Here is a 57,671-nt window from a genome sequence, read left to right as displayed (position 1 = left end):
TTTCTTTAATGGGGTTAATGCTTCCTGTAATTTTATTATCGGGTTTTATATTTCCAATAACAAGTATGCCATTTCCATTGCAAGTGATCAGTAATATTATACCTGCAAAATGGTTTATCATCATTATAAAGGGCATTATGTTAAAAGGTGTTGGGTTACAATATGTGTGGAAAGAAACCTTAATTTTATTAGGAATGACTGTGTTTTTTATCGCCTTAAGTATTAAAAAATATAAAATTAGATTGGAGTGAAACAGTTTGCAGTAGCAGTAATCAGTAGCAGTTGACAGTCACAGTATTCAGTTAAACAAAAAAGTGAAATTTAGATAATAAATGATAGTGGTTAGAGAGAATATTGGACAGTACTAAAAACGTCTTTTTTCTCTGTTCTATTCTCTTTATTCTTTTAAAAATATGAAAACAATATTATACATCATACAGAAAGAATTTAAGCAAATCTTTAGAAATAAAGGAATGCTTCCAATCATTTTTGTTTTACCGTTATTACAACTCGTTATATTATCTAATGCAGCTACTTTTGAAGTGAAAAACATTAAATTTGGCTATATCGATCATGATCATACCTCAACCTCTAGGGCATTGATAGAAAAATTTAATGCTTCTACTTATTTTGATGTATTAACCTATTTTCCATCGGAAGAATTAGCAAGTTCAGAAATGCTAAAAGGAAAGGTAGATGTTGTGTTAGAAATCCCCCACTACTTTGAGCGCGATTTACAAAAAGAAAAATACACTAAATTAGGAGTAACTATTAACGCCATTGATGGTGCAGCAGCGGGTGTAGAAAACGTATATGTAACGCAGATTGTTCAAAGTTTTAATCAACAGATAAAAACAGATTTATTGCAAATTTCAGACAAACAAGTACAACCAGTTAGTATTGCAACCATTCCTTTATTCTGGTATAATAAAACATTGAATTACAAAACATTTATGGTTCCGGGAATTCTTGTTTTGCTGGTTACCATGATTACTTTATTTCTTTCAGGGATGAATATTGTTCGTGAAAAAGAAATAGGAACTTTAGAGCAAATAAACGTGACACCCATTAAAAAAAGTCAGTTTATAATTGGGAAACTTTTTCCGTTTTGGGTAATAGGAATGGGTTTGTTAACGGTTGGATTAACTTTAGCAAAATTGATATTTAATGTTCCAATGATTGGTAGTTTACCTCTCCTATATTTATACACTTCTATTTATATTTTGGTAATTTTAGGCATCGGTCTATTCATTTCTAACTTTACGGATACACAGCAGCAAGCCATGTTTATTGCTTGGTTTTTCACCGTTATTTTTATTTTGATGAGCGGCTTATTTACACCAATTGAAAGTATGCCAGAGTGGGCGCAAGTAGTTACAGAATTCAATCCAATAAAATATTTTGTAGAGGTTATGCGAATGGTAATGCTTAAAGGTGCTGGTTTTTCAGATATTCTTCCTCAGTTATTAAAAACATTATTTTATGCCATTGTTATGAATAGTTTAGCCGTTTGGAGTTATAAGAAAACCTCATAAATAGTATGAGTTATTATTAGAAAATCTAAGGTTAAGTTAGTGTTGTGGCTACGTAATTATTACCTTGCAGTAGGAAAAGAATACAGCATTCAAAAATTGTATTCAGATTAGTTCTTTTTAATAAATAGGATTTAAGAAATGTCAAACACAAAAAAATTCGGCACATTTGCAGGTGTTTTTACACCATCAATACTTACCATTCTAGGTGTAATTATGTACATGCGTTTGGGTTGGGTAGTTGGAAACGCAGGTTTATTAGGCGCTATTCTAATTATAATAATTGCGCATGTAATTTCTATCTCAACCGGTTTAAGTGTATCTTCTATTGCTACTGATAAAAAAATTGGTGCAGGCGGAATTTACTATGTCCTTTCTAGAAGTATGGGAGTGCCAATTGGTGGTTCTATTGGTATTGCTTTGTATGTGGGAACCGCTTTTTCTATCGCACTGTATTTAATAGGTTTTGCAGAAAGTTTTAATGGATATTTTGGCTTTGGAATGACTATAAATGATTACAGAGTTACAGGAACTATTGCCCTTGTAGTGCTAACGGCATTGGCATTAATTAGTACTTCTGCTGCTATAAAATCACAATATTTTATTTTAGGTGCAATTGTGTTATCGCTTGTTTCCATATTTTTTGGATCACCCGATTTTGCACCACAATCAGTTCCAATGTTTTCTTCCGAAGGGGCTGTTCCTTTAGAAGTGGTATTTGCTATATTTTTCCCTGCCGTAACGGGTTTTACTGCAGGTATAGCCATGAGCGGAGATTTAGAAGACCCGAAACGCTCTATTCCAAGAGGTACTTTATTTGCCATTGGAGTTGGTTTACTAGTCTATTTAGTATTAGCCGTTTTTATAGCCTACACCATAGATGCTGATGTTTTAAAAACGGATTATAATATTTTAATGAAAGTAGCCTTTTTTGCTCCTGCCGTAATTGCTGGGGTTTGGGGAGCAACATTGTCATCCGCTTTAGGCGGAATTTTAGGCGGACCAAGAATTTTACAAGCCATGTCTGTAGATAAAGTTACCCCTCGTTTTTTTGCCAAAGGCAGCGGTGAAAGTAATGAACCTGTAAACGCGTTATTATTGGTGTTTCTAATTGCAGAAGCCGGAATTTTAATTGGTGAATTAGATGTTATTGCACGTGTAGTATCGATGTTTTATTTAACTGCTTATGGTTTTATTAATATCTCTTATTTTTTAGAAAGTTGGGCAAATCCAGACTTTCAACCCACTTTTAAAATTAAAAGATGGATTGGTTTGGTTGGTTTTGTAGCTTGTTTTGGGGTGATGTTTAAATTAGATATGATTGCAATGATAGGGGCTTTGGCTGTAATTAGTGGTTTGTATTTTATGTTACAACGCAAGGAAGTGAAAATAAATTCTACCGATATCTGGAAAAGTGTTTGGGAAAATGTGGTGAATAAAGGATTGATGAAGATTGATACAAAACATGATATTAACGCTAGTTGGAACCCAAATATTATTCTTTTTAGTGGTAGCAGTGAACATCAAGGATATTTATTAGAACTAAGTAAAGCTATTTCTGGTAAAATAGGTGTGGTTACCAATTTTAAGTTGATAGTAGATAAAAAGAACAAAATTCCTTTAAAAAAGACAGAACAGGTTGTTAGAGAAGACATCTATAATGATTTAGGAATTTTTGCAAGACAAATAAAAGTAGATAATCTGTATAAAGGAATCACCAACATTGCCACAACTTTTGGGTTTTCTGGTATAGAACCAAATACAATTATGATGGGTTGGCCAAAGGGACTTGAGGGTTCTTCAGAATATGAAGAAATGACGGAGACCTTACTCTACTTAGATTATAATTTATTGTATTTAGATTTTGACAGAAAATCGAAATTTGGTAGATATCAAACCATCGATTTATGGTGGCGAGAAACCGATAGTAAAAATGCAGAAATGATGCTAAATATTGCTCGTTTTATTATTGCTGCTCCTAAGTGGGATCAAACTTCTATTCGTGTTTTATTTGTAGATAATAACGATGTGAACCCAACTATTATTCAAGCTAAAATAGCTAAACTAGTAGAAGATCTAAGAGTACTTGTAGAAATTGTGATTGTTGAAAATGTTGTAGACCAAATTCCTTTTTACGATTTGATAAAAAAATATTCAAAATCTACCGACTTAACTGTAGTAGGAATTCCGAATTATAAAATTGAAAAACAAGCGCAATTTATACTTAAAACAAATGATTTGTTCGAAACTATTGGTTCTACTTTATTGGTAAAAGCAGCTAATAATTTTAATGTGCTAGATTTAGATTTTGTGGAAGTAAAATAGGTAAACCAGTGTAACATTAGATACCGTTATTCTTCTTTATTCAACTTAAATTTGTTTTTCAAGAACAAATTATGATGAAAAAACATGTAGTATTAGCGTTTTCTGTATTGGTGTTTTTTAATTTATTTGCTCAAGACCAATTTACAGTTCAAATAGAGCCTTTAACAATCATAGACGCACCTAGTGTACATTCCTTTTCTTGGGGAAAAACGAGTGATGGAAAATGGATAGTTATTGGAGGTAGAATTGATGGATTACATCAAAGACAACCTAACACTACTTTCCTAGAAAACGATAACAACAAAAGTGTTTATGTGATAGATCCGGTTGCAAATAAAACATGGAGCACTACACTTAGTGTTTTACAAGCGTCTATATTTGAACAGTTACAAGCTACAAATCAAGAGTTTTATCAGAAAGAAAATACACTTTATATTATTGGAGGTTATGGTTTTAGTGCCACAGATAATGATCATATTACCTATGATAAATTAACAGCAATAGATGTAGATGGATTAGCGAACGCTGTTATTAATGACACAACTATTACTTCTTTCTTTAGACAAATATCCAACACAAATTTGGCAGTAACTGGAGGACAATTAGGTTTGCTAAATGATGTTTTTTATTTGTGTGGAGGACAATATTTTAAAGGAAAATACAACCCTCAAGGTCCAAATAATGCGCAAGGTTTTATTCAGAGTTATACAGATGAAATTAGAACTTTTAAAATAAATGATGATGGCACAAATCTTTCCATCGTAAATTATTCAGCACAAAACGACACCGATCACTTACACAGAAGAGACTATAATATGGCGCCACAAATTTTTCCTGATGGAAGCGAAGGTTTTACCATGTTTAGCGGTGTTTTTCAACCTACAGCAAATTTACCTTGGTTAAATACGGTAGATGTTTCTGCTTCTGGTTATACGGTAAATAATACATTTAATCAATATTTAAGTCAATATCACAGTGCTAAAATTCCAATTTATGATACTGATAATAATACCATGCATACCTTATTTTTTGGAGGTTTAAGTCAGTATAAATTAGATGCAAATAATAATTTAATTCAAGATGATAATGTGCCTTTTGTAAAAACCATTAGCAAGGTTTCTAGATTTAGCGATGGTTCTATGACAGAAAGTAGTTTGGGTATAGAAATGCCGACATTGTTAGGTTCTGGAGCAGAATTTATTCCAACAAACGATACTTCTATTTTTTTAACGGAAGAAATTATAGCAATTAATAATTTGCAAGAAGGAAATACTCTAGCGGGTTATATTTTTGGAGGAATAGAAAGCACACAAGAAAATATTTTTTTTATAAACGATGGTTCGCAAAGTAGTGCTAGTAACTTGGCTTTTAAAGTATTTATAAACAAAACTACTTTGAGTACAGGTGAAGTAAAACTGAATTTAAACAATATTTATAATCTTAAAGTATATCCAAATCCGTCAACAGCTATTTTTTCTTTAGATGTATTTATTCCGAATTTAGAAAAAAGCAGTTTAGATGTGTATGATATTCTAGGTAAAAAAGTTAAAACTCAAGAAATAGAGAATTCAATTGGATTACAAACCATCCCTTTAGATTTATCAGAAATGGCATCCGGCGAATACATTTTAAAGTTTAAGAATAACACAAATATTATTGAAAAAAAAATAATTAAGGATTAGTGCTATTAATGTAACAAAAGTTACTGTGTAATTGTCTGGTTGAATCTAACTTTACTAAAAAATAACCACATGTCTAAAATTGTCATTTTGGGAGCAGGAATTTCTGGTCACGTAGCTGCTGCTCATTTACGTAGAAAATTATCTAAAGAGCATGAGGTAGTTGTTGTTTCTCCAAACAGCAATTATCAATGGGTTCCATCTAATATTTGGGTAGGTATTGGTAGAATGAAATCAGAAAAAATCTTATTTCCATTAGCACCATTATATAAAAAGAAAGGAATTGGTTATAAACAAGCCAAAGCACTTTCGTTTCATCCTGAAGGAGATAAAAAAGAAGAAAAACCTTACATTTTAGCAGAATATGTTGTCGGAGAAAATAAAGGCCAGCAAGAAAAAGTAACCTACGATTATTTGATAAATGCTACAGGCCCAAAACTAGATTTTGAAGCTACAGAAGGTTTAATACCTGGGCAAAATAAAGCTTATTCTGTTTGTACTTATTCTCATGCAGATCATGCTTGGGCAGGTTTAAAAGCCTTAATTCAAGAAATGAAGAAGGGTAAAAAAGCAAAAATTCTTATTGGTACGGGGCATGCAAAATCTACTTGTCAGGGAGCTGCTTTTGAGTATATATTAAATGTAGAACAAGAACTTCGCAATCACAAAGTGCGTGATATGGCAGAAATAACATGGATTTCTAATGAATATAGTTTAGGTGATTTTGGAATGGATGGCGTGTTAATGAGCTATGGAGACATGATTATGAAATCTAGCGAAATGGTAGAAATGATTTTTGATGATAGAGGCATTAAATGGATTTTAGAAGCTGGAGTAAATAAAATAGAAGATGGTATTGCGCATTACGAAAATTTAGATGGAGAACAGAAATCTGAGACCTATGATTTTGCCATGCTAATTCCTGCTTTTTCTGGTCATGGTTTTAAAGCTTTTGATAAAAACGAAAAAGAGATTACCGAAAAATTATTTAAAGGTTTTATGCTGGTAGATGCAGATTACACGCAAAAACCTTATGAAGAATGGTCTGTACAAGATTGGCCAGAAACGTATCAAAACCCAAGTTATAAAAATATTTTTGCTCCCGGAATAGCATTTGCTCCTCCGCATACTATTTCTAAACCAAGATTTAGTAAAAACGGTACAGCAATATTTCCTGCACCACCAAGAACAGGAATGCCATCTGGGATTACAGCAAAACTAGTTTCAGAAAATATTATAGATTCTATAAAAATGAACAAGGAATCCTTAAACCATAGAGGTTCTATGGGAAATATGGGAGCAGCTTGTATTGCATCTGCAGGGTTTGGTTTTTGGAAAGGAAGTGGCGTAAGTATTACCACTTTTCCTATAGTGCCAGATTTTGAAAAATATCCAGATTCTCACGGAAGACATTTAGGAAAAACTTTTGGAGCCATTGGTTTGGCAGGACATTGGTTAAAATTAATGTTACATCATGCATTTATTTATAAAGCAAAAATGAAACCTTTTTGGTGGTTGATTCCTGAATAGGAATCAAACTAAAACAGGTTGATTCCTGAATAGGAATCAAACTAAAACAGGTTGATTCCTGAATAGGTATCAAATCTTAAAAAGTTAATTGCAGAGTAAAATAGTAAGTAGTTACCGTATTTAGTGAAAAATATAAAATATTAAAAGATCATGAAAAGAATATCACCAAGAATGAAATTTAGAATGATGAACCCAGTTCTTCAATTTTTTAAATTTATAATTTTAAGTGTTAAAATTATGGTTATTGTAGCAGGAGGGCATGGAGGAACAAGACAAAGTGAAGGATAATAAAAATGAAAAGTACAATACTAATAATTTTAATAACTTTTTTAGTGCTTGTTTCTTGTAAAAAAGAGCAAACAAAAGAAGTGATAATTCCAACAAATACAACTGTTGAAAAAATGATGCAAATTGATGACGGACGGTTATCGCTTAAATTAAATGCGATGCAAAAAAATCATCAACTTTCTAATATGAGAAGTCACTTAGAGGCAATACAACAAATTACAGTATTATTAGTACAAGAAAATTATGATGAAGCCTCTAAATTGGCGTACACAAAACTTGGTTCTACAACAGAAATGCGTATGATGTGTGCTTCTTTTGGAGATAAAAATTTTGAGAATTTAGGATTAAAATTTCATGAAAGTGCAGATAAAATGAGTGAAGTTTTTAAAAGTAGAAATAAAGATAAATCGCTTACTGCTTTATCTAATACGTTAGGTTATTGCGTGCAATGTCACACAACATACAAACAATAGTATTTTAGTAAATTGATGTGGTTATCAGTTTTAGTTGGTTAAAGATGTTGGTTGGTTTCAACATCTTGAAAGAAGAGAGCTTAGGCTCTCTTTTTTTGTTTTATAATCTACAATTTATATTAATTTTGAAGAAATAATTTTAACTCCCATATCAACCATTTTTTCTTTAATTTTCTTAAAACCTTCATTGTCTAGTGCTTCGGAAGCATCTTCAATAAAAAAGCAGTTAAAACCTTCTTTAACAGCATCTCGAATGGAATAATAAACACAAATATCGGATGCTAAACCACAGATAAAAAGTTGGGTAGTTCCTTTTTCTTTTAAATATCCAGCTAATCCTGTAGATTTTAGGTGTCCATTATCATAAAAGGCACTATAGCTATCAATCTCTTTATCTGTTCCTTTTCTAAAAATGGTTTCACATTTTAATGTGTTTAGTTTAGGATGCAATTTTGCTCCTTTAGATCCTTGTACACAATGATTTGGCCATAAGGTTTGTGATTGTCCTTTTATTTCAATTTCATCAAAAGGAGATGCCCCAATATGATTGGAAGCAAAACTAATATGATCCTCAGGATGCCAATCTTGGGTAGCAATCACTAAATCAAATTTAGGTTGTATCTCATTGATAATTGAAACTATTTTATCTCCATTAGGAACAGGAAGTGATCCACCGGGAATAAAGTCGTTTTGTACATCGATTATAAGGAGTGTTTTCATAAATCGTTTTTATTTGAAATTAATATATAATCATGATAGGCACAATAGTCTCATGAATATTCAATTTAGAATTTATGTTCTTGTATCAATTGATCACGGTCTTGTTTTAATTTTAAACTAAGTCCTATTTTGTAAATATGCGGATTTTGAAAACGTTTGTATTCATTTGGAAGCTGTGCTAAACGCGATTGAGAATATTCAGCAATTTCAGAAACAGATCTAGAAGGAACTATTTTTTTTCCATTTTCCATAACTTTCTCTAGCAATGGCTCTTGTTTAAAAGCATCTAAATTTAAACTTTTTGTAGCATCAAAAGGATGTTCTATTTTCGCTACCTCTCCTTCTTTATACAAGGCTACAGCATCTGCACCATAAAACATGCCTTTATCATCTAACATTCTAAAAACCTGTTTTTTGTAAGGGAGTGATACTTTTATAATGTTTTCAGAAAGCTTAATTCTTGGTTCTCCATTGTATTCTGATAATTTATAAACACCATCCATGGCAGCATCTGGATTTCCTGTAACTAAATTGGTTCCAACACCAAAAATATCAATAGGTGCTCCTTGCTCTTTAAGACTTTTTATAACATATTCATCCAATTGATTAGAGGCTACAATTTTTACGTAATCTAAATCGGCTTCGTCTAAAATTTCTCTCGTCTTTTTAGATAGATATGCCAAATCCCCACTATCTAAACGAACACCAAGTAATTTTTCTCCTCTAGCTTCCATTTCTTTGGCTACCGTAATCGCTTTTGGTAATCCACTTTTTAAACTATTGTAGGTATCTATTAAAAGTACACAGCCTTTTGGTCGTATGCTTGCGAAATCTCTAAATGCTTGTATTTCTTCTTTATAACTCTGTATGAATGAGTGTGCCATTGTACCCGTAGACGGAATGTTATAATCTTTGGCAGCAATGACATTACTTGTACTATCAAAACCACCAATTATAGCGGCTCTTGATGCATAATAGCCTCCAGTGGCATGTGCACGACGTAAACCCATATCTAATAGAACTTCCTCTTTTGCACTATATCTAATTCTGCTTGCTTTGGTTGCTATTAAAGTCTGAAAATTAAGAATGTTTAGTAAAAAAGTTTCTATAATCTGTGCTTCAATAATATTCGCTTCTACCTGTAAAATAGGGCGATTAGGAAAAACAACATCACCTTCTTTACTTGAAAAAATAGTTCCTTTAAAACTAAAATTTTTTAAGTATTCTAAAAAATCATTTTCAAATCCATGCTGTTTTAAATATTCAATATCAGAAGTAGAGAATTTAAAAGTTTCCAAAACATTTAATACATCTTCTAATCCTGCAAAAATAGAATAGCCACCATTAAAAGGATTGTGGCGATAATAATAATCAAAGACGGCTCGTCCATCTGGTTTCGTCTTAAAATAGACTTGAGCCATAGTAAGTTGATAAAGGTCTGTATAAGCCGCTGTAATTTTCATGCCGATTTAGTTTTAAAATGTGAAGGTATTTAAAAAAGATATATTATTCCTAAGCCTTCAGAAAAAAAACGCATTCCTTTATTATAAATATTGACATATCTCAGATAACTGCTTTTTTAGCGATAAAACTTTTATAATAACCTTATTTTACAACCACTCATAATTCTATTTGTAATAGTGAATCTGTGCGTTTCGTAGAAATAAGTATGTAACTATAGCGAACTATCATTCTTTGCTCGGTAACTTATGTTACTGACTAGAGAAATAGTCTAATGTACATTTGCCACAGATAATTAAAGAATACATGAAAAACACAATATACATAACCATACTCTGCTTATTTACAGTTACTTTTCTGGTAGAAGCGCAAGAAATAAAACCAATATCAAAAGCAGAAGTCTTAGCTAAAGTTGCAGAGAAAAATACAACGATTCAGATTTCAGAGGAAGAGTTTAATGCTTCTAAAGCAGATTATAGACAAACAAATGCCGTGTTTTTACCAAACATTACAGCAAGTCATACAGGTATTTCAACCACAAATCCGTTAATGTCTTTTGGTTCTAAATTGAATCAAGAAATATTGACAGCTGCAGATTTTAATCCAGCTATTTTAAATGATCCTACAACTACTAGAAACTTTGCGACGAAAATAGAAATTCAGCAACCATTAATTAATTTAGATGGTTTTTATAAAAGAAAAGCTGCCAAAACTAAAATGGAAGCGATGTCTTTAAAAACGGAAAGAACGCAAGATTATTTAGCCTTTGAAGTAGATAAAGCATACATGCAATTGCAGTTGGCATACAAAGCAGTTGAAGTTTTAGAAAAGGCTTTAGAGGCTGCAAATGCCAATAAACAAATGGCAGACAATAGTTTTAAACAAGGTTTTTTGCAACGTGCAGATGTTTTAAATGTTGAAATACGTGTTACAGAAGTTAAAAACCAATTGCAGATGGCAAAAAGTAATGTGCAAAATGCCTCTAATTATCTATCATTTTTAATGAATGATGAAAGCGATATCTTATATAAACCAACAGAAAGTTTGGTTGTTGCTAGTTTTAATGTTGATAACAAAACAATTTCTGAAAATAGAGCAGATATAAAAGCAATGCACTTGGCTTCTAAAGCATACGAAGCCATGAATAAAGCAGATAAAATGGCTTTTCTACCGCGTTTAAATGCCTTTGGTAGTTATGAAATGTATGACAATAAAATTTTTCAGGGTGATGCAAATGGGTATTTAATTGGTGCCCAACTAAGTTGGGATATTTTTCAGGGTTCTAAACGTTTTGGAAAAGCTCAAAAAAGTAAAGCCGAATTAGAAAAATCGAAGTTAGAATACAATCAATATGTGTCTAAAAGTAATTTAGAGTTGAACAAAGTAAAACGTCAATTGGTAGATGCAAAAAACAGTTTAGAATTAACAGATTTAGCGGTGCAACAATCTGAAGAGTCTTTAAGAATTAGAAAAAATAGGTTTAAAGAAGGTTTAGAAAAAACATCTGATTTATTAATGGCAGAAACGCAATTTGCACAAAAACAATTAGAATATTATCAAACAATTTATCAATATAATTTTACACAAACGTATTTAAATTTTCTAACGAAAAATTAGTTTACAGTAAACAGTAAACAGTAGCAGTTTTCAGTTAGTAACCAACTTAAATGTAATTATCCTGCAAGGTTTCAAAAACCTTGTAGGTATCAAATAAAAAAACAATACAAATGAAAAAATACTTATTCCTATTAACTTTAACTACAGCCTCATTATTAATGACAAGTTGTGGAAGTGAAGAAAAAAAAGCAGCAGTAGACAATACACCTGCAATTAAAATAACGGTGAGTAAAGTTGCTGTAAACAGTAACAGTCCGTTTTTGTCTGTAAGTGGGAAAATTGAGGCAACGAACAGTGCAGATTTAAGTACTAGAATGATGGGTTTCGTAAAAAAGGTTCATGTAAATGTTGGTGATAAAGTTAGAAAAGGTCAGTTATTAATATCTATTAATAATGCAGATTTACAAGCTAAAAAAGGACAAGTAAACGCAGGAATTACACAAGCAAAAACTGCTTTTAACAACGCCGAAAAGAATTACAATCGTTTTAAAAATTTATTTGAGAGTAAAAGTGTTACTCAAAAAGAAATGGATGACATGACTGCAAATTACGAAATGGCAAAAGCAGGTTTAGAATCTGCAAATCAAATGAAAAATGAAATTAATGCACAGTTTGCGTATTCTAACATAACAGCGCCTTTTAGTGGTGTAGTTACAAGTAAAAATATTGAAAGTGGCGATATGGCAAACCCAGGAATGCCTTTAATTAGTATAGAAACTCCTAAAGAGTTTGAAGTAATTGCCATGGTTCCTGAGACAGAAATTTCGCAAATTAAAAAAGGAACAACGGTAAATGTATTAGTGAAATCTATGAACAAAACATTAACAGGGAAAGTTACGGAAGTAAGTACTTCTGCTAAAAATACAGGTGGACAATATTTAGTGAAAATAAATTTAGACAAAACAGAGGTGTCTATTTTATCAGGGATGTTTGCTACAGTTCAGTTTCCGGTAGAAAGAAAAGTAAAATCGGAATTGGTTTTAATTCCTAATAAAGCAATTGTAACTAACGGTCAATTATCTGGAGTTTATACGGTAAGTGAAAGTAATACAGCAATGTTGCGTTGGTTGCGTTTAGGTAGAACGTATGGAAATAGTGTTGAGGTTTTATCTGGTTTAAATGCAGATGAATCTTACATCGTTTCTGCGGAAGGGAAGTTGTTTAATGGAGCTAAAGTTAGTGTTCAGTAGGCAGTATTCAGTCATCAGTAGGCAGTTGCAGTATACAGTAACGAGTACTCCTTCATGGTTTTAAAAACTTTGTAGGTATAAATAAAATAACAAATTTAGTTAAGAATAAGAATTGTCGCGTTAAGGATAGAAGTGGAAATCCTTTTTTTGCTGCCATATATGGCAAAAAAAGATTGTAACGGATAGCCTGTTAAAACGCCCAAAATATAAGGAAATATGAAAGAAGGTTTAGCTGGAAAAATTGCAAAAGTCTTTATTGGATCGAAATTGACCGTGTTGCTAATGATCGTTTTTATGGTGGTTGGTGTGTATGCTTCGTTTTTGATTCCGAGGGAAGAAGAGCCACAAATTGATGTGCCAATGGCAGATATTTTTGTGGGGTATCCGGGTGCGAGTCCTACAGAAGTAGAAAGTAGAGTTGTAAAACCTTTAGAGAAATTAATTTCTAATATTAAGGGTGTGGAGTATGTGCATTCTACTTCTATGAACGAAAAAGCAATGGTAATTGTGCAATTTTATGTGGGCGAAGATATTGAGCGTTCTTTTGTAAAATTATACAACGAAATTAACAAACACATGGATCAAATGCCTGCGGGTGTTACGTTTCCGTTGGTTAAAACGCGTGCTATTGATGATGTACCAATGTTGGGTTTAACGTTGTGGAGTGAAAACTACAGCGATTATCAATTAAGCCAAATGGCGCAAGAGTTAGAATCGGAAATTAAGAAGGTAAATGATGTTTCTATTACACATAAAATTGGTGGAAGAAATCGTCAGTTACGTGTAGTTTTAGACAAAGATAAATTGGCTGCAAGTGGATTGGATTTCTTATCGGTTTCTGAAATGATAAAAGCCAATAATACCCAATTAATTTCGGGTAGTTTTGATAAAAATGATACCGAATTTTTAGTAAATACTGGTAAGTTTTTGGCTTCTGTAACAGATGTAGAGAATTTGGTGGTTGGGGTACAACAGAACAGACCTATTTATTTAAAACAAATTGCCAATATTGTTGATGGACCAGAAATTCCACAGAATTATGTGTCTTTAGGTTTTGGAAAAGGGAGTGAAAAATCTGGAGATTACAAATCTGAATATCCTGCAGTTACCATTTCGGTAGCCAAAAGAAAAGGTGCAGATGCAATGAAAATTGCGGAAGTTATTTTAACAAAAGTAGACCATTTACGAACTACTTTAATTCCGGATGATGTACATGTAGAAATTACCAGAAATTACGGAGAAACAGCTTCTCATAAAGTATCAGAATTATTGTGGCACCTTATTGGTTCTATCTTTGCAGTAACCTTAGTGGTTATGTTGGCAATGGGCTGGCGTGGTGGTTTAGTGGTGTTTTTATCTGTGCCAATTACGTTTGCTTTAACGTTGTTGAGTTATTATATGATGGATTATACGCTAAACAGAATTACACTTTTTGCATTGGTATTTGTAACGGGTATTGTGGTGGATGATTCCATAATTATTGCAGAAAATATGCACCGACATTTTAAGATGAAACGACTGCCTTTTAAACAAGCGGCTTTGTATGCAATTAATGAAGTTGGTAACCCAACAATCTTAGCAACATTTACGGTAATTGCTTCTGTTTTGCCCATGGCTTTTGTGTCTGGTTTAATGGGGCCTTATATGGCGCCAATGCCAATTGGAGCATCAATTGCAATGATTTTATCATTATTTGTAGCATTGACAATTACCCCTTATTTAGGATATATTTTCTTAAGAGAAAAAGACAAAAAAGGTGGTGTAGAGAAAGTTGAAAAACCTTTAGAAGAAACTTTTATTTATAGAATTTATAGCAAGTTTGAAAGACCTTTATTAGAAAACGGAAAGTTACGTTGGTTGTTTTTGGGAGGAACATTTGTTGTTTTAATGGCTACTATGGTCTTGTTTTTCACAAAATCTGTTGCTGTAAAGATGTTGCCTTTTGATAATAAAAACGAATTTCAAGTGGTGATTGATATGCCAGAAGGTACCACTTTAGAAAGAACAGGCGTAGTTGCACAAGAAATTTCGCAATATTTAGCTACAAGACCAGAGGTGGTAAATTATCAGAATTATGTAGGTACTTCTGCACCAATTACTTTTAATGGTTTGGTACGTCATTACGATTTACGTGGTGGGTCTAATATGGCAGATATTCAAGTGAATTTAATTGATAAAGAACATAGAACGATTCAGAGTCATGGAATTGCAAAATTATTAAGACCAGAAATGCAACGTATTGCTGCTAAATATAATGCAAATGTAAAGTTGGTAGAAGTTCCACCAGGACCTCCAGTTTTATCTACCATTGTTGCTGAGGTATATGGACCAGATTATAATGAGCAAATGAGAATTGCCAATGATGTTCAGAATATCTTAAAAAATACTGCGGATGTTGTAGATGTAGATTGGATGGTGGAAGCAGACCAAAAAGAATATCAATTTGAAATAAATAAAGAAAAAGCAATGTTGTACGGAGTTGCACCACAACAAATTGCGTATACCATGAATATGGCGTTGTCTAACAGACCTGTTACTAATTTGTATGATGAAAATGCCGTGAACCAAGTTGGTTTATTGTTGACTTTAGATGAAAAAGAAAAGTCTACTATTTCTGATATTTCTCAATTGAAAGTAAAATCTAAACAAGGAAATATGGTGCCTATTGCAGATTTGGTGGAAATTAAAGAAACTACAGCCGCAAAAAGCATTTATAGAAAAAATCAAAAACGTGTAGTTTATGTAACTGCTGATATGGCGGGAGAATTAGAAAGTCCGGCGTATGCTATTTTGGGAATGGAAGATAAGTTGAAAGAAATAAAACTTCCTGAAGGCTTTAAATTAAACGAAATGTATTTAGGTCAGCCAGATTTTGAAGATGATTATACTGTGAAATGGGATGGAGAATGGCAAATAACCTTAGAGGTTTTTAGAGATTTAGGAATCGCATTTTTAGGAGCAATTATCTTAATTTATATTTTAATTGTTGGATGGTTTCAGAACTTTAAAGCACCAATTGTAATGATGGTTGCAATTCCGTTATCATTAATAGGAATTATTTTAGGACACTGGATTATGGGTGCCTTTTTTACAGCAACGTCTTTTATTGGAATGATTGCGCTGGCAGGAATTATGGTTCGGAACTCGGTTTTACTGATTGATTTTATCAACCTAAGAACAGATGAAGGTATTCCTTTAAAACAAGCTTGTATTGAGGCAGGAGCAGTAAGAACAACGCCAATTTTATTAACTGCAGGGACCGTTGTAATTGGAGCGTTTGTAATTTTGTTTGATCCTATTTTTCAAGGATTAGCAATATCATTAATGGGAGGAACGATTGTTTCTACCGTATTAACGTTATTAGTTGTGCCATTGGTATATTATATGATAGAGAAGAAAAATTATAAGTAGGTATTAATTCTCCCGCAGATTTCGCGGATTTACGCAGAAGAGTTCCATAAAAATCTGCGATTATCCGAGATATCTTCGGGAAGCAAAAAAGAAAAAACTCATGAAATTAGTAATAGTTACAGCAGTCGAAGAATTTCAAAAGGAGGTTTTAAAAATCTTCAAGAAAGCAAATATTGAAAACTTTAGTAGTTCTGATATTGATGGTTATAAAAATGCGCCTTCTTTGTTAAAAGCATCTAACTGGTTTTCTGCAGAAAAGAACGGTAATGAATCTATTATGTTTTTTTCTTTTACTAAAGAGGAAAAAATTGATGGACTCTTCAATCTTATAGCAGCGTTTAATAACAATGCAGAAACTAATAATCCTGTTAGAGGAATTGTTCTTCCAGTAGAAAGATTTATATAATTTAAAAAATTAAGTAAGAAATGTTAAATAAGTATTTTAGAGTTATAGTAGGAGTAATGGTTTTATTAATGGTTGTACTAACCTATTATGTGAGCGTAAATTGGTTGTGGTTTGGAGTTTTTATTGGACTAAATTTAATACAATCTGCATTTACAAAATGGTGTTTACTTGAAACGATTTTAGTGAAATTAGGTGTTAAAAAAGAAGGTGGTTCTTGTTCTTCTTGTTAGGTTACTTTTAATAACACTGATATAACAAACCGACTGTTTTAAAAGGTTTTAATCTTGTCATACGGAACTTGTTTCAGCATCTGAACGAACTGAAATTGAATATTTATAAGAAGCTAGAATAAATTTAGATTTACAAAAAAAGGTTGATAAAAGTAATTTCATCAACCTTTTTAACAAAACAAACCCTATTTTTAATGATATCTTCTTCCTCTTTTTGGTTCAAACTTTTTTCCTTCACCACCTAAACTATTAAATTTCCAGGTAAAAGTTAGCATTGCATATTGTTTTAAAACGGTACTAGAAGAATCTTGAATATAATCTTCTGTAGCTACTCTTCTTGCGTTTGTATTCTGATTTAAAATATCATACACTTTTATACCCACCGCTCCTTGATCTTTTAAGATTGAATAACGCAAAGTGGTATTCCAAAACCAAGCACTTTTTTGAAACCCGTCTGCAATATTTGGGTTGAAATTATATTTTACGTCATTTCGCCATTCTAGCTTTTTAGGTAAAAAGGTAGAGGTACTTATTAATACATCATGACTTGTAAAATTTTTATCACTAAAACTATCTATGTCGTAGGTGTTTCTGTTAAAAGAAATGGAGTATGAAGGTCTAATCTGTAAGATGTCATCCCACATAAAATCGAAACCAATTCTTGGCGAAATAGAGGTTGCTTTACTAGAGTATTGTACGCCATTGTTAAAGTTAATATTTTTATTGTGGTTACCGAAAACTCTAAATTCTGATTTTAAGCTACCAAAATCTTCCCATTTTTTTGTAACGCTATAACTTCCGCCAGCTTGTACGCTATAAAAACCATCTACGTTGGCATAAGAAGTCTCTCTAATAAGGGTGCTAGGATCAATTACGGTATTTGCAACTACTCTGTCATTCGTTAAAGAAATATTACCAAATGCCCAGAAACCAGTTCTTTCTTTCCAATTAAAATTGGATGCTCCAAAACGTAAGCTGTGTGTTTTAGTTGGGGCTAATTCAGGATTACCTGTTACAATGTTTAAAGGATTAGATTCGTCTCTAAATGGCTGTAATTGAGATAATGAAGGCGTTCCGTTTTTAAAATTATATCTTAATCGGTAACTACTTGTTCTGTCTTTTCTAAAACGAATATTTACGCCGTATTCTAAATTATTAAATTCTCTTTCTAAATTGGTTTCTGGCCTTAAAAAATCTGTGTTTTTTAAAGTCCTGTTTAGGTAAGCGATGCTTGCAGATGTAGACCATTTTTCATTTCTAAATGATAGCTTTGCACGCGGTTTTTTAACGTTATCTTGATATTCAAAATCGGTACTTAATAAGTCGCTAAAATCGGTGTAGTTGTTGGTGTTTTTATCAAAATTAAACGTACTTCTTTTCTTTTGAGTTTTTGTATTGGAATATTCATAACTAACATCTAAATATAAAAGTCTAGATAATATTGGATAACGATAGGTAACTTCACTACCAATTTTTGTTTTGTCTGTATTTCCATCAGAAAACTGATCTCTAATTATTTGATTTGGGCTATCGCCATAAATATTGGTTTCAGATTTCACCAAGTCTTCAGTATCAGAGTTATTTACATTTGCTGTAAGTTCTACTCTTAAAAAAGCACCTCTATCACCAAACATTTTGGTTAAATTCACCTCATTATCAAACTTTTTACTATTAGAGTCTGCAATAGAATTAGAGTTAGAGTTGTTGGTAAGTGTACTGCTATTATTAAAACTTTCAGAAGCACTGGTGTAAGTGTTCTTATTTATATCTGCATTAAAATCAGATTCAATATCAATTCTAAAAGTACTATCAATTTCAATTTCAAAATCTACGCTTGCATCATGACTATCACTTTCATTAAAAGAAGTGTTGTTAGAATTTGTGGTAAAGCTAGTTCCATCAGCTAAAAATGTTTCACGGTTTTGGGTTGTTTTATTATCGGATTCACTGTTTTTATAAAAATAATCTGTAGAAAGTTCAAACATTTTCCCAAAAGCATTGATGTAGTTTAGACCATAATTATTAGAAGTAACAATACCTTGTCCACCACCAAAACTTCTGTTATTACCACCAAACTGTAAACGTTGGTTTCCAAAACTAAAACCAGGAGAATTTACATTGTTACCACCTGCTAAAAGACCAATTCTTTCACTTTGTTTAAAACGAGTGGCCATACCTGCATACTCATACTTTTTGTCTGTACCAATACCAGCGGCAGTTTTACCAAAATAGCCTTTATTATTTTCTTTTTTAATAGTTAAGTTAATGGTTTTATTTTCACCATCAGAATCTTCACCAGAAAAAGCCTGAGCATTTGTTTTTGTATCAGAAATTTGTATTTTCTCGATAATATCTTTCGTTAAATTTCTCGTAGTAATAGTAGGATCATTTCCAAAGAAAGGTTTTCCGTTTACGAGTATTTTATTAACTTCTTTTCCGTTTACGGTTATTTTTCCTTCATCATCTACTTCTACACCAGGTAATTTTTTTAATAAATCTTCTACATTAGCATCCTTCTTGGTTTTAAAAGACTTTACATTAAATTCTACGGTATCTTTTTTAATGGTGATGGGTGCACTAGATCTAATTACAACTGCATCTAATACATTAGCTGGTTCTAAAATTAAGGTACCAATATTTTGGTCTTTTACACTTATTATTTTTGTATAAGGTTTGTAACCAATATAAGAAACGACTAGTTTTACTTTAGCATCTGCAGTTTTTCCACCAATATTAAAATAACCTTTAGAGTTGGTAATTGTATAGGCAATGATGCTGCTGTCTTTTAATCTTTCTGTATGTACCGTTGCAGATTCTAACAATTCATTATCTTCTAAAGATTTAATTGTTCCGGTAATTTCGAATTTTTTTGATTGAGAATAGGTAATGCAGCTTAAAAGTAAGAAGGTAAGGAATGTAATTTTCTTCATTATTGTGGGTTGGTTGAATATATGTAACTATTTTTATAAGTAAAGGTTTAATTTGAAAATTAGAAATTCAGGTGTTTTAACAAAATTTTAGGAAAACTAGTACGTTGTTTTTTTGAATAAATTGATCTGTGTCATTTTAGAATTTATTTATGATATTTAAATTTGGGGGTTAAATTTCACAAAATGAAAAAAATAGTATACACTACAGATTATTCAGAAAATTCAATACCAGCATTAAAATATGCTTTTAGTTTAAGTGAAAAATTACAGGCAAGTTTGTTTGTGATTTATGTGTATGAATTTGTGTCAGATAGTTTTGGGGGCAAGACCAAAGAAAAACATAACAAGATACTAACAGATTTTTGTAAGGTACATTATGGGGGAGATATAGAAAAATTGGACGTAAGTTTTGAGGCAATTGCCGATGATTCTGTGATAAACGGAATTCTAAAAAAAGCCAATAGCTTACAAGCAGATTTAATAATAAGTGGGACAAAAAGTGAAATGGGGCTGAAAGAATTACTTATAGAAAATAAAGCAAAAGAACTTATATCAAAAGCACTTTGCCCTGTTTTAATTGTGCCAAAGAATGCAAACCTATATAGAATGGATACAATTGTGTATGCTTCAGATTTTGAAGAAGAAGATGTCTGTGCAATTGACAATTTAGTCAGTATGGCTAAACCTCTTAATGCTAAGATACAAATCGTTCATATTTCTGCACTAAAAGATGGTGCCGAAATAAAAAAGAGGGATTGGTTTATGAATTTGTTGAATGAAAAAGTAAAATATAATAATATTGATATTGAAATAATTTATGGAGAAAATATTTTTGAGTCTTTAAAAACCTATTTAGAAGACAAAAATGCAGATATGGTTACGATGTTAGAAAGAAATTCAAAAGGAATAATAAATATGCTTTTTCATGTAGATTTAGTGAAGAAAATGGAAACCTTAGGAAACATTCCATTAATGAGTTTTAATGAAAATAGGTTGTAAGGTTCATGTAACCTTTTCTTATTTTCGAAATATAATTTATGAACGTTTATAAATTACGGTTATTTTAATTTATTCTAAATAAACACTATATTTGCGACATAATTATTTATTATGATCGTTTTTTATACTGAAAGTAAGCCTGTAGTTTCTCTATTAAATACATCTGTATGTGATAGTGTTTGTTCTTCAAATTGCATAAAACCAAAGAGTAGCTGTTGCAATAAGTATAAAAAAAAGGGCATCAACTGTAAGCGATGCCCTAATGTTTTGCTAAAAGCTTCTTAGCGTAAATTATTTATTATCCCTTTCTGTATAAAGGATCTGTACCTATTGTACCCATTAAACTTTCTAGGTATTCCGTAGAATTTACATACTCATATTGTAATTTTAAGTTTTCTAAACGAGTATTGATATCCATTTCAGAAGTAATAGAATTATTATAAGGATTTGCTATAAAATCTTCAGAATATTTAATCTGATTCGCATAGAAAGCGATATCCTTTTGTTGTTTTAATTGCAATCTTTCTTTATACCAATCGCTATTAATCACATAATCTCTTTCAAACAGTTCGCGTAATTCTGGGTCACTAATGTGTTTTCCTTCATAATTACCATATGCCATAATGTGTAAAAGTACTTTTAAAGGCGGAATTGCAGCAGCGATACTACCATCTTCAAAATAGTTTAAAGCTACTTTTTGTTGTGCTTCTACAATATTTTTAATTCCGTCTACATAATCTTCTAAACCTTGCATTTCTGGTTTTAACATTCTTTCGCTAAAAACAGCTGTAGGCTCATCAAAAATTCGATGCATACATGTATAAGAGAAATTTTTTGTAATTCTATACCCTAATCTACTTGCTAAAATAGTTTCTCCTTCGTATTCAAAATCATTAATTTTTTCTAAAGAACCATTTTTAATTAACTCTTTAGGATCTCTATCTTTTGGTTCTAATCTTGCCCATATTTCAGGAATTAATAAACTTACATCGTGGTCTATTTTATTTTCTGCACCTACATAACCTGCAGCGGTACTAAAACCGTTAGATTCGGTTAAAATATGAGATAACAATGCATTGTTTAAGTCTGTTGTTGGCGTTAACATGTTAAAAGGTGCTTTTGTTAAAGCTCCTTCCGTACCAGCACCGGTTGTAGATGGAGATTTACCTGTTAAACTACAGATAAAGTCCATAAATAATTCTGGTGCTTCTTGATAGTGAATTGGGTTGTAAACTGCTAAAGGTCTTATTCCTGCAGCTTTATCCACAGGGTTATTTCTTCTACCTGGTAAAACCGCATTTACCACATGATATACAGGTTCGTTTAAGTTAATTTTTCTTACCAAACGAACACCAATATCTGCTAAATAAGTTTCTTCTGTTTCTACAACATTTTTACAAGGCTCTAGATAACGAGGGTTTTTTGTTGGTTCTCCGTTTACAATTCTAGTATGAGAAGGTAGCGCAAAAAACGCTTCTTTTTTATCACTTTTTACAATACTCTCAACAAAGTCTTTAACAGGTTGTGTGTATTTATCAAAGTTGATGGTGTCTTCATATAAAGCAATTGCATCTTCTTTTTTTAGTAATTCGTAGTTGGTTAAAAAACGTCCGTTTGTTACTAAATCTAATTCGGCAGCTTTATCGTAACCTCTTACTACGGCTTCATCTGGTCTTTGAAAAAGATGCGCTTCACAATTAGTTAATAATTTTAAACTCTTATTTGTAAATTCTGGATTTAAGTTTTTTAATTGATTTCTTGGTATGGTAATAGAAGCTGTAATATCATCTTCTGTTTGTACTTTTTCTGAAGGAGAAAAATCTGAACGCAGTTTGTTTAACATCCAGTTTCCTTGCTGGTTAAAACCGATACGAACATAACTACCTACAACGGGTGTGTTGTTGTATAAAAGGCTTGTTCCTTTTTTTCCGTTGATAATTTCTACAGACATACAATCTTTCCAGTTGAAATTTCCGTGTGCTTGTCTAAACAACCTTTTTACAAAAAGGACCAAAGAACGAATGTGAACAGGAATTTCTTCTAAAAATTGATTAAACTCATCAGAATTATGCTTCGACGGAATTAATAATTTAACGGCAGAACTTAACGTTCTTTTTTCACTTAAAAAAGATCTAGATACAGGTCTGTTAGGATCTTTTACTTTCCATCGATTAGAATAAACGTATTCTATAATTTCGTCTGCTTTTTTAAAGTCTTCTTCTATATTATGAATATTAAAAGTACTATACGTAATTGCATTTTGCATTGGTTTAGAAATCTCAGATTTACCACCACCAGAAACAGTACAAGGTTTATGGCAAAAAACACCTTCTGCAAAGGTTTCTATAATTCTCCATAAATCTATTGATTTATGTTTTTCTAATTTTAATTTACTTCCAGTAGGATGTACATAAGTTTTGTAAGGAGACAATGTTAATTTTTGCTCTTTACTATTATGCATCCAAGTAATACTGTTGGTGTTGGTGTTTATGTATGAAAATTCTGGAATGTAAACAATATTTGGGTATTTTTTATCTACCGCATAATTTTCTGGTTTTACTTCTATACTATCTCCTAAAAGTTGTTTTACACCCTCAAAAGTATGTTTAAAGTTATAGTACTCAGATTGCACTTTACCATCTACGGTATCTCCCATCACTCTTCTAGCAAATGCAATGGCACCACCAGCATGTTCTTCTTCTACTAAACCAAATAAGTTGGCAGAGTAGCTAATTTGCGTTTTAATTTCTTTTTTAGAGTATCCGTAGTAATTGTCTGCAATTAACGTAATAACAACACCTCTATCATCTCTACACGTAATTTTAAAAGCACCACCTTCATTATAAAGTTCGTTTTCATCTTTCCAACACATTTCGTCTTTTCTTTGACGTTCTGTAGCATCATCAAAATGAGGTAAACCCACATCTTTCTTTTTTAATTCTTTTAACTGAGGCGCTAAAACAATACAACCTGTATGCCCAGTCCAATGCTCTGTATCTAAGGCAGCATCATTTTGTGCTAAATTATGATCTCCTGCATTACCGAAAATAGATTCAACAAAATCTAAATTACTGACCAAGTTTCCTGGAACAAAAAAGTGAACTTCTAACGATTTTTCTGAAATGACTCCTTTTACCTCCGGACAAACCACAGGTCTTAAAAGTGATGATACCATTACCTTTGCTTGGTTTTCTTGACTAGAAGTAAACGGAAGTGTTTTTAAATCATCCGAAGGATTAAAAGCAGAATGTAATAAATGAGCAAAAGTTTCTTTTGGCACCTCTTTTTTATCTAATGGTACAGGTAAACTACCTTCCACAATATGAAAAGTACCTTTTGTGGTTCTTTTATCGTTTAAAGGATTGTTTAAAATACCTTGTTTTACTCTATTTGTGGTAACTAAATCGCTTTTAAAAGTATCTCCATCTGGCGGCAAACTAATCTCTCTTGCTTGACCTTTTTTAGATAAAACAAGAGTGTTGTTTGGTATTACAAGAGATTTATTAATAGATACCTCTTTTAAATAATCATTAATAAATTCTTGTATTCTTGTATCTATAGGAGAAAGATGGTTAGATAATAATCTTGATCTCTGCTGAATACTTGTAATAAGACTACCCGTTAATTCTTCAAATTTTGGATCTAAAAATTGAGTAGAATTTTCTGGTTTGTCTTTAAAAGTAGGCTGCCCTAAAGAAGCTAATTGTAGGTTGATAAACTGAATAATGTCGTTTCTCGTTTCTTGCATGATTGTAATTTTATTCAACGATAAAAATAATGTATAATTCTTAAAGCTAAGTTGTTGAAATACTGTGTATTTATAGTTTGTTGAAAATAGATCGGTTTAGTTGTTTTTGTGATAATTTCAACATTGTTTAAACGTTTAACCAAATGTAAGAAAAATTATTTAAATGCACTTAAACCAGTTACATCTAAACCTGTAATTAATAAATGAATATCATGCGTTCCTTCATAGGTAATTACGCTTTCTAAATTCATCATGTGGCGCATAATAGAGTACTCTCCAGTAATACCCATTCCGCCTAACATTTGTCTTGCTTCTCTTGCAATGGTAATTGCCATATTTACATTATTACGTTTTGCCATAGAAATTTGAGCAGAAGTTGCTTTTCCTTCATTTCTTAAAGTTCCAAGTCTCCAAACCAATAATTGCGCTTTGGTGATTTCTGTAATCATTTCTGCTAATTTTTTCTGTTGTAATTGAAACTGGCCAATCGGTTTGCCAAACTGTTCTCTTTCTTTACAATAACGCAAAGCAGTATCATAACAATCCATAGCTGCACCAATTACGCCCCATGCAATTCCGAATCTTGCAGAATCTAAACAACCTAACGGAGCTCCTAATCCAGATTTATTAGGCAATAAGTTTTCTTTTGGCACTTTTACATTGTCAAAAATAAGTTCTCCGGTTGCAGAAGCACGCAAAGACCATTTATTATGTGTAGTAGGCGTTGTAAAACCTTCCATTCCGCGTTCTACAATTAGTCCATGAATTCTACCTTCTTCATTTTTTGCCCAAACCACAGCAATTTGAGCAAAAGGCGCATTAGAAATCCACATTTTTGCACCGTTTAAAAGATAATGATCTCCCATATCTTTAAACTTCGTTTCCATCCCGCTAGGGTTAGAACCATGATTTGGTTCTGTTAAGCCAAAACATCCCATCCATTCGCCAGAAGCTAATTTTGGTAAATACTTTTTACGTTGTACTTCATTTCCATATTTAAAAATAGGATACATTACTAATGAAGATTGTACAGAAGCGGTAGAACGAATTCCAGAATCGCCTCGTTCTATTTCTTGCATTATTAATCCGTAAGAAATTTGATCTAAGCCTGCGCCACCATATGCTGAAGGAATATAAGGGCCAAAAGCACCAATTTCTGCCAAACCATTTATGATTTGAGTAGGAAACTCTGCCTTTTGAGCATATTCTTCAATAATAGGAGAAACAGCTCGTTTTACCCATTCTCTAGCTGTATTTCGTATTAATTTGTGTTCTTCTGTTAATAAATCATCTAGATTATAATAATCTGGGGCTTGAAAAAGGTCTTGTTTCATGTTGAGTTTCTTTTAAAATTAGATAATTCTAAATTTACATGTTCATTTATTAAAGAATATGTAAATTTAATCCAAAAATAAGGATTGTAAATTTTATAATAAATTAAAGAAGTGTAAAGTTCAGGAAGGTAAAGGATGGAAAATTAGTTCTTTTCTATTAAGTTTGTATGCATGAAGCATACTTTAGGAAAAGAAGAGCGTTTAAAGAGTAAAAAGCTCATAGAAAAACTTTATTTGGAGAGGAATTCTGTGAAGGCGTTTCCTCTTAGAATGATTTTTTTACAAACAGAACATACCTCAAAATTCCCTGCTCAGGTTGGAGTTTCTGTTCCAAAACGTAATTTTAAATTGGCTGTAGATAGAAATAGAATTAAGCGGTTAATGCGAGAATCTTATCGTTTGCAAAAAGAAATTGTCTACAATAATATAGAGCAACCTTATGTTTTTATGATTTCGTATATTGGGAAAGAAAAATGTACGTATGAAGAGATGTACTTAAAAATGGAAAAATTACTAACTCGGTTTGTTAGCGAAATAAATACTAAGAAAAATGATGAGATTTAAGTTTTCGAAAAATACAATTATTGTTCTTCTAGTAGGAACAATCTTTTTATCCTTTGCTTTTAAATCGAAATTTTTTGAGGTTGCAAAGCAAATTGAAATTTACAATACTTTATTTAAGGAGTTAAATATGTATTATGTAGATGAAATTAATCCTGCAGAATTAACAGAAAAAGCAATTAAAAATACGCTTAAAGATTTAGATCCTTATACAAACTTCTATAATGAGCAAGATGTAGAAGATGCCAGGATTCTAAGAGAAGGCGAATATGGAGGTATTGGAGTTTCTATCTATTATTTAAAACAAGGAATTCAGATTAAAGAAATTTTTAAAGGAGATGCTGCAGATAAAGCAGGTTTAAAATCTGGAGATGTTATTGTTTCTGTTGATGGGCAATCTGTGAAAAATATGGAAAGAGAGCAACTTTCTATGTTGATAAAAGGAACACCTAACAGTACCTTTTCTGTAGAGATAGAAAGACAAGGAAAAAACATTCAGAAAGAAATAATGAGAGATAAGGTGGTTGTAAATCCGGTGCCTTTTTCTGAAATGATAGATGAAGAAACTGGATATATTGTATTAACACGATTTAATGAAAAAGCTTCATCCGAAGTAAAAAAAGCTTTTAGAAAGTTAAAGAAAGCAGGAATGAAAAAGCTTGTTTTCGATTTAAGAGGAAATCCGGGAGGTTCTTTATTAGAGTCTTTAAACATTTGTAACTTTTTCTTGCCAAAGGGAAAAACACTTGTTACTACAAAAGCAAAAATTAAAAAATGGAGTAATACTTACAAAAGCACCAATGAACCTTTAGATTTAGAAATCCCCATAGTTGTTTTAGTAAATGGCCGTTCTGCTTCTGCTTCAGAAATTGTAAGTGGGTCTTTGCAAGATTATGATAGAGCTGTAATTATGGGAAAACGTTCTTTTGGAAAAGGATTGGTGCAGCGTTATAGAAAATTGACTTATGGTACGCAGTTAAAATTAACTATTTCTAAATATTATACCCCAAGTGGTAGATGTATTCAAGAATTAGATTATACGAACAGAGATAAAAATGGAAAAGTTCCTAAATTTTCTGATACAGGAGTTCATGAATTTAAAACGGCTAACGGAAGAAAAGTATATGATGGCGGCGGTGTTTTACCAGATGTAGTCATTAAAACATCAAAAAAAACGGAAGCGACAGAGAAGTTATTGAATTCTAAAGCGGTTTTTAATTTTTCTGTAAATTATTATTATCTACATCCAACCATAGAAAAAGATACTGATTTTGACTTTAAAGATGCAGATTTTGTAGAATTCACCAATTATCTAAAGTTAGACACCACATTTGTTACCAAACAAGAAGCTTTGTTTAAAGAAGCTTATAAGGCATCCTTATTAAAAAATATTTATAAAGAATATGAACAAATTCAAGAAAAATTATTTGAGGATAAGATTAATGAAATAACAAAAAACAAAGATATTTTAAAGAAAACCCTAACAGAAGAAATATTAAATAAATACTATTATCAAGAAGGGGTTTATACACATAATTTAACGAAAGATTTGGTTGTAGAAGAGGCAGTTAAATTGCTGAAAGATCAAAATAAATATAAGCAAATTTTATCCGCTAAATAATTTTATATTTGAAGACTAAAAATTAAAATGACAAAATTAAATAAAACAGACAGGACTAGAGCACAGGAATCTACAAATGCAATAGAAAAATTATACATTTCTATGCGTCATTTGTTTAGCAGAGGCTTTTATAAACCAATGGGAATTTCAGGAGAAACTTTACGTAAGTCTTTACTTTCGTTAAGACCAGAAATTTATGGTTCAATTGCAGAAGAAAGAATTGAGTTAAACGGGTTAATTTACGTAATAGAAAGGCTTCCGAAAGGAATTGAAGAATGCCAGTTTATAAATTTAACTGCAGATGAAGGCTATAGTGGTTCTCATTTTGAAACAATAATTCCTCCAAAAAGAAGAAGAAATTGTTACCGAATAGACAAAGACCAAATGAACATAGAGATTACGCGTGGTCGTTCTGAAATCTATGATATTCTTACGCATTTAACTTTTTTATTTATTGAATCTCATAAAATTCAAAAAAGAGTAACCATAAACGAAGGTGCAGATTTTATTAGAGAATGGAAATATTTAGAAGATATTGTTATTTACAATAAGACAATTACAGATCAAGAAAGAGAGGTTGCTACTGCTCATTTAAGTAATATTTTAGGAAGAACTTTTGAGGAAGTAATAGATATTCATAAAGCATTTGAAACATCAGAAAAAAAAGATCGATTTTTTCATTTAATTTATTGGTTAGGTAAATTAGCCATTAACGAGGTTTTAGATAATAAAAAGAGAAAAGTTACTTTTAGTTCTGTTTTAATCGAAGAAATTGGGCATCATATTTATGGAGATATTTGGGCAGATAACATTAAGAAAGTACTAAAAGATAATGGACTACTAAGAAGACCTATACATATTATTAGTGCAAACATGCACAGTGTGTTAAATTCTATTTATGCCAAAGGAGCATTACCTAATGAAGCCGAAGAATATGAAGGGTTTGGGTTGTATCAGTTATTAAGTAATTCTGATAGTAAACCTTTACAAAAAAAGGTGAAGGAATACGCTTCAGAAAATGGTTTAATTTATATTAAAGACACTTCGGGAACAAATATAAATGTTCAGGTAATAGATACCGAGAAAATTAATTTTGAAAATTCTCCATTCGATAAAGTAAATTCTGTAAATAAAAAGCCTGTTATAATTGTAATGGATTATGCTTTTGGTGAGCAAGCTTATGAAACAATGGATGAGCTTTTAAAGCCTTATAAAAATACTAAGAAGAAAAACCATTTAGATGTGAAATCTGTTTCTATAATGGGTAAAGCAGGTATTTTAGAAGGCGGTAAAGGAGATATTATGATTCCTAGTGCACATATTTTTGAAGGTACTGCAGACAATTATCCGTTTAAAAATGAGTTATCTAAAGAAGATTTAGAAGGTTTTGGCGTAGAGGTTTTTGATGGTTCTATGATTTCTGTATTAGGAACGTCATTACAAAACAAAGACTTGTTACAGTTTTTTCATGATTCTACTTGGAATGTTATTGGGTTAGAAATGGAAGGCGCACATTACCAAAAAGCAATACAATCTGCTTCTAAAATTAGAGGGAATATTTCTAAAAATGTAAAAGTAAGATATGCGTATTACGCATCAGACAACCCTTTAGAAACAGGTGCTACATTAGCCTCTGGTGGTTTAGGGATGACAGGAGTTACACCAACATATGCTATTACTAAAAAAATATTAGAACAAATTTTTTAATAGCTAAAGTTTAAATTTTATAACCAAATAAAAAAAATGTCAACAAGTCAAAATAATAATGAGGAAGAGGTAGATTTAGGATCCTTATTTGTAATTATAGGTAAAGGATTTTCTAAACTTTTTAATTTTATAGGAAGTATTTTTAAAGGAATTTTTCATCTTATCATATCAATTTTAATTTTCTTAAAAGAAAATATAATAAAAATTGGAATTGCCGCTATTGTCGGTTTAATTGTAGGTGTATTTTTAGAAGTAAAAAAAACAGATACATTTGAGTCTGAACTATTATTAGAACCAAATTTTAAAAGTACGAGACAGTTATATGATAATATAAATTACTACAATAATCTTGTTAAGCAAAGAGATACGTTAGCATTAGAAAAAACGTTTAAGTTAGATAAAGGGTATGCTGCTAGTCTTAATAAATTTGAGATTTCACCTATTGTAACAGAGAATGATATTATTAATTCTTACAATAGTTTTGTGTTATCTGTAGATACTACAACTGTAAAGAGCTATACTTTTCTTGAGTTTAAGGAATCATTTACTGATTATGATTATAGGTTTCATAAAGTAACAGTTACAGCAAAAAAGAATGATGTTTTTGATAAATTAGATGAAGTAATAATTTCTTCGGTAGTAAAGAATAAATACTTTAATCGATTAAAAGAATTAACGAATAGAAACTTAAATAGAACAGACTCTTTATATCGACAAAACTTAACGCAAATAGATTCTTTAAGAAAGGTTTATATGCAGGTGATGGTAGTAGAAGCAAAGAAGCAAACTACAGGTACCAATATAGATTTAGGTGGAGAAAAAAGAACTACAAAAGAGTTAGAGCTGTTTGATAAGAATAGACAGATTAATAATGATTTAAAAAATATTGCATCACAAAAGGCTACACAATACGAGGTCATTAACGTTATTTCTAATTTTCAACCAATAGGAACTAAAATTAAAGGAGTAACCAAAAATTATGCTTTTTTATTAGGTGTCTTAGGAGCCGTTTTTATGATTGTATTATTAGTTTTATTAAAGCTTAACAAGTATTTAGGGAATTATAAAAAATAGATAAATGCAAACAATTCTTATTACAGGAGGAGCAGGGTTTATAGGTGCAAATTTTATTCCTTATTTTTTAAAAAATAATAAAGATTTACAAGTTGTAAATTTAGATGTATTAACCTATGCCGGTAATGTTTCTAATCTAAGTGAGATTAAAGATAACTCTAGATATACTTTTATTAAAGGAGATATTTGTGATCGGAATTTAGTAGAAGAATTATTTAATAAATATAATTTTTCTGGAGTAATTCATTTTGCAGCAGAATCTCATGTAGATAATTCCATTAAAAATCCTGATGCTTTTGTAAGAACAAATGTTTTTGGAACTTTTAATTTATTAGATATTGCTAGAAATTACTGGATGGAATCTCCAAACGTATATAAAGAAGGTTATCAAGATTGTAGATTTCATCATATTTCTACAGATGAGGTGTACGGAACTTTAGGAGAAATAGGTTTGTTTACAGAAGAGACTTCATATGCGCCAAATAGCCCTTATAGTGCTTCAAAAGCATCATCAGATTTTATGGTAAGAAGTTATTTTCATACCTATCGAATGAATGTTATTACCACAAATTGTTCTAATAACTACGGACCAAAACAACATGACGAAAAGTTAATACCCACAATAATTAGAAAAGCAATTTCTGGAGAAAATATCCCCATTTATGGAGATGGAAAAAATATTAGAGATTGGTTGTATGTTTTAGATCACTGTAAAGGTATCGAGCTAGTTTATAAGAAAGGAATAACAGGAGAGACCTACAATATTGGAGGTAAAAATGAACGAGATAATCTGTATATCGCAAATATTATTTGTGAAATTTTAGATAAAGAGTTACCTAAAGAAAAATCATATAAAGAACAAATTAGCTTTGTAAAAGATAGACCTGGCCACGATTTTAGATATGCAATTGATGCTTCTAAAATAGAAAATAATTTAGGGTGGAATGCCCAAGAAAATTTTGAAACAGGAATTAAAAAAACCATTCAATGGTATTTAGAAAAATATAATTAAATATGAAAGGAATTATACTAGCTGGAGGGTCTGGGACAAGGCTGCATCCTCTTACAATAGCAATTAGTAAGCAGTTAATGCCAGTATATGATAAACCGATGATTTATTATCCTATTTCTATTTTGATCCTTTCTGGGATTAGTGAAATATTAATAATTTCTACGCCTCAAGATTTACCATTATTTAAAAGATTATTGGGTGATGGAAAAAAATATGGATGTGATTTTAAATATGCTGTACAAGAAAAACCAAATGGATTGGCAGAAGCATTTATTATTGGTGAAGAATTTATTGGAAAAGATAATGTAGCTCTAATATTAGGTGATAATATTTTTTATGGTTCTGGATTACCTAGGTTATTAAAAGAAAATATAACCCCAGACGGAGGAATTGTATATGCATATCATGTAAATGACCCAGAACGCTACGGTGTTGTAGAATTTGATGATGACTTTAATGTTATTTCTATTGAAGAGAAACCAGAAAACCCAAAATCTAATTTTGCGGTTCCAGGAATTTATTTTTATGACAACTCTGTTATAGAAATTGCAAAAAATATGAAGCCAAGTAAAAGAGGTGAATTGGAGATAACAGATATTAATAAAGCGTATTTAGAAAAAGGAAAGTTAAAAGTAACCGTTTTAGATAGAGGTACTGCTTGGTTAGATACAGGTACTTTTAATTCCTTAATGCAAGCATCTCAATTTGTGCAAGTAATAGAAGAGCGACAAGGTTTAAAAATAGGTTCTTTAGAAGAAGCTGCTTTTAGAGCAGGTTTTATTACTAAACAAGAAATGTATGAATTAGCAAAACCATTATTAAAAAGTGGTTATGGAAAAAACTTATTAGAAATAAAATGATAGTTAAAGAGACAGGATTAAAAGATTGCTTTGTAATAGAACCGCTTTTTTTTAAAGATAATAGAGGGTGTTTTTTATTAGAATATAATAAAAAAGAGTTTCAAGAAAAAACAGGTTTTGATGGAGATTTTGTTCTAGGAAATCAATCTACTTCTCAATATGGCGTTGTAAGAGGTTTGCATTTACAAAGAGGCGAGTTTGCACAAGCAAAATTAGTTAGAGTTGTAAAAGGTAAAATTTTAGACGTTGCAGTTGATGCAAGAAAAGATTCTGAAACTTTTGGACAAGTATATTCTGTAGAATTATCTGCAGAGAATAACAAGCAATTATTTGTGCCAAGAGGTTTCTTACATGGTTTTTCTGTTTTAGAAGATGACACTATTGTTTCTTATAAATGTGATAATTATTATGAGCAAGAAGCAGAAGATGGTGTTTTGTTTAATGATAAAGATTTAAATATTGATTGGAAAATACCTGCGGATAAAATTACATTATCGGAAAAGGATACTAGGTTAAAAACGTTTAACGAGTTTATGAAAACAACAAAATAGAAAGATTTATAGTTGTAATATAAAAAGCTAACTATAAATAATTTCTAAAACTAAAGTCTATGATTCCTAAAATTATACATTCAATTTGGGTTGGTGGTAAAGAAAAACCTAAATTGGTAAAACAATGTGAGAGATCTTGGAAAAAATATTGTGGGAATTATGAATTTATCGAATGGAATGAGGATAACTTTGATTTTAATAAAGCACCTTTATTTGTAAAAGAAGCTTATCAAAAGAAAAAGTGGGCTTTTGTTTCGGATTATATAAGACTTTGGGCGCTTTATAATTATGGAGGAGTTTACCTTGATTCTGATATGGAGCTACTAAAAAATATTGATGACTTCTTGATTAATAAAAGTTTTACTGGGTTTGAGGATGATGTTTCTGTGCAAAGCAGTATAATAGGTAGTGTGAAAAATAACGATTTAATAAAAGAGTTATTAAGTTATTATGATAATAAATCGTTTATTTTAAAAGACGGATTAAATACAACTACGAATGTAGAAATAATATCAAGTATTTTAAATAAAAAAGGACTTCTAAAAAACAACAAACAACAATTAATTCTTGATAATTTAAGAATTTATCCAAGTGATTTTTTCTGTCCCAAAAGCTTTACAAATGGTAAAATTGTAATCAGTAAAAATACTTTTGGAATTCATCACTTTAATATGTCTTGGATTAGCCCTGCAAAAAAAATATCCATTAAACTAGGACAGTTTTATAGACGAATTCTTAAGAAAAATGTTTAAAAATATTTTCAAAATATTATCTTCACATATAGTGGTCAAGTCTTTGGGACTTGTTAATATAGCTATAGTATTGTTTTTTTTATCAGTAGAAGATTTTGGAAATTATAGTTATTCGCTTTTATTATTAAATTTAATAGCTGTTATTGTAGATCCCTTTTTGTCTTCTTACTTAGTAGATTATAAAACATTTAATTACAAAAAATTTAATTTTGGAATTCTTATTTTATCAATAATATTATCACCTGCTTTTTATTTTATTATTTCTTATTTAAATAAAGATTTAAATTTAATAACCTATATGTTATTCACAGCTACTTTTTTAGTAGGAACCTCTTTAAAATCATATTTAAATGTTAAAGAAAGGTATTATAGTTATGGTATTGTTGATATTATTAGGCAATTAGGTATCTTTTTTACAACAATTATTTTCTTCTATATTTTAGATTCTAATAATTATATAGAGTTATTAGAATTTAATTACTTGGTTACTTTTTTAGCGATGATTTCTATAGCTATTGTTTTTCTGAAAAAAGAAGAGATAGAATTTAATATTAATTTTACAAGGTTAAAGAATCAAACAATTCAATCAAAATTTTTAATTTTTTATACAGCATTAGTTCCATTTATATCATTTATAGACTCGTATTTTGTAGATGCTTATTTAACAGAAGAAGACTTAGGTATTTATTCTTTTTCTCTTAAAATTTATAATATTTCTTTAATGTTGGTTGTGCCAATTTTTACAGTTTTAAATATTAAGCAAATAGAAATTGCTAAAGAAAATAATTACTTAACTTTTATATCTAAAAATTTTAAGAAAGTAATTCTATTTTCTGTCGTTATCTTTTTAGGAACTTTTTTATTTAATTGGATTATAACAAATTATATTTACCTTGAATATAAAAGTTCTTTTTGGAACACTAATATTTTAATGTTTGGTTCATTTATAACTTATATAACGCTTCCTTTTTCATTTTTAATAGCTTATAGAAAATATAAATATTTATTTACTTTAGGTGTTTTAGCTATTTTATTTAATATAATAATTAATTACTTTTTTATAGAAAAATATGGAATGATGATAGCTGCGTTTTCTACTTTGCTATCTCAATTAATTATAAATTTTGGTGCTGCTTTTCTTTCATATATTTTATTAAGAAATAATAAGAATGAGAATTAATTTAAAACAGACATATACATTTCTCTTTTTTCTTGGAATTTTTTTTATTCCATTTAATTCTTATGTTGGTATTCCTTTTTTAGGAGAATATAGAAAAGATGGGGCAATTGTTTTTTTTCTTTTTTCATTTTTTTCATTTGTTTTAGATGCTGTTTTAAAGAAGAAAATTAAAGTACCACAAAAGAATCTCTTCTTTCAATTTTTACTCCTCATAATTACTTGGTTAGTTCTTACCACATTTTTAAATTCAATTTCTGTTTATCAAAATTATTTAAAGCAAACATCTGGTTTTAATCGTTTTTTTAGGCAACTACTATCGCTATTAATAGCCCTAACTTTATTTATTACTGCATACAACGTTTTTAGTAGCTATAAAATTAAGATAATATTTCTTCGGTTAAGAAAAGTGTTTTTGTACTCGTTTATTTTTATTTCATCCTATTCTTTTTTAGAAATTCTAATTTTAGTTTTTAACTTATCCTTTTTAAAGAATGTTTTTTTTCTATTTGATTATTTTCCGTTTACAGAAACAAGTTTAGATTTTGATTCTAAAAGAATTTCTTCTGTTTCTTATGAACCTCCTTTCTTAGCAATTTACTTAATTACAGTAGGAGGATGGATGTTTAGCTATATTTTAACATCAAAAGGGCTAAAAAAATACATACCAACTTTAGTCGTTTTTTTGTTAACTTTTTTTTCAGGATCTAGAACGGCGCTAATTGTGGTTTTATTTCAGTTTTTAGTGTTTATTTGGATAACCTTTTCCGTAAATAAAAAATTCCAAAAAGTAATACAAAGATTTTTACTTTTGTTTAGTACATTAATTCTTTTACTCTTTATTTTTAATGGAAAGAAAGTCGTAGAAGCAGTTGAAACTAAATTAAGCACACTTAATTTTAAGAAAAACCTAACAAAGAGTGTTTCTAATAGATCTAGATTTGGCATTCAATATACATCTTTGTTGGTTTTTGCAGAAAACCCCATAATTGGTGTTGGTTTTGGGCAGCAGGCTTATCATGCAAAAGATAAGTACCCTAAATGGGTTACATTTAAAAACTATGAGTTTAAAGAGTATTACCTAAATAATAAAGATAGATCTTTTCCTCCAGGATATAATATGTTTACTAGATTACTTGCAGAAACAGGATTAATTGGTTTTTTAATTTTTGTTTTGTTTCTTTTTTTAATATTTTATCAATGTAAAAAACTAATTAGAAACCGAAATGATATTGAAAAAATAGTACCAATTGTATTATTAGTTTCTTTTATTGGCTTTTCAATTAATTGGTTACAGTTTGATAGCTTTAGAGTATATGGTTTTTGGATTTGTTTAGCTTTATTGATTGTACAAATTCAACAAAAAAAAATAGAAAATGAATAAGGTTATACTATTAATCCCTCACTATAATAACCCTAATGGACTTTATAAGTCTTTAAAATCAATAGGAATAGATGAGTTTTTAGATATTATTGTTGTTGATGATGGAAGTACTATTAAATTTGATGAAAGTAAAGTTACATCATCTTATTTAGGAAAAGGTGTTGTTTCTTTTAAGTACCTTAAAGAAAATAAAGGAATTGAAATAGCCTTAAACCAGGGGTTAGAGTTTATTTTAAGTAAAAAATATAAACTTACAGCAAGGTTAGATTGCGGTGATATTTGTGTAAAGGATCGATTTAAAATACAAGAAAAATTCTTAGAACTTAATAATGAAGTTGCATTGGTTGGTAGTAATGTAGATTTTGTAAATTTAAATGGTGATTTGGTTTATACCCTAAAAGTTCCAGAAAAAGATAAGCTAATAAGAAAAAAGATGTTTATTAATGCCATGCATATTCATCCAACTATTATGTTTAAAAATAATATTTTAGAAATAATTGGCCTGTATCCAATAGAGTATAAAGCTGCAGAAGATTATGCTTTCTTTTTTAGTGTTACGAATAACTTTAAGGTTGCTAATATTAATAAGGTTTTAGTAAAATGCGAGTTAAATCCAAAAGGAATTTCTACGCTCCTAAGAAAAATACAAGCAAAAAATAGAGTTGTTTTAATACTAAAAAACTTTTATTTTGGTTTTTATCCTATATATGGTTTGTTACGGAGTTGTTTGCTTTACATTTTACCTTTATCCCTTTTAATTAAATTAAAAAGTCTTATTAAAAATTGATAGTAAAAAAAATAGATTATTTATTTGATATAATTTTTTCGGCATTATTGTTTTCTTTACCAATATCTGCTGCAATACCTAACATATTATTAGGTTTGCTTCTGTTGGTTTTTTTAATTAAAAAAGACAAAGTTGTTGTTTTTAATAAGTACATCAAACTTGTTTTAATTTATATATCTTATCTTTTTATTAAAGCAGTTGTTTTTAATTCATTTGTTGATAACTTTTTTTTATACAAACATCTATTAGTTGTTTTAGGTTTAAGTTTTTTAATTTTTAATATAAAAGATATAAATCTTATTATAAAAGGATATATACTAGGTGTTTTTTTAGCGGTTTCAGTTTCAGTTTATAAAATTGTAAATTTTTACTTTATATTTAAAACACTTCCATTTGGTAATACATCAGAAGTACAAGAGTTAATTTTAATTCATAGACCATATTTTGGTTTTATGTGTTTAATGGCAATCATTTTAACAAGCGTATTGTTGCCTAGGTTGAAGTTAAAAAACGAAAAAAAAGTTTATATCTTATTCGCTTTTTTAATAGCTGTTTTTCTGTATGTAATAGTTGCTAGATTGGCATTGTTTTTATTAATTATATATTTAGTAGCAAAAGCAATAAACTATTTTAAACTTTCAAAAAGGAATTCAGTTCTGGGGGGAGTTGCTATTTTAGTTGTAGTTGCAGTTTTTTTAACTATGAATAAAAATTTAAAAGATAGATTACATATAAAAAGCTCTTACGCGAATACTCTTAAAGTAATAGAAAATCAAGAGCCAAGATTTGTTATTTGGGACTGTTTTTTTAATCAAATAATTCATCCAGAGTTTAATATTTATTTCGGATACAGTAATCGTAAATTTATTCAAGAAGAATTAAATAATTGTTATAATACTACTATAGAAAATGTTTCAAAAAAAGATTATTATGTAGAAACAAAGTTTAATACTCATAATCAATTTTTTGATATTTTTTTAGAAGGAGGTATTGTTGGTTTAACATTAATGTTATCAATTTTATTTTTTTCTTTGTATACATTTAAGGACAGTTTTAATTCGATATTTGTTATTTGTTCCTTTGTACTTTTTTTAATGGTAGAAAATTTATTTCATAGGCAATTAGGTGTATATTTATTTGGTGTTTTTATACCTTTATTTCATAAAATTACGAAAGAAAAAAAATGAAAATAGAAAAGAAAATATTAGTGATGGATTGGCTAGATGACTATGCCGGATCAGAACAGGTTGTAAAATATTTACATCAAAAATACAATTTTGATAAAGTTTATGTTTTAATCAATATAATGCCAAAAGAAAATTTAAAAAAAATATTTGGTAATACTGAGATTCCTATAGAAACAACTTTTTTAAAAATATTTGGAAGTAAGTTTAGAGCAGCATTACCTCTTTTCCCTTTTTTCTTAAAACAATTAAAAGTTAAAGAAGAAAATGCACTTATTATAAGTGTTACACATTCTGTTGTAAAAGGAATAAGTTATAAAAAAAGTAGTAGACATATTTCTTATTTAGTGGCAAGAAACTTAAAATATGTTTGGGAAGAAAAAGAATTGTATTTTAAAGGGATAAAAAAAATAGGTTCTTTTATTATACCTTCAATGAGAAGGTTTGATATAAGAATGTCTAAAAAACCTACAGTAATAATATCTGTTTCTGATTTTGTTTCTAATTGGGCAATAGATAAATATAAGAGAAAAGTACATACCATTAACCCACCAGTAAATGTAGATGACTTTGAGTATTGTGAAGAAAAAGAAGATTTTTATGTATCTGTAGGTAGGTTAGAACCTTATAAAAGATATGACTTGTTAATAGATACATTTAATAAGAATGGCAAAAAATTAGTTATTATTGGAGATGGTTCTTTAATGAAGGAATTTAAAGAAAGAGCAAATAAAAATATTGAGTTTAAAGGATATTTATTCCCAGAAGAATCTAAGCAATTATTAAAAAAAGCAAAAGCTTTTGTTTTTTGTGGTAAAGAAGATTTTGGAATTGCACTTATAGAACCACAAGTTTGTGGTACACCAGTAATTGCTTATGGCTCTGGAGGTGCTTTAGACACAGTTGTAGAAAATAAAACGGGAATATTTTTTAAAGAACAAACTGTAGCATCGTTAACCGATGCAATTAATAAATTTGAAAGTATTAAGTTTAATTGCAAATCGATAAGAGAACATTCGTTAGGTTTTTCAATAGATAATTTTAAAAATAAATTTCATAAAAAAGTAATTGAAACCTTAGAATTAGATTAGATGAAAAAACGCTTTTCCTATTTAATACGACCACTTAAAGCATTAGTAGACTTAATAATTATTAATACTATTGTTTATTTTGTGTATGATAAAGAGTATTTAAATTTCTCATTCTTATCTTATATTTCTATCTATTGGTTACTTATTTCTCGTGTCTTAGGCTTTTATAAAGTTTATAGATTTACTAAGGTATTAAGAATTTTTACGCTTTTAGGAAAACAATTTACGTTATTTATTCTAGGTTACTTTGCTTATTTTGGGGTTTTTAGAGAGGGTGATGTTATCAATAATCAATTTTTAATTTTGGTTTCTATTATTTTAATTATTTCTCTTTTAAAATTTATTTGGTATTTTCTTTTAAAAAGATATCGATATTTAGGTAACAACCTTAGAACAACGATTGTTATTGGTATTGATGATTCCTCTAAAAATATTATTAAACTTTTTAAAAGTAAATCTAATTTAGGTTATAAATATCTGGGGTTTTTTTCTAAAAAAGTTTATAAGAATAAAGAGTATTTAGGTAGTATAGAAAGTGTTTTTGAATATGTGAATCAGAATATGGTAGATCAAATTTATTGTTCTTTAACAATCTTGTCACAAGAAGAAATTAAAAAAATAAATAAGTTTGCAATTGATAAAAATATTGAATTAAAATTAATTCCTAATGCTAGCGAATTATATAGTAAAAATCAAAGTGTAGAGTATTATGATGATACTTTAATGGTTTTAAATGTAAATAAACTACCTTTTGAGTTTGCTGAAAATTTTTACACAAAAAGAGTATTTGATATTTTATTTTCTTTTTTTGTTTTTTTGTTTGTATTATCTTGGTTAATGCCAATTCTTTGGCTTTTAGTAAAGCTAGAGTCTAAAGGGCCTTTAATTTTTAAACAAAAAAGAGAAGGTATTAATGGTAAAGAATTTATGTGTTATAAGTTTAGATCCATGAAAATAAATAAGTTCGCAGATAAAGTTCATGCTACAAAAAATGATACTAGAGTTACAAAAATGGGTGCCTTTTTAAGGAGAACGAGTATGGATGAATTACCTCAGTTTTTTAATGTTTTCATGGGAGATATGAGTGTTGTTGGACCAAGACCACATTTAGAAATTTTGTCTTTGGAGTATCAAAAGGATGTGGATGATTATCTTAAAAGACATATAGTAAAACCAGGAATTACGGGGTTAGCGCAAGTTAGCGGGTATAGAGGAGAAATTAGAAAAGCATCTGATATTAAAAATAGAGTTCGTTTAGATATATTTTACATAGAAAACTGGTCGTTTTTTTTAGATATTAAGATTATTATTAAAACTATTTTAAACGTTTTTAACGGAGAAGAAAACGCATATTAATAAATGAAAGAAAAGTTAGACATTACTGTATCTATTGTTCTTTACAATGAGAATTTAGAGGAACTTACAAATACAATAAATTGTTTTTTAAGTATACCGTTAAAGAAAAAACTTTATTTAATAGATAATACTAAAGAAAAATTATTTCAAGATATTTTTAAACAAAAAGAAATAGAATATATAGCTGTAGGTAAGAATATTGGCTTCGGAGCAGGGCACAATGTAATTATATCAAAAATAAAAGAAAAATCTAATTTTCACTTGGTTTTAAATCCAGATGTTAGTTTTAAATCTATAGTAATACTTAATTTAATTTCAGAATTGCAGAGAAATGAAGATACCGCTATGATTGCTCCAAAGGTTTTATTTCCTAATGGAGATCATCAATACTCTTGCAGAAGATTTCCTTTAGTATTAGAACTTTTAGTGAGAAGATTTTCTTTCTTACAACCACTTTTAAAATCTAATAAATTTAAAGGTCAATATAATGATAAAGGTTTAGATAATCCCTTTTTTGTTGAGTGGGTAACTGGTTGTTTTCACTTATATAAAACAGCAGATTTCATCGAAATAGAAGGTTTTGATGAACGGTATTTCTTGTATATGGAAGATGTTGATATCTGTAAAAAGATAGATCTAATAGGTAAAAGAAAAATTTACTACCCTAATGAAGAAATCATACATGTGTTAAAAAAAGGATCATCAAAGAATATGAAACTTTTTTTACATCATTCAGCTTCAGCTATTAAATATTTTTTTAAATGGGGAATATGATTTTAAAAAAGGAGCTCCTTAAAAATTAAGGTTTCTACAAAATGTCTTTCTATCGAAAGCGAGAATCCAAAGAATTTAAAATATATTTGCGGTAACAACAACACAACAAACAATGAATGTACTTATTTTAGGTTCTGGAGGTAGAGAACACGCTTTTGCAATTAAATTATTAGAAAGTAAAAAAATTAATCAACTTTTTGTAGCTCCAGGAAATGCAGGAACAGATAAAATAGCCACCAATATTAATATTGATGCTACAGATTTTGAAGCGGTTAAAAAAGTAACTTTAGAAAACAACATTAAAATGGTGGTTGTTGGTCCAGAAGTACCTTTGGTAGCTGGAGTTCACGATTTCTTTTTGGCAGACGAAGCGTTGAAAAATATTCCAGTAATTGGACCTAAAAAAGACGGAGCATTGTTAGAGGGGTCTAAAGATTTCTCTAAACAATTCATGCAAAAACATGGAGTTCCAACAGCAAGATATCAATCTTTTACGAAAGATAATTTACAAGAAGGTTTTGATTTTCTAGAAACCTTAGCACCACCTTTTGTATTAAAAGCAGACGGTTTAGCAGCAGGAAAAGGAGTGTTAATTTTAAACTCTTTAGAAGAAGCAAAAACCGAATTAGAAGAAATGGTTTCTAATAAAAAATTCGGAGCAGCATCTACAACCGTTGTTATCGAAGAATTTTTAAAAGGAATAGAATTATCTGTCTTTGTTTTAACAGACGGAAAAAGTTATAAAATTTTACCATCAGCAAAAGATTATAAGAGAATTGGCGAAGGTGACGCAGGTTTAAATACTGGCGGAATGGGCGCAATTTCTCCTGTACCATTTGCAGATAAAGCATTTTTAGATAAAGTAGAAGAATTGGTTGTAAAACCAACTATTGCAGGTTTACAAAAAGACGGAATAGATTACAGAGGTTTTATCTTTATTGGTTTAATGAACGATAACGGAAACCCTTCTGTTGTTGAGTACAACGTAAGAATGGGAGATCCGGAAACGGAAGTTGTGTTGCCAAGAATAAACTCAGATTTATTTGAATTATTTGAAGGAGTAGCAAATCAGAATTTACATGAAAAATCGTTTTCTGTAACTGATAAAACGGCAACTACGGTAATGTTGGTTTCAGGCGGATATCCAGAAGCATACGAGAAAAATAAGGAAATTACAGGTTTCGATACCGTAGAAGATTCTTTCGTTTTTCATGCCGGAACTACCATTAAAGACGGCAAAGTTGTTACAAGCGGAGGTAGAGTTATCGCGGTAACCTCTTTTGGCGACACCATTGAAGAGGCTTTAGAAAAGAGTTATAAAAGTATAGATAAGATTCATTTCGATAAAATGAATTATAGAAAAGACATTGGTTTCGATTTAACGTAGATCTGTTTTTATTTGGGTGCCTGCCGCAGGCAGGTTTTAACAGGCTTGGAATTTATCTTGAGCGGAGTCGAAAGATTATATCTTTTTTTCAGAAAAAGAAAAAAAGGATGCCGTTTCAATCCTTAACGCACTTGTTTAAAAGCAACTGTTTTATTCGAGTTTTTTAGTGATTATTAAAAAATGAAAGCGATCCAAAAGAAAATAATAATTGCACCTTTAAATTGGGGTTTAGGCCATGCAACACGTTGTGTGCCTATTGTAAATGCATTATTAGAAAATAATTATATTCCTATTATCGCATCAGACGGAAATGCTTTAACCTTCTTAAAAAAAGAGTTTCCGAACTTAGAATATTTAGTAATCCCAGCTTATAATATTTCTTACCATAGAAATTTAAAGTTGGGATTACTTTTGCAAATACCTAAAGTTTTAAAAGCAGTTAGAGAAGAGCGTAAAATTATCAATGATTTTATACTTAAAAATAAAGACGTTGCTGGTCTTATTTCAGATAATAGATTCGGAGTAAGAAGCTCGTTAGTTCCTTCTGTTTATATTACACATCAAGTAAATGTTTTATCTGGCAGTACTACTTTTATAACATCCTATTTTCATCAAAAAATAATTAAAAAATTTGATGAATGTTGGGTTCCAGATAATAAGGATTCTGAGTTTTCAGGGAAACTATCATCAACCAAAAAAAATCTGAATATAAAGTTTATTGGAGTCTTAAGTAGGTTTAAAAAAGAAGAATTAACTCAAAATATAGATGTTTTAGTCATTTTATCTGGATTAGAGCCCAACAGGAGCTTTTTAGAAAATAAATTGATATCAGCTTTTAAAAACGATTCTAGAAGTATAGTTTTTGTTTTAGGGAAAGTAGTAGCAACTCAAAAAAGTTGGATTTCAGAAAATAATACTTTTTACAATTATTTGCTTTCAAACGATCTGCAAAAGTTAATCAATTCTAGTAAAATTGTTATTTGTAGATCTGGTTATTCCTCTATTATGGATTTGGCGGTTTTAGGTAAAAAAGTGTTTTTTATTCCTACAGAACATCAGCAAGAGCAAGAATATTTGGCGTCATTTTTAGAACAAAAAAAGTATGCTCCATTTTCTGAAATGAAAGATTTTGTAAAAGAAGATATTTCTAAAACGGAAATTTATAAAGGTTTAAAAACGACTGAAACAATATTAGATGCAGGTTTATTTAGGCTTTTCGAGCGTAAAAGAAAACTCTGATCCTTCTCCATAAGTACTTTTTAATAAAATGGTTTCGTTATGAGCTTCTATAATGTGTTTAACAATAGATAAACCTAAGCCAGAACCACCTTGTTCTCTAGATCTACTTTGGTCTACTCTGTAAAAACGTTCAAAAAGTCTAGAAAGGTGTTGTGGCTTAATGCCTTCTCCATTATCTATCGTTTTAACAATAAACTTATTTTCATTATAGCTTTCTACGGTAATTATAGTTGTGCCATTGGGTTTCCCGTATTTAATAGAGTTAACGACTAGGTTTATTAAAACTTGTTCAATTTTTTCTATATCAGCCTTAACAAAAAGTGGAAACTCATAAATTCTATCAAACTTTAATGTAATATTTCTCTTTTTAGCTTTCATTTCAAACATGTCAAAAACATTTTGTACAAGTTCTAAAATATTAAAGACGTCTTTATTTAGTTTCATACCATCGTTTTCTAATTTGGCAATCATATCTAAATCTTTAATAACAGCAACCAGCCTTTCTACGCCTTTATTAGCTCTTTCTAGGTATTTTGTTCTAATTTCTTTATCGTTAGCAGCACCTTCAATTAGGGTTAAAATATAGCCTTGTACAGTAAATAAAGGCGTTTTAAGTTCGTGCGCAACATTTCCTAAAAAATCGCGTCTAAAAGAATCTCTTTCTGTTAAGCTTTTTATTTCTAATCTTTTACCTTCTACAAATCGTTGCATTCTTTTAGAAAGTTTTTCAATATCTGTAGTTACAGAGTCTCTACGTAAATCGTTTACATCTAAAATAGAAACGTCTTCATATATTTTTTTAAGACGTCTATAAATAAAGTGTTCTGTTCTATATTGAATAATAAAAAATGAAATTACAAAAAGTACTACAATAGATAAAAGTATAGCGCTAATACCTAAATGATTTGTGAAAAAATAATAAGATACGGCTGCAATTGTAACAGTTAATAGCGTTAAATAAACTGCAGACCAAAGTGCATAAGAATATGTTTTTTTAAATTTCATTAAGGCAATTTTAATGCTCTGCGCCTTCTAAAACAAATTTATAACCAACACCTTTTACGGTTTTAAAGTGATCGTCACCAATTTTTTCACGCAGTTTTCTAATGTGTACATCAATAGTTCTACCACCAACAACAACTTCATTTCCCCAAACAGTATCTAAAATAACTTCTCTTTTAAAAACTTTACCTGGTTTAGAAGTTAATAAAGAAAATAATTCAAACTCTTTTCTTGGTAGAGATATTCTTTTTCCTGCCTTGTAAACTACATATTCATCTCTATCTATAACAATGTCACCTATTTTAAAGGTTTCTTCGCTATCTTTTTCTGTTTTTAATCTACGTAAAAGAGATTTTACTTTGCTTATTAAAACTTTAGGTTTAATAGGTTTTGTAATATAGTCATCTGCACCAGCCTCAAAACCAGCTACTTGAGAGTAGTCTTCGCCTCTTGCTGTTAAGAAGGAAATAATAACATTTTCTAATGTTTTTACTTTTCTAATTTTTTCACAAGCTTCTATTCCATCCATTTCTGGCATCATAATATCTAATAAAATTAGATGTGGAATATTTTTTTTAGCAGATTTTACAGCCTCAAGACCATTGGTTGCTGTAAATATTTGATAGCCTTCGTTTTTTAAATTATAACCTACAATTTCTATAATATCTGGCTCATCATCAACCAATAAAATTTTAATATCACTTTTATTCATAAATGGATTTAAAAACTATGTAAGTTCAAAAATAGTAATAATTATTTGACTATAACGATTCCTTAACAATCATTTAATGTAGAAGGATTCTGTTAACGTTAATCTAATGTATGTGAATCTAGTTGTTTAAAATTCAATATTTTGACTTATTTGTTATGTTAACTCTAAATTAATTTGTTATGAGGTGTGATTAATTTAATTATTTATATTTTTACGTATATAACTTAAAAAAAATATCATATGAAAAAAAATTACATTTTTACTTTATTAATGACACTTTGCTTAACAGGAGTTTCTTTTGGACAAGAAATGCTTTTAAACGGAGGTTTAGAAAATTGGGATGATGATACATCTCCAACAAGTTGGACAAAAGCAGAGGTTTTATCAAAATCTACAGATGCTCATTCTGGTTCTTTTTCAGCTAAAAGAGATGTGCAAAGCAAAACGAAAGATTTAGGTCAAACAATTACAGGAATTGTTCCTGGTGAAAGCTATACTGTTAGTTTTTGGTATAAAGTTACTGCCGGTGATGATGAGGATGCTAGAATTTGGTGTACTTGGAAAAATGGTTCTACGACTGTTTATCATACAGGGACTAGTAACAATGCTTCAACAGATGTATTAAGAGGTCCTGAAAATGGTTATTTAGACAATAATGGTGGTGTTTGGTCTAGACATGAAGTTACAGTTACAGCTCCTGCAGGTGTAGATGGTTTTTATTACGAAGTGAGATCTTATAAAAACTCTGTAACTTATTGGGATGATTTATCATTTGTAAAAAACGCTACAGCATCAGTAAAAAACAATGCTATAGAAGGTTTTACAACATACCCAAACCCAATTACAGATAAAAAGTTTACAGTTTCTAGTAGCAGTTCAGATACTAAACAAGTAGCTGTTTTTAGTGTTATTGGTAAAAAAGTGTTTTTTACTTCTTTTTCTGGTTTAAAGAAAAATTTAGATGTATCCGGAATTAATTCTGGTGTTTATATTTTAAAAGTTACAGAAGGAGCTAAAACATCAACAAAAAAATTAGTGATTAGATAATTTCTAAACTCATTTTTATTTATAAAGCCTCGAAATTAATTCGAGGCTTTTTTATTTTTAGTATCTTTCTAGGTGAAAAAGAAAATATATTGCTATGAATTTACCTTTAAAACTAAATGATGTCCTGTTTTTGGATATTGAAACGGTTCCTGAATACGAAAATTGGGAACAGCTGTCTAAAGAAACACAAGAGCTTTACGCAAAGAAAACACTGTATCAACGTAAAGAAGATACTACGGCAGCAGAATTTTATGAACGTGCCGGAATTTGGGCAGAGTTTGGGAAAATAATCTGTATTTCTGTGGGGTATTTTGTAGATGTAGAAAATATAAAACAATTGCGTTTAACTTCTTTTTATGGTGATGATGAGCATCAACTTTTAATTGATTTTAAGGTTTTATTGAACAAGCATTTTACGAAGAAAAGCAACGTTTTATGTGCGCATAATGGTAAGGAATTCGATTTTCCGTTTATTGCCAGAAGAATGATTGTACATCAAATAGATTTACCTAATAAATTAAATTTATTTGGCAAGAAACCGTGGGAAGTTCCGCATATAGATACTTTAGAATTGTGGAAGTTTGGAGATTATAAACATTATACCTCTCTAAAATTATTAACGTCTATTTTAGGAATTCCATCTCCTAAAGATGATATTGATGGGAGTGAGGTTGCTGATGTGTATTATAAAGAAAAAAACATACAAAGAATTGTAACGTATTGCGAAAAAGATACGATTGCAGTGGCTCAAATTTTATTGCGTTTTAACAACCAAAAATTATTAACAGATAAAGATATTGTAAGTGTTTAGTTGTTGCAAGGAGATTCATTGAGAAACTAAGCGACACGGAAAGAAAATAAAAAAAAATTTCTGCAAGGTTTCAAAAATCTTGTAGGTATTTAAGCTATTTACTATAACAGCTACAAGGTCAAAAAAAAAGACCTTGCAGGTGAATAAAATTTATTTCATTCTGCAAGGTCTCTACACAGTTTATCAGTGAATCTCTGTGTAATAATTTTTAGTCTTCTAATTTCATAGAAAGCTCTAACCAACGTTCTTCTTTTTGCTCTAAATTAGTGATAGTTTCTTGTAGCTCTTCAGATTTTTTGGCAATATCATCAGGAGCAATTTCTACATTTAAAAATTGCTTTTCAATGGTTTCTTTTCTTCTTTGAAGTCTTTCAATATCCCCTTCTAAAGCACCAAATTCTCTTTTTTCATTAAAACTTAAAGTGTTTTTAGTTGCTTTTTTTTCTACCTTTTTTTCTATTAGTTTGGGTACAATTTCTGTTAATGCAGAGCCATCATCATAGGCTCTAAAATCTGAGTAATTTCCTGGGAAATTTTCTACAATTCCTTCACCTCTAAAAACAAATAGTGCGTCTACAATTTTATCCATAAAATACCTGTCATGAGAAACTACTAAAAGGTTTCCTGGGTAATCTAATAAGAAGTTTTCTAACACATTTAAGGTTACAACATCTAAATCATTTGTTGGCTCATCTAAAATTAAGAAATTCGGATTCTGAATTAAAACAGCACATAAATACAAACGTTTTTGCTCACCTCCAGATAGTTTTTCTACAAAATCATATTGTTTCTTTTTATCAAACAAAAAGCGTTCTAATAATTGTGAAGCAGAAATTTTTCTTCCTTTTGTTAAAGGTATAAATTCTCCAAATTCTTTAACAACATCAATTACTTTTTGCCCCTCTTTTATGTTGATTCCTGCTTGGGTATAATAACCGTATTTTACGGTTTCACCCAAAATGACTTTACCAGAATCTACAGGTGCAGTTTCTGTAATGATATTTAGAAAAGATGATTTTCCTGTTCCGTTTTTACCAATAATACCAACACGTTCTCCACGTTTAAAAACATAATCGAACCCATCTAAAATTTTCTTATCTCCAAAAGATTTAGAGACTTTATGAAGTTCAAGAATTTTACTTCCTAAACGCTCCATGTTTATTTCTAATTGAACTTGATGATCTTGTCTACGCTGATGTGCTTTTTCTTTAATTTGATAAAAATCATCTGTTCTAGATTTAGACTTTGTAGTTCTAGCCTTTGGTTGCTTTCGCATCCATTCTAATTCTTTTTTAAATAGACTTTTGGCTTTTCCTAAATTGGTGGCTTCTAAAGCTAAACGTTCTTCTTTATTTTGTAAATAATAAGAGTAATTCCCTTTGTATTTATATATTTTACCTTCATCTAATTCTAAAATTTCGTTACACACACGTTCTAAGAAATAACGGTCGTGGGTAACCATAAATAAGGTAATTTTTTCTTTGGCAAAGAAAGCTTCTAGCCATTCAATCATTTCTAGGTCTAAATGATTTGTTGGTTCATCTAAAATTAATAAATCGGGTTTATTAATTAAAACAATGGCTAAAGACAAACGTTTTCTTTGTCCTCCAGAAAGCGCACCTACTTTTAAAGTTAAATCGTCTAATTTTAATTTAGATAAAATTTGTCTGTATTGTGTTTCAAAATCCCAAGCGTTGTAGTGCTCCATTTGCTCAAAAGCAGCTTGGTAGGCATCTGTATCATCTAGGTTTAATAAAGCTTTTTCGTATTGATTAACAATAGAAAGAATTTTATTATCCGTTGCAAATATGGTTTCTTCTATGGTTAACTCAGCATTTAAGTTATCCTTTTGAGCCAAGTAAGCAATAGAAATTCCTTTTCTACTAACAACTTGTCCGGAGTCTGGAACGTCTAAACCCGCAATAATATTTAAGATAGAGGTTTTTCCACTTCCATTTTTAGCTACGAAAGCAACTTTTTGATCTTTACTAATTCCAAAAGAGATGTCTTCAAACAAGATACGTTCTCCATAAGATTTAGAGATATTTTCAACTGATAAATAATTCACAGAAATAATTTTATTTTTGCAAAGAAACAAAAAACCCAAGCGTTAACTTGAATTTTTGGGGTCATTTAATTTATTAGAAACATTTCTTGGCTGTTTTTGTGTAAAATAGGTTGTATTTTGAAGTGAATTAAAGTAGCTTTTAATGACTTAAAATAGTAGTGTTTCATGAAAATCTAATTTTTAGGGTCTCTTAATTAGTGTTATATTGCAGTCATATTATCAATAAAATTAAAACATGAAAATTATAGTACCAATGGCCGGAATTGGGTCTCGTTTAAGACCACATACATTAACAGTTCCAAAACCTTTAACAGTAATTGCAGGAAAACCAATTGTACAACGTTTAGTAGAAGATATTGCTTCTGTTATTGATGAAAAAATTGATGAAATTGCATTTGTTATAGGTACTACAGCCAAAGGGTTTCCTACAGATACAGAAGCACAATTGTTAGAAATTGCTGCAGAGTTAGGTGCTAAAGGGTCTGTTTATGTACAAGAAGAAGCTTTAGGTACTGCGCATGCAATTTATTGTGCCAAAGAATCTTTAAGTGGGCCTTGTGTAGTTGCGTATGCAGATACTTTGTTTAAGGCAGATTTTACGTTAGATGTAAATGCAGATGGTGCAATTTGGGTAAGTAAAGTAGCAAACCCAAGTGCTTTTGGTGTTGTAAAATTACAAGATGGTATTATTACTGATTTTATAGAAAAGCCAAAAGATTTTGTTTCTGATTTAGCAATTATTGGAATTTATTATTTTAAAAGTGGCGATAAATTATTAGAAGAAATTCAATATTTAATTGATAACGATTTAAAAGAAAATAATGAATATCAATTAACAAACGTTTTAGAATCTCTAAAACAACAAGGCGCAAAATTTATTCCTGGAACGGTAGATGCTTGGATGGATTGTGGTAAAAAAGATCCAACCGTAGATACAAACAAACAAGTTTTAGGTTTTGAGCATGCTGCAGGTAATAATTTAGTTGCTAAAGATGTTGTTTTAGAAAATTCAGAAATTATACAACCTTGTTTTATTGGAGAAAACGTAGTACTTAAAAATACTAAAATTGGTCCTTATGTTTCTATTGGAGCCAATAGTATTGTAGAAAATTCTACTATTGTAAACTCATTGATTCAATCTAATGTGGCAATTTCTAATGCAGAATTAGACAACGCTATGATTGGTAACCATGCAAAATATAATGGTAAATATACTTCTGTAAGTATTGGTGATTATACAGAATTAATATAAATGAAGATTAGAATAGAGAATAAAGAGCATAGAATAAAGAGAGTTTGTAGTAGTAAGAATGCGCTCTTTTCTATGCTCTTTTTTCTTTTCTCTTTTTTTTCTTTTTCACAAGATAGTATACCAATTGCTAAGGATTTAACTGAAGAAAAAGAGTTAGATTTTCAGCAATTTTTTTTTAAAGCTTTGTCAGAAAAATCAATAGGTAATTATCAAAAAGCGATTGAGAATTTAGAAAGCAGTAACCAAATTATTAGTGATAATGTAGCTGTTTACTTTGAGTTTTCTAAAAATTATTTATTACTTAATAAAACTTTATTAGCAAAAGAATATGTAGAAAGGGCTCTTAAAAGTGAACCAAATAATATTTGGATGCTAAAACATTTGGTTAAGATTCATATAAAAGATAAAAACTTTTCTGAAGCTATAGCTATTCAACAAAAAGTTGTTGAGATTGATTTAAATGGACAAGAATTGTTGGTAAAGCTATATTTAAACAATAAAGAAGAAGAGAAAGCGATTACTTTAATGAATAGAATGCAGCAGATCAATGGACTTTCTTCATCTTTTCAAAAATTAAAAAGTAGTCTAGAAAAAAGAAAAAATAATCCGATAGTTGAAGAAAAAACAACTGATGTTGCCTCTGGCTCATTAGAAGATCAATTTAAAGCGAATAAATCCTATACCGTTTTAAAGCAACTATTATTAGCATCTAAAGATAAGCATAAGCCTGAAATAGTTTTAAAGTATGTAGAGGAAGGAATAGCACTTTTTCCTGCGCAACCTTTTGTGTATTTAATAAAAGGAAAGACATTAAATTATCAGAAAAAGTATAAAGATGCGTTATTGAGTTTACAGAATGGTATCGATTTTGTAATAGAGGATGCGATGGAAGCAGATTTTTACAAAGAAATGGCAGCTTCTTACAAAGGTTTAGGTAATTTTATAGAGGAAAAAAAGTTTCTTGAGAAATCAAAAAAAATAAAAGAGTAAGAATGAGGTTTTTAAAATATTTTGTGGTCTTTACAATTGTCTTTACATCTTGTAAAACAAAAAAGAATTTAATAGATGCAAATAGTGTTGCTGTAGAAATGTCTGCAAAAAAAGTTGCTAGAAAACATATTGCATCTAATTTTGATAAAAAAACAGTAGACGCAAAGTTGAAAGCCAATTTTAATAATGGAAAATTAAAACAAAGTATTTCGGTTAGTTTAAAAATGATAAAAGATGAGGTAATTTGGTTAAAAGGGACTAAATTTATTACGGTCTTTAAAGCTAAAATAACACCAACAACCGTAAGTTATTATTCTCCTTATGCTAAAAATTATTTTGAAGGAGATTTTACAATGTTAAAAAAGTTATTGGGGACAGATATTAATTTTAATCAGCTTCAAAATTTATTATTGGGGCAGTCTTTAACTAATGTAAAAGAGCAAAAACAAAATGTTATTATAGAGGGTAATTCATATGTTTTATCGCCAGAAATACAAGCAAGTTTATTCGATATTTTCTTTTCTGTAAACCCTTCGCACTTTAAATTAGACAAGCAATCTATTGTAAATTCAGTAAAAAAGCAACGTTTAGATATTTTTTACCCATCTTATAAAGTGGTTGATGATACTGTTTTTCCATCAGAAATTAATATAAAAGCGAAACAACCAGGTAAATTTACAGACATCGATTTTATTGTAAAATCTGTTGAGTTTAATAAAGATATAGATGCTTCTTTTTCAATTCCTAAAGGGTATAAGCAAATTAAATTATAGTGAAAAGTAGAAAATTTTACATATCCGTTTTTATTTTATTTTTAAGTGTTTTTTCTGTTTTTGGGCAAACAAGAAAACAACTAGAGGAGCAGCGTAAAAAACTTAATTATGAAATTAAGCAGGTAAATTCGTTGCTTTTTAAAGAAAAGAAAAAAGTAAATAATGCGCTAGACGACTTAAACGATTTAAATAGAAAAATAAGTATTAGAGCTAAATTAATTGCTACTATTAATTCAGAAGCAAGAATTTTATCAAAAGAGATTCGTGTTAATGAAGCAGAGTTAAAGGAATTAAAAAAGAAGTTAGCAGATTTAAAAGAAGATTATGCAGATATGATTTTTAAATCATACAAAAGTAAATCTCAACAAAGTAGAATGATGTTTTTACTTTCTTCACAGAATTTTCATCAAGCCTATAAAAGGTTAGAGTATATGAAACAGTATACTGATTTTAGAAAAAAACAAGGAGAAGAGATTGTGCATCACTCAAATGAAGTACAAGCTGTAAATGATTCTTTATTAGTTCAAAAAGCCTTAAAAGACAAATTAATAGTGTCTGAAAAGGATCAAAAAAAGGAAATTGAAGTTGATAAAAAACATCAGGAAAAATTATTAGCTACCATCAAGAAAAAAGAAAGTAGTTATAAAAGAGAGCTTCAAAGTAAGGTAAAAGCAGAGAAAAAAGTTACTGCCCAGATAGATAGGAAAATTCGAGAAGAAATTGAACGCGCCAACAGAATAGCAAGAGAAAAATTAAAGAACGCGCCAACGAAACCAAAGTCTGTTAAAAAGAATGAGTTTATTTTAAGTCCGGAAGCGAAGGCTTTGGCTACAAAATTCGAGCTAAATAAAGGGAAATTACCTTGGCCTGTAAGCGAAGGTATTGTGGTTAGAAAATTTGGTAAACAGCCTCATCCATCATTTCCAGGGATTACTGTAAACGGCACCGGTTTGCATATTGTTACTAAGCAAGGGCAAGATGCGCAAGCTATTTTTAACGGAAGCGTGTTAAATGTTTTGGTAAGTGCAGATGGTAGAAAAAACGTTTTAATTCAGCATGGTAATTATATTTCATCATACAATAATTTAGAAAAAACGTATGTTAAGAAAGGCGATACTGTTGTAACAGGTCAAAAAATTGGTCAAATTTTTACGGATAAAGTTTCTAAAAAAACAAAATTAATCTTTGTGTTATTTAAAAATACAACACGTTTAAACCCTTCTTCTTGGATTTTAAGAAGGTAATTTAATTGTCTGGTTGTGGAGAATATTTAATATTTTTTTGAAGAATAATAGCGTTCGGTAGTGTAATTAATTCTTTTTCAGGTGTTCTTAAAGTGATAAAAAATGCGCCAATATCTCTAATTTCACCCGTAATATTATTGTCTTTTTCTAAAATTGTTATGGTATCACCAATTTTTACAGGATAGTTTATAAATAAAATTAAGCCTGCTGTAATGTTAGAAAGTATAGACCATTGTGCAAAAAAAGCAATACCTAAAATAGTTAAAAAAGAAGAAACGTAAACGAGTAGTTGTTTTTCATCAACACCCCAAATAAAAGAGATAACAACAATTATAGTAATATAAATAAGTACAGAAACAATTTTATTAGTTACTATAATTCTAGCTTTTTGAAATCCGAATTTTGTTTGAATTTTCTTTAAAGAATTGGTAATTAATAAACGTGTTAAAACGGCAGTTATAAAAATTGCAATTGAGTAAATGATTTTATATTTGTACAACTCCATTATTCTATTATTTAATTAAATAATGCTTTTAAAGCAGTGGCATCTCCTGGTTTTAGTTTTCCGGCTAAAACTAAACTTAATTCTTTACGTCTTAAAGCACCTTCATAACGTGTTTCTTCTAAATCTGTTTCTGGTCTAACTTGAGGAATAACAACTGGTTTTCCGGTATCATCTACCGCTACAAAAGTATAAATACCTTCGTTTACTTTAGTTCTAGATCTAGATTGCCTGTCTTCTATCCAAACATCTACATAAATTTCCATAGAGGTGTTAAAGGCTCTAGAAACTTTAGCTTCTATAGTTACCACACTCCCTACAGGGATTGCTTTGTTAAAGGCAACATGATTTACAGATGCAGTAACAACAATTCTTCTAGAGTGTCTTTTTGCAGCAATACTGCAGGCTCTATCCATTCTTGCTAATAATTCTCCACCAAAAAGGTTGTCTAAATAATTAGTTTCACCGGGTAATACTAAATCAGTAAGTATTGTTAAAGATTCTTTTGGCGTTTTTGCTTCCATCAAAAAATATTTTTTGCAAAGATAGCAATCGCTTATTTAAAAAAGAGTTTTAAAATTGTTAAAGAAAATTGGAATTAATCTAATTTTTCAATCAGTAACCAAGCATCTTTAGAAGTTGTTTTTTGAATCTTATAAAGGTTGTTTGTAGCTTCATTACGGTCAGAATAACTGTTAAAAGTAACCTGAGTAAGTCCCCATTTGTTAACGCCAATTATTTTAGCATTATATCCTTTTGCTTTTAATTCATCAACTTTTTTTTGTGCATTTTCTGCAAATTGAAAAGCACCGGCAATAATGTGGTATGGTTTTGCTATTTCTTTAACAACGTTTAAGTTAATAGTTGGTAAAGGATTAGAAATAACAAAAGTTGCAGACTGTATTTTTTTCTGAATTGCTTTTTCTTGATTTGCTAAGTTTACTTTTTGTTGATTATTTTCATAACCACTATAACCCGCAAAGCCTAATGTTAATAAAATTGCGGCAGTTGCAGCGTATTTTATAAATGCAGGAATTCCTTTTTTATCTTCTTTTATAGAAACAGGAATTAAAGGTTTTACTTGTTCTTTATATCTAGAAATAGCAGAAGATGTTACGGTGTCTAAACCAAAAGACGCTGTTAAATAGTTAACGGCCATGTTAGGTTCAAAAATAATTTGTTTTTCTTCATTTAAAGATAACACACCCAAATTATCAATTTGTACCGTGCTAGATTGTAGTTCATTTTGCCATTTAATTACAGACAATGAAATAGCAGTAGATGCTTTTTCAAAAGAAATGTTTTCGGCAGAAGCAATATAATTAGCTAATAAACCATCGTTATGTTTTAACAAACTATTAAACGTAACCTGTTTAGTAGGTGGAGTAAAAGTATGTGTAAAATTATTGGCTTTTGCACCAATTCTATTGGTTACAAATCCTCCAAAATCTGGTACAATTACGCAATCGTATCTGTAAAGTAAATCGTTTATGTAAGTCGCTAAATTCATTGCAACAAATATAGAAATTATGGTGTTTTGTAAAACAATTTCTTAACAATTTTATCAACAAATATTTTATATATTGGTATTCAAATTGTTACCATATTGAAAGAAGAAAAATTATTAGCAGTCTTAAGATTACAAAAATGCAAAGCTATTGGCGATATTTTGGCCAAAAAGCTCATTGTAAACGTGGGTGATGTAGAGCAGGTGTTTAAAGAAAAGTCAGCAATACTCTCAAAAATTAACGGAATAGGTGGTCATGTTTTAAAACATTTGTTTGATGCAAAAAACATAGAATTAGCGCAGCAAGAGTTAAAATATATTCAAGATAATAATATCTCTTACACTTATTTTTTAGATGATGATTATCCTAAAAACCTACAACATTGTATGGATAGCCCCATATTATTGTTTAAAGATGGAAATTTAGATTTTTCTAATCAAAGAATTATTTCTATTGTAGGTACTAGAAACATAAGTTCTTATGGTAGAGATTTTTGTAATCAATTAATTAAGGAACTAGCGGTTCATAATCCTATTATTGTAAGTGGTTTTGCATACGGAGTAGATATTTGTGCGCATAAAGCGGCAATAGAAAATAATTTACAGACTATTGCTGTTTTGGCACATGGTTTTGAGCAAATTTATCCGAAGGTTCACAAAAAATATATCAATCAAGTAAATGAAAATGGAGGGTTTTTAACTGAATTTTGGAGTGAAGAAGCACCGTTGAGAGAAAATTTTTTAAAACGAAATAGAATTGTTGCAGGTATTTCTAAAGCAACCATTATTGTAGAATCTGCATCAAAAGGAGGTTCATTAGTAACGGCAGATATTGCAAATTCTTATAATAAAGATGTATTTTCGGTACCGGGTAGAACTACCGATATTTACAGTAAAGGTTGTAATAATTTAATTAAAAATAATAGAGCTCATTTGCTAACCTCAGCAACAGATATTGTAAAAATGTTAAATTGGGATGTTCAAGAAAAATCGAAAACAATTCAGAAACAATTGTTTGTAGAACTCAATGAAAACGAGCAAAAAATTCATGATTTATTACACGATAAAGGGCAACAATTATTAGATGTTATTTCTTTAGAATGTAATATTCCTATTTATCAATTATCATCCATTTTATTGCAATTAGAATTAAAAGGAGTTACAAAACCTTTACCCGGAAAGATGTTTGAACTTGCTTAATATTGCCTATTTTTGAAACTATGAAGCCAGAAAGAAAATTAATGTCTAAAAAAAAACCAACATTTCCTGTTAATGAGATGTTGAGTGATTATTTAAAAAAATATAAAAGGAATGTAAAAATTCCAATTTTTTATGATGATTTATTGCGTTTTCAAGGCTCGGTAACTGTGTAT

General features: G+C 29.8%; 49 protein-coding genes (2 of these 49 cut by a window edge). 38 read left to right on the top strand and 11 right to left on the bottom strand.

Features of this window, described 5'->3' with window-relative positions; all coding sequences use genetic code 11:
* From MPF19_RS00520 to MPF19_RS00490, 7 genes are all read left to right on the top strand, one after another.
* On the top strand, nt 1-251 hold the 3' end of the coding sequence (locus tag MPF19_RS00520) for an ABC transporter permease (RefSeq protein WP_166383458.1). It extends 856 nt beyond the left edge of the window; the window shows 251 of its 1,107 coding nt (coding positions 857-1,107); the start codon falls outside the window, past its left edge; it ends in the stop codon at nt 249-251.
* A 162-nt stretch (nt 252-413) separates the two neighbouring features.
* Nucleotides 414-1,535: an ABC transporter permease gene (locus tag MPF19_RS00515; RefSeq protein WP_249986363.1), complete on the top strand. Its 1,122-nt coding sequence runs from the start codon at nt 414-416 to the stop codon at nt 1,533-1,535.
* Between the two features lie 138 nt (nt 1,536-1,673).
* Nucleotides 1,674-3,857, top strand: a complete 2,184-nt coding sequence (locus MPF19_RS00510; protein ID WP_249986362.1) for an amino acid permease — start codon at nt 1,674-1,676, stop codon at nt 3,855-3,857.
* Nucleotides 3,858-3,928: 71 nt separating this feature from the next.
* Nucleotides 3,929-5,539, top strand: a complete 1,611-nt coding sequence (locus MPF19_RS00505) for a T9SS type A sorting domain-containing protein (RefSeq protein WP_203393308.1) — start codon at nt 3,929-3,931, stop codon at nt 5,537-5,539.
* 69 nt (nt 5,540-5,608) lie between these two features.
* Nucleotides 5,609-7,066: an NAD(P)/FAD-dependent oxidoreductase gene (locus MPF19_RS00500; protein ID WP_249986361.1), complete on the top strand. Its 1,458-nt coding sequence runs from the start codon at nt 5,609-5,611 to the stop codon at nt 7,064-7,066.
* Nucleotides 7,067-7,216: 150 nt separating this feature from the next.
* Nucleotides 7,217-7,354, top strand: a complete 138-nt coding sequence (locus MPF19_RS00495; RefSeq protein WP_249986360.1) for a hypothetical protein — start codon at nt 7,217-7,219, stop codon at nt 7,352-7,354.
* Between the two features lie 5 nt (nt 7,355-7,359).
* Complete coding sequence (locus tag MPF19_RS00490) at nt 7,360-7,827, top strand: hypothetical protein (RefSeq protein ID WP_249986359.1); 468 nt, start codon at nt 7,360-7,362, stop codon at nt 7,825-7,827.
* Nucleotides 7,828-7,941: 114 nt separating this feature from the next.
* Here the strand turns inward: MPF19_RS00490 and pncA are convergent, their stop codons facing one another.
* Nucleotides 7,942-8,547, bottom strand: coding sequence for a bifunctional nicotinamidase/pyrazinamidase (gene pncA, locus MPF19_RS00485; RefSeq protein ID WP_249986358.1), 606 nt, complete (start codon nt 8,545-8,547; stop codon nt 7,942-7,944).
* Nucleotides 8,548-8,612: 65 nt separating this feature from the next.
* The gene (locus MPF19_RS00480) at nt 8,613-10,010 is read right to left on the bottom strand and encodes a nicotinate phosphoribosyltransferase (RefSeq protein WP_249986357.1); all 1,398 of its coding nucleotides are present in this window, start codon (nt 10,008-10,010) and stop codon (nt 8,613-8,615) included.
* Between the two features lie 304 nt (nt 10,011-10,314).
* Here MPF19_RS00480 and MPF19_RS00475 point away from each other — a divergent pair, with 304 nt between their 5' ends.
* The 5 genes from MPF19_RS00475 (at nt 10,315) to MPF19_RS00455 (ending at nt 16,862) form a co-directional block, all read left to right on the top strand.
* Nucleotides 10,315-11,625, top strand: coding sequence for a TolC family protein (locus MPF19_RS00475; RefSeq protein WP_249986356.1), 1,311 nt, complete (start codon nt 10,315-10,317; stop codon nt 11,623-11,625).
* Nucleotides 11,626-11,735: 110 nt separating this feature from the next.
* Nucleotides 11,736-12,815: an efflux RND transporter periplasmic adaptor subunit gene (locus MPF19_RS00470; protein WP_249986355.1), complete on the top strand. Its 1,080-nt coding sequence runs from the start codon at nt 11,736-11,738 to the stop codon at nt 12,813-12,815.
* Nucleotides 12,816-13,031: 216 nt separating this feature from the next.
* Nucleotides 13,032-16,226: an efflux RND transporter permease subunit gene (locus MPF19_RS00465; protein WP_249986354.1), complete on the top strand. Its 3,195-nt coding sequence runs from the start codon at nt 13,032-13,034 to the stop codon at nt 16,224-16,226.
* Nucleotides 16,227-16,326: 100 nt separating this feature from the next.
* Nucleotides 16,327-16,632, top strand: coding sequence for a hypothetical protein (locus MPF19_RS00460; RefSeq protein ID WP_249986353.1), 306 nt, complete (start codon nt 16,327-16,329; stop codon nt 16,630-16,632).
* A gap of 20 nt (nt 16,633-16,652) precedes the next feature.
* A complete protein-coding gene (locus tag MPF19_RS00455; protein ID WP_249986352.1) occupies nt 16,653-16,862 on the top strand; it encodes a YgaP family membrane protein in 210 nt (69 codons plus the stop codon).
* A gap of 191 nt (nt 16,863-17,053) precedes the next feature.
* Here the strand turns inward: MPF19_RS00455 and MPF19_RS00450 are convergent, their stop codons facing one another.
* Nucleotides 17,054-19,792 (bottom strand): outer membrane beta-barrel protein, encoded by a 2,739-nt coding sequence (locus MPF19_RS00450; RefSeq protein WP_249986351.1) that lies wholly within the window; start codon nt 19,790-19,792, stop codon nt 17,054-17,056.
* Between the two features lie 183 nt (nt 19,793-19,975).
* On the opposite strand from MPF19_RS00450, the gene MPF19_RS00445 reads away from it, so the two are divergent.
* Nucleotides 19,976-20,791, top strand: a complete 816-nt coding sequence (locus MPF19_RS00445; protein ID WP_249986350.1) for a universal stress protein — start codon at nt 19,976-19,978, stop codon at nt 20,789-20,791.
* 298 nt (nt 20,792-21,089) lie between these two features.
* Here the strand turns inward: MPF19_RS00445 and MPF19_RS00440 are convergent, their stop codons facing one another.
* Both MPF19_RS00440 and MPF19_RS00435 read right to left on the bottom strand, forming a co-directional pair.
* Complete coding sequence (locus MPF19_RS00440) at nt 21,090-24,539, bottom strand: PPi-type phosphoenolpyruvate carboxykinase family protein (protein WP_249986349.1); 3,450 nt, start codon at nt 24,537-24,539, stop codon at nt 21,090-21,092.
* A 155-nt stretch (nt 24,540-24,694) separates the two neighbouring features.
* On the bottom strand, nt 24,695-25,873 hold the full coding sequence (locus tag MPF19_RS00435; RefSeq protein ID WP_249986348.1) for an acyl-CoA dehydrogenase family protein: 1,179 nt from the start codon (nt 25,871-25,873) through the stop codon (nt 24,695-24,697).
* Nucleotides 25,874-26,044: 171 nt separating this feature from the next.
* On the opposite strand from MPF19_RS00435, the gene rnpA reads away from it, so the two are divergent.
* The 17 genes from rnpA (at nt 26,045) to MPF19_RS00350 (ending at nt 44,390) form a co-directional block, all read left to right on the top strand.
* Nucleotides 26,045-26,437 carry a ribonuclease P protein component gene (gene rnpA / locus MPF19_RS00430; RefSeq protein ID WP_203393295.1) on the top strand — a complete coding sequence of 131 codons (393 nt, stop codon included), beginning with the start codon at nt 26,045-26,047 and terminating at the stop codon, nt 26,435-26,437.
* Complete coding sequence (locus tag MPF19_RS00425; protein ID WP_349666050.1) at nt 26,424-28,055, top strand: S41 family peptidase; 1,632 nt, start codon at nt 26,424-26,426, stop codon at nt 28,053-28,055. Before rnpA ends, MPF19_RS00425 begins: the two co-directional genes overlap by 14 nt.
* Before the next feature lie 27 nt (nt 28,056-28,082).
* Nucleotides 28,083-29,762 (top strand): DUF6909 family protein, encoded by a 1,680-nt coding sequence (locus tag MPF19_RS00420; RefSeq protein ID WP_249986347.1) that lies wholly within the window; start codon nt 28,083-28,085, stop codon nt 29,760-29,762.
* Between the two features lie 36 nt (nt 29,763-29,798).
* Nucleotides 29,799-30,836 carry a hypothetical protein gene (locus MPF19_RS00415; RefSeq protein ID WP_249986346.1) on the top strand — a complete coding sequence of 346 codons (1,038 nt, stop codon included), beginning with the start codon at nt 29,799-29,801 and terminating at the stop codon, nt 30,834-30,836.
* Between the two features lie 4 nt (nt 30,837-30,840).
* Complete coding sequence (gene rfbB / locus MPF19_RS00410; RefSeq protein ID WP_249986345.1) at nt 30,841-31,848, top strand: dTDP-glucose 4,6-dehydratase; 1,008 nt, start codon at nt 30,841-30,843, stop codon at nt 31,846-31,848.
* A gap of 2 nt (nt 31,849-31,850) precedes the next feature.
* A complete protein-coding gene (gene rfbA, locus MPF19_RS00405) occupies nt 31,851-32,708 on the top strand; it encodes a glucose-1-phosphate thymidylyltransferase RfbA (RefSeq protein WP_249986344.1) in 858 nt (285 codons plus the stop codon).
* Complete coding sequence (gene rfbC, locus MPF19_RS00400) at nt 32,705-33,259, top strand: dTDP-4-dehydrorhamnose 3,5-epimerase (RefSeq protein WP_249986343.1); 555 nt, start codon at nt 32,705-32,707, stop codon at nt 33,257-33,259. The genes rfbA and rfbC overlap by 4 nt, the downstream gene beginning before the upstream one ends.
* Nucleotides 33,260-33,318: 59 nt before the next feature.
* A complete protein-coding gene (locus MPF19_RS00395) occupies nt 33,319-34,011 on the top strand; it encodes a glycosyltransferase family 32 protein (RefSeq protein ID WP_249986342.1) in 693 nt (230 codons plus the stop codon).
* On the top strand, nt 34,004-35,191 hold the full coding sequence (locus MPF19_RS00390; protein WP_249986341.1) for an oligosaccharide flippase family protein: 1,188 nt from the start codon (nt 34,004-34,006) through the stop codon (nt 35,189-35,191). The genes MPF19_RS00395 and MPF19_RS00390 overlap by 8 nt, the downstream gene beginning before the upstream one ends.
* Nucleotides 35,181-36,572 (top strand): O-antigen ligase family protein, encoded by a 1,392-nt coding sequence (locus tag MPF19_RS00385; RefSeq protein WP_249986340.1) that lies wholly within the window; start codon nt 35,181-35,183, stop codon nt 36,570-36,572. Before MPF19_RS00390 ends, MPF19_RS00385 begins: the two co-directional genes overlap by 11 nt.
* Nucleotides 36,565-37,359 (top strand): glycosyltransferase, encoded by a 795-nt coding sequence (locus tag MPF19_RS00380; protein ID WP_249986339.1) that lies wholly within the window; start codon nt 36,565-36,567, stop codon nt 37,357-37,359. The genes MPF19_RS00385 and MPF19_RS00380 overlap by 8 nt, the downstream gene beginning before the upstream one ends.
* Complete coding sequence (locus MPF19_RS00375; RefSeq protein WP_249986338.1) at nt 37,356-38,546, top strand: O-antigen ligase family protein; 1,191 nt, start codon at nt 37,356-37,358, stop codon at nt 38,544-38,546. The genes MPF19_RS00380 and MPF19_RS00375 overlap by 4 nt, the downstream gene beginning before the upstream one ends.
* Nucleotides 38,543-39,634, top strand: a complete 1,092-nt coding sequence (locus tag MPF19_RS00370; RefSeq protein ID WP_249986337.1) for a glycosyltransferase — start codon at nt 38,543-38,545, stop codon at nt 39,632-39,634. Before MPF19_RS00375 ends, MPF19_RS00370 begins: the two co-directional genes overlap by 4 nt.
* Nucleotides 39,635-40,990 (top strand): exopolysaccharide biosynthesis polyprenyl glycosylphosphotransferase, encoded by a 1,356-nt coding sequence (locus MPF19_RS00365; protein ID WP_249986336.1) that lies wholly within the window; start codon nt 39,635-39,637, stop codon nt 40,988-40,990.
* A gap of 3 nt (nt 40,991-40,993) precedes the next feature.
* The gene (locus MPF19_RS00360; protein ID WP_203393281.1) at nt 40,994-41,764 is read left to right on the top strand and encodes a glycosyltransferase; all 771 of its coding nucleotides are present in this window, start codon (nt 40,994-40,996) and stop codon (nt 41,762-41,764) included.
* Between the two features lie 112 nt (nt 41,765-41,876).
* Entirely contained in the window at nt 41,877-43,151 is a 1,275-nt protein-coding gene (gene purD / locus MPF19_RS00355; protein WP_249986335.1) for a phosphoribosylamine--glycine ligase, read from the top strand.
* A 180-nt stretch (nt 43,152-43,331) separates the two neighbouring features.
* Complete coding sequence (locus MPF19_RS00350) at nt 43,332-44,390, top strand: glycosyltransferase (protein WP_249986334.1); 1,059 nt, start codon at nt 43,332-43,334, stop codon at nt 44,388-44,390.
* Here the strand turns inward: MPF19_RS00350 and MPF19_RS00345 are convergent.
* Nucleotides 44,355-45,395, bottom strand: coding sequence for a sensor histidine kinase (locus MPF19_RS00345; protein ID WP_203393278.1), 1,041 nt, complete (start codon nt 45,393-45,395; stop codon nt 44,355-44,357). The genes MPF19_RS00350 and MPF19_RS00345 overlap by 36 nt on opposite strands.
* Nucleotides 45,396-45,405: 10 nt before the next feature.
* Complete coding sequence (locus MPF19_RS00340) at nt 45,406-46,104, bottom strand: response regulator transcription factor (RefSeq protein ID WP_203393277.1); 699 nt, start codon at nt 46,102-46,104, stop codon at nt 45,406-45,408.
* 240 nt (nt 46,105-46,344) lie between these two features.
* Here MPF19_RS00340 and MPF19_RS00335 point away from each other — a divergent pair, with 240 nt between their 5' ends.
* Both MPF19_RS00335 and MPF19_RS00330 read left to right on the top strand, forming a co-directional pair.
* A complete protein-coding gene (locus tag MPF19_RS00335) occupies nt 46,345-47,151 on the top strand; it encodes a T9SS type A sorting domain-containing protein (protein WP_249986333.1) in 807 nt (268 codons plus the stop codon).
* A 94-nt stretch (nt 47,152-47,245) separates the two neighbouring features.
* The gene (locus MPF19_RS00330) at nt 47,246-47,962 is read left to right on the top strand and encodes a 3'-5' exonuclease (protein ID WP_203393275.1); all 717 of its coding nucleotides are present in this window, start codon (nt 47,246-47,248) and stop codon (nt 47,960-47,962) included.
* Between the two features lie 208 nt (nt 47,963-48,170).
* Here MPF19_RS00330 and MPF19_RS00325 read toward each other — a convergent pair whose 3' ends face one another.
* Nucleotides 48,171-50,030, bottom strand: a complete 1,860-nt coding sequence (locus tag MPF19_RS00325; protein ID WP_203393274.1) for an ABC-F family ATP-binding cassette domain-containing protein — start codon at nt 50,028-50,030, stop codon at nt 48,171-48,173.
* A 235-nt stretch (nt 50,031-50,265) separates the two neighbouring features.
* Between MPF19_RS00325 and MPF19_RS00320 the strand changes: the two genes are divergently transcribed.
* Genes MPF19_RS00320 through MPF19_RS00305 form a run of 4 tightly spaced genes read left to right on the top strand, consistent with a single transcriptional unit; the run spans nt 50,266 to nt 54,289 of the window.
* Entirely contained in the window at nt 50,266-51,282 is a 1,017-nt protein-coding gene (locus MPF19_RS00320) for a sugar phosphate nucleotidyltransferase (protein WP_249986332.1), read from the top strand.
* Complete coding sequence (locus MPF19_RS00315; protein WP_249986331.1) at nt 51,283-52,272, top strand: tetratricopeptide repeat protein; 990 nt, start codon at nt 51,283-51,285, stop codon at nt 52,270-52,272.
* A gap of 2 nt (nt 52,273-52,274) precedes the next feature.
* Nucleotides 52,275-53,045: a lipoprotein insertase outer membrane protein LolB1 gene (gene lolB1, locus MPF19_RS00310; protein WP_203393271.1), complete on the top strand. Its 771-nt coding sequence runs from the start codon at nt 52,275-52,277 to the stop codon at nt 53,043-53,045.
* Nucleotides 53,045-54,289: a murein hydrolase activator EnvC family protein gene (locus tag MPF19_RS00305; protein WP_249986330.1), complete on the top strand. Its 1,245-nt coding sequence runs from the start codon at nt 53,045-53,047 to the stop codon at nt 54,287-54,289. Before lolB1 ends, MPF19_RS00305 begins: the two co-directional genes overlap by 1 nt.
* 1 nt (nt 54,290) lies before the next feature.
* On the opposite strand, the gene MPF19_RS00300 is transcribed toward MPF19_RS00305, so the two are convergent.
* From MPF19_RS00300 to MPF19_RS00290, 3 genes are all read right to left on the bottom strand, one after another.
* The gene (locus tag MPF19_RS00300) at nt 54,291-54,794 is read right to left on the bottom strand and encodes a mechanosensitive ion channel domain-containing protein (RefSeq protein WP_203393269.1); all 504 of its coding nucleotides are present in this window, start codon (nt 54,792-54,794) and stop codon (nt 54,291-54,293) included.
* An 11-nt stretch (nt 54,795-54,805) separates the two neighbouring features.
* Entirely contained in the window at nt 54,806-55,315 is a 510-nt protein-coding gene (locus tag MPF19_RS00295; RefSeq protein WP_203393268.1) for an acyl-CoA thioesterase, read from the bottom strand.
* Nucleotides 55,316-55,389: 74 nt separating this feature from the next.
* Nucleotides 55,390-56,301, bottom strand: coding sequence for an HU domain-containing protein (locus MPF19_RS00290; RefSeq protein ID WP_249986329.1), 912 nt, complete (start codon nt 56,299-56,301; stop codon nt 55,390-55,392).
* Between the two features lie 96 nt (nt 56,302-56,397).
* Between MPF19_RS00290 and dprA the strand changes: the two genes are divergently transcribed.
* On the top strand, nt 56,398-57,498 hold the full coding sequence (dprA, locus tag MPF19_RS00285; protein ID WP_249986328.1) for a DNA-processing protein DprA: 1,101 nt from the start codon (nt 56,398-56,400) through the stop codon (nt 57,496-57,498).
* A 20-nt stretch (nt 57,499-57,518) separates the two neighbouring features.
* Nucleotides 57,519-57,671 carry the beginning of a hypothetical protein gene (locus MPF19_RS00280; protein ID WP_203393265.1) on the top strand. Its footprint extends 915 nt past the window's final position, so 153 of the gene's 1,068 nt are visible here — the first part of the coding sequence; the start codon lies at nt 57,519-57,521; its stop codon lies off the right edge, out of view.

Origin of the sequence: Polaribacter sp. Z014, from assembly GCF_023555435.1 — a bacterium.
Taxonomy (GTDB): Bacteria; Bacteroidota; Bacteroidia; order Flavobacteriales; family Flavobacteriaceae; genus Polaribacter.
This window is presented reverse-complemented; position numbering and strand designations above follow the sequence as displayed.

Coding starts and splice junctions, on each gene's coding strand:
- MPF19_RS00515 (WP_249986363.1), top strand. CDS start 414: ATGAAAACAATATTATACATCATACAGAAAGAATTTAAGCAAATCTTT.
- MPF19_RS00510 (WP_249986362.1), top strand. CDS start 1,674: ATGTCAAACACAAAAAAATTCGGCACATTTGCAGGTGTTTTTACACCA.
- MPF19_RS00505 (WP_203393308.1), top strand. CDS start 3,929: ATGATGAAAAAACATGTAGTATTAGCGTTTTCTGTATTGGTGTTTTTT.
- MPF19_RS00500 (WP_249986361.1), top strand. CDS start 5,609: ATGTCTAAAATTGTCATTTTGGGAGCAGGAATTTCTGGTCACGTAGCT.
- MPF19_RS00495 (WP_249986360.1), top strand. CDS start 7,217: ATGAAAAGAATATCACCAAGAATGAAATTTAGAATGATGAACCCAGTT.
- MPF19_RS00490 (WP_249986359.1), top strand. CDS start 7,360: ATGAAAAGTACAATACTAATAATTTTAATAACTTTTTTAGTGCTTGTT.
- pncA (WP_249986358.1), bottom strand. CDS start 8,547: ATGAAAACACTCCTTATAATCGATGTACAAAACGACTTTATTCCCGGT.
- MPF19_RS00480 (WP_249986357.1), bottom strand. CDS start 10,010: ATGAAAATTACAGCGGCTTATACAGACCTTTATCAACTTACTATGGCT.
- MPF19_RS00475 (WP_249986356.1), top strand. CDS start 10,315: ATGAAAAACACAATATACATAACCATACTCTGCTTATTTACAGTTACT.
- MPF19_RS00470 (WP_249986355.1), top strand. CDS start 11,736: ATGAAAAAATACTTATTCCTATTAACTTTAACTACAGCCTCATTATTA.
- MPF19_RS00465 (WP_249986354.1), top strand. CDS start 13,032: ATGAAAGAAGGTTTAGCTGGAAAAATTGCAAAAGTCTTTATTGGATCG.
- MPF19_RS00460 (WP_249986353.1), top strand. CDS start 16,327: ATGAAATTAGTAATAGTTACAGCAGTCGAAGAATTTCAAAAGGAGGTT.
- MPF19_RS00455 (WP_249986352.1), top strand. CDS start 16,653: ATGTTAAATAAGTATTTTAGAGTTATAGTAGGAGTAATGGTTTTATTA.
- MPF19_RS00450 (WP_249986351.1), bottom strand. CDS start 19,792: ATGAAGAAAATTACATTCCTTACCTTCTTACTTTTAAGCTGCATTACC.
- MPF19_RS00445 (WP_249986350.1), top strand. CDS start 19,976: ATGAAAAAAATAGTATACACTACAGATTATTCAGAAAATTCAATACCA.
- MPF19_RS00440 (WP_249986349.1), bottom strand. CDS start 24,539: ATGCAAGAAACGAGAAACGACATTATTCAGTTTATCAACCTACAATTA.
- MPF19_RS00435 (WP_249986348.1), bottom strand. CDS start 25,873: ATGAAACAAGACCTTTTTCAAGCCCCAGATTATTATAATCTAGATGAT.
- rnpA (WP_203393295.1), top strand. CDS start 26,045: ATGAAGCATACTTTAGGAAAAGAAGAGCGTTTAAAGAGTAAAAAGCTC.
- MPF19_RS00425 (WP_349666050.1), top strand. CDS start 26,424: ATGATGAGATTTAAGTTTTCGAAAAATACAATTATTGTTCTTCTAGTA.
- MPF19_RS00420 (WP_249986347.1), top strand. CDS start 28,083: ATGACAAAATTAAATAAAACAGACAGGACTAGAGCACAGGAATCTACA.
- MPF19_RS00415 (WP_249986346.1), top strand. CDS start 29,799: ATGTCAACAAGTCAAAATAATAATGAGGAAGAGGTAGATTTAGGATCC.
- rfbB (WP_249986345.1), top strand. CDS start 30,841: ATGCAAACAATTCTTATTACAGGAGGAGCAGGGTTTATAGGTGCAAAT.
- rfbA (WP_249986344.1), top strand. CDS start 31,851: ATGAAAGGAATTATACTAGCTGGAGGGTCTGGGACAAGGCTGCATCCT.
- rfbC (WP_249986343.1), top strand. CDS start 32,705: ATGATAGTTAAAGAGACAGGATTAAAAGATTGCTTTGTAATAGAACCG.
- MPF19_RS00395 (WP_249986342.1), top strand. CDS start 33,319: ATGATTCCTAAAATTATACATTCAATTTGGGTTGGTGGTAAAGAAAAA.
- MPF19_RS00390 (WP_249986341.1), top strand. CDS start 34,004: ATGTTTAAAAATATTTTCAAAATATTATCTTCACATATAGTGGTCAAG.
- MPF19_RS00385 (WP_249986340.1), top strand. CDS start 35,181: ATGAGAATTAATTTAAAACAGACATATACATTTCTCTTTTTTCTTGGA.
- MPF19_RS00380 (WP_249986339.1), top strand. CDS start 36,565: ATGAATAAGGTTATACTATTAATCCCTCACTATAATAACCCTAATGGA.
- MPF19_RS00370 (WP_249986337.1), top strand. CDS start 38,543: ATGAAAATAGAAAAGAAAATATTAGTGATGGATTGGCTAGATGACTAT.
- MPF19_RS00365 (WP_249986336.1), top strand. CDS start 39,635: ATGAAAAAACGCTTTTCCTATTTAATACGACCACTTAAAGCATTAGTA.
- MPF19_RS00360 (WP_203393281.1), top strand. CDS start 40,994: ATGAAAGAAAAGTTAGACATTACTGTATCTATTGTTCTTTACAATGAG.
- purD (WP_249986335.1), top strand. CDS start 41,877: ATGAATGTACTTATTTTAGGTTCTGGAGGTAGAGAACACGCTTTTGCA.
- MPF19_RS00350 (WP_249986334.1), top strand. CDS start 43,332: ATGAAAGCGATCCAAAAGAAAATAATAATTGCACCTTTAAATTGGGGT.
- MPF19_RS00345 (WP_203393278.1), bottom strand. CDS start 45,395: ATGAAATTTAAAAAAACATATTCTTATGCACTTTGGTCTGCAGTTTAT.
- MPF19_RS00340 (WP_203393277.1), bottom strand. CDS start 46,104: ATGAATAAAAGTGATATTAAAATTTTATTGGTTGATGATGAGCCAGAT.
- MPF19_RS00335 (WP_249986333.1), top strand. CDS start 46,345: ATGAAAAAAAATTACATTTTTACTTTATTAATGACACTTTGCTTAACA.
- MPF19_RS00330 (WP_203393275.1), top strand. CDS start 47,246: ATGAATTTACCTTTAAAACTAAATGATGTCCTGTTTTTGGATATTGAA.
- MPF19_RS00320 (WP_249986332.1), top strand. CDS start 50,266: ATGAAAATTATAGTACCAATGGCCGGAATTGGGTCTCGTTTAAGACCA.
- MPF19_RS00315 (WP_249986331.1), top strand. CDS start 51,283: ATGAAGATTAGAATAGAGAATAAAGAGCATAGAATAAAGAGAGTTTGT.
- lolB1 (WP_203393271.1), top strand. CDS start 52,275: ATGAGGTTTTTAAAATATTTTGTGGTCTTTACAATTGTCTTTACATCT.
- MPF19_RS00300 (WP_203393269.1), bottom strand. CDS start 54,794: ATGGAGTTGTACAAATATAAAATCATTTACTCAATTGCAATTTTTATA.
- MPF19_RS00295 (WP_203393268.1), bottom strand. CDS start 55,315: ATGGAAGCAAAAACGCCAAAAGAATCTTTAACAATACTTACTGATTTA.
- MPF19_RS00290 (WP_249986329.1), bottom strand. CDS start 56,301: ATGAATTTAGCGACTTACATAAACGATTTACTTTACAGATACGATTGC.